This is a genomic window from Stenotrophomonas sp. GD03930, from assembly GCF_029839665.1.
Classification (GTDB): domain Bacteria; phylum Pseudomonadota; class Gammaproteobacteria; order Xanthomonadales; family Xanthomonadaceae; genus Stenotrophomonas; species Stenotrophomonas forensis.
Map to the genome: position 1 here is coordinate 281,288 of NZ_JAOCAV010000001.1, position 56,771 is coordinate 338,058.

A 56,771-nucleotide genomic window follows, 5' to 3' on the forward strand; every position below is an offset into this window, starting at 1 on the left:
CGTATGCCGTGCTGCACCTGTGGCACCTGTCCGGCACTTTCGTTGGAGAACCGACATGACCCTGTTGTTCGACCGTTTCGACAGCCCGATCGGCGTGCTGACCATCGCCGGTGACGAGCGCGGACTTGCGCATGTGCTGTTTCCGGAAAACCGCCATCCGGCGCGTGGCCGCGACGACTGGCACTACGCGCCGGATGCGCTGCCGGAAGCCCGCGAGCAGTTGCTGCAGTTCCTGCACGGCGAACGCAGCAGCTTCGATCTGGAACTGGCACCGCGCGGCACGCCATTCCAGCTGCGCGTGTGGCAGGCGCTGGCGCTGATTCCGTTCGGGCAGACCTGGAGTTACCTGCAGCTGGCGCAGCACCTGGGACAGCCCAGCGCAACGCGCGCGGTGGGCGCCGCCAACGGCCGCAACCCGTTGCCGATCATCCTGCCCTGCCATCGCGTCATCGGCAGCAACGGCGCACTGACCGGGTTCGGCGGTGGGCTGGAAACCAAGGCCGCGCTGCTGCGCCTGGAACAACGCCAGGCGCCATTGTTTGCATGAGGGCCGGCCGGGCTGCGCCCGGCACCCGCAGAAACAACGGCAACGTCAAAAGCCAGACCGGCTCTGGATTGATGTGGGTTGGGCGGCGCGGGGACAAGGAAGAATGCGCGGACACGCTGCGCCCTTCGGCGCAGCGTGTCTTGGGCCGGTCATTGCGCCGGCTTATCATGCGCGGATGACTTCCGTACGCCTGACCTGCGCGCTGGCGCTGCTGCTGCCATTGGCCGCCTGCACCACCGCGCCCGCGCCCTCCGCCGCCCCTTCCGCCTCCGTTGCCACGCCCGTTGCTGCGGCTGCGCCGCCGAAGCTGCTGCTGATCTCCATCGACGGCCTGCGCGCCGACGCGCTCGATCGTGGCCTGACCCCGAACCTGCAGCGGCTGATCGACGGCGGCGTGCGTGCACGCTGGATGACCCCGTCCTATCCGTCGCTCACCTTCCCCAACCACTACACCATCGTCACCGGCCTGCGCCCGGACCACCACGGCATCGTCAACAACAGCATGGACGACGAGGCACTGGGCCGTTTCGAGCTGAGCAACCGCGAGGCGGTCACTACCAGCGCGTGGTGGGGCGGCGAGCCGATCTGGGTCGGCGCCGAGAACGCCGGCGTGCGTTCAGCCACCACCTCGTGGCCGGGCAGCGAGTCGGAAATCCGCGGGGTGCGCCCGAGCCAGTGGCGCATCTACGACGGCCAGGAACCGCTGGAACAGCGTGCCGGCATCGTGCTTGACTGGCTGGCGCAGACCGACGCCGATGCGCCGCGCCTGACCACGCTGTACATGGAGCACGTGGACAAGGCCGGCCACCACTACGGCCCGGATTCGAAGCAGTATGCCGACGCCATCGTGCGCGCCGACCAGATCGTCGGCCAGGTGCTGGATGGACTGCAGCAGCGCGGGCTGGCGTCGACAACCAACGTGATCGTGGTGTCCGACCATGGCATGGCCAGCGTCGCCGACGGCCACGTGATCGCCACCGAATCGATGGCCGATCCGGCCATCGCGCGCAATGTCAGCCAGGGCCAGTCGGTGGGCTTCGCACCGGTCGCCGGTCGCGAAGCCGACGCCGAACGCGTCCTGCTCGGCCGCCACGCCCACTACGAATGCTGGAAGAAGGAAAACCTGCCGCCGCGCTGGCACTACGGTACGCACCCGCGGGTGCCGCCGATCGTCTGCGCCATGGATGAAGGCTGGGATGCCCTGCATCGGGACCGGATCGCCAAGCGCACCAAGCAGGATCGCGGTTCGCATGGCTACGACAACGCCCTGCCGTCCATGCGTGCGGTGTTCGTGGCCAGCGGCCCGTCATTCCGCCAGGGCCTGGTGATCGATGGCTTCGACAACGTCGATGTCTATCCGCTGCTGGCGCATCTGCTGCAGGTGCCGGCCGCGCCGAACGACGGCAACCCGGAAACGCTGAAACAGACCCTGCGCTGACGCCGCCGTAGAGCCGGGCCCACGCCCGGCTCAGCGAGCAGGCATAAAAAAACGCGGCGCCAGGCGCCGCGTTTTTCCTTGAAGCGGTCGACCGGCCGGATCAGGCCTTGGCGACAGCCTTCTTCGCCACAGCCTTCTTCGCCGGAGCCTTGGCCACGGTCTTCTTGGCAACCGGGGCGGCGGCGCCTACGGCGACCTTGCTCGCGGTGTGCGAACGGGCGTTGCCGTAGCTGGCGTTGTAGCGCTTGCCCTTGGCGGTCTTGCGGTCACCCTTACCCATGTCTTCAACTCCTCAAGTGTGAAATCTGGTTACCCCGTACTGACACGGGTTCGGCGGGGCCGCCTTGCTGGGCGCCCCCGCGCACGATGGGAAATCCTATCACGGAGCGCCTAGTGCGCGCAGCTGGCGTCGTGCACGTGGCCGTGATTGAGGCGCAGGTTGACCAGGTGCGCGACGCCCACCAGCAGGCCACCGATGGTCATCACCACCGCATGCGGCACCGCGTTGTGATGCAGCGGGTCGTACAGCACGCCGGCCCACAGCGCGACCAGGCCCGGAATCAGGAAACCCAGCGCGCGCAGCGCACCATGCCGGCGATAGCCCCATACCAGGCTGAACAGCCCAAGCAGGGTCACGAACACCACCAGCGCCTGCTCCACGCCGTCACTCAACCAGAACGACAGGCCCAGCGACGGCGCCGCCGCCAGCAGCACGGGGATCACCGCGCAATGCACCGCGCACAGCATCGAACCAGTGGCGCCGAAACGGTCGAGCAGGTGGCGCAGGCGTGAGGACAGGGACATGACTTCCAGCAGGGTCGGCGAATCGTTATGGAATAATATAACATCCGTTCCCAACCCGCACGGTTTCCCTCCCCCTGTCCCACCGACGGGATTCGTGCGCCCTGCGATTGATACATTGTAACAAAGGACCTGCCCATGCCCGCCCACACCCCCCGGCTCAAGCCGCATTCCCTGGCCCTGGCCCTCGCCGCCCTGCTGCCGTCCGCCGCCTTTGCTGCCGGCCAGGACGGCGCCCATCGTGACCGCCACCTGACCGAGCTGTCGTCGGTGCAGGTCACCGCATCGCCGCTGCAGGGCGATGCCGAATCGCTGGCGCGCCCGGTCGAGGTTCTCGCCGGGGAACGCCTGGACGAGCAGAAGGCCGGCACCCTCGGCGATACCGTAGCCAAGCTGCCCGGCGTGCAGAGCACGTTCTTCGGCCCGGGCGTCGGCCGCCCGATCATCCGCGGCCAGGAAGGCCCGCGCGTGGCGGTGCTGTCCAATGGCATGGGCAACATGGATGCCTCCACGGTCAGCGCCGACCATGCCACCAGCATCGAGCCGTTCCTGGCCGACCAGATCGAAGTGCTGAAGGGGCCGGCCACGCTGCTGTTCGGCAGCGGCGCCATCGGTGGTGCCGTCAACGTGGTCGATGGCCGCATCGCGCGCGAACTGCCGGAGCGTCCGCTCAGCGGCCGTGCAGAACTGCGCGGCAATTCGGTGAACAACGAACGCAGCGGCATGTTCCGCCTCGATGGTGTCAGCGGCAACGTCGTGCTGCATGTGGACGGCCTGGTGCGCAATGGCGACGACTACCGCATCCCGGGTTACGCGGTGATCGACAGCCTGGAAGATCACCACGACCACGACCACGATCATGACCACGATGCGGCCGAGGGCGAAGAACCGCGCCGTGGCCGCCTGGACAACAGCTCGATCCGCACCCGCGCCGGTGGCGTCGGCGCAACGTGGCTGGGCGAGGGCGGCTACTTCGGTGTGTCGGCCAGCACCTACCGCACCAACTACGGCATTCCCAATGGCGCGCACGTGCACGCCGACGGTGATGATCATGGCCATGACCACGGCCACGACCACGGCGATGAAGAGGAAGGCGGCGACGAGCATGACGTGCGCATCGACATGGTGCAGAACCGCTTCGAGACCAAGGCCGGCATCTACGACCCGGTCTCGTTCCTGAAGAACATCAACGCACGCGTGGCCTACACCGACTACGAGCACGTGGAGCTGGAGGCCGGCACGCCGTCCACCCGCTTCACCAACCGCGGCATCGAAGCGCGCCTGGAAGCGGTGCAGCAGCAGATCGGTGGCTGGGACGGTGCCTTCGGCCTGCAGTTCGGCAACAGTGATTTCGGCGCCAAGGGCGAAGAAGCCTTCGTTCCGGATACCGGCACCAGGAACATCGGCCTGTTCGTGCTGCAGGAAAAGCAGTTCGGCCCGTTCAAGCTGGAACTGGGCGGTCGCCACGACCAGGTCAAGCTGGACCCGACCGGTGACTACCGTCGCCGCACCTTTGGTGCCACCAACCTGTCCGCTGCGGGCATCTGGAAGCTCAACGACGCGGTGGACCTGCGCATTGGCGTGGACAGTTCCGAGCGTGCGCCGACCAATGAAGAGCTGTACGCCGCTGGCGCACACATCGCCACCCGTTCGCTGGAAATCGGTGATGCCAACCTGAAGACCGAGCGCGGCCAGCGTATCGAGCTTGGCATCCACACCCACAGTGACCGCCTGGACTTCTCCGCATCGGTCTACCAGACCAAGTTCAAGGACTTCATCTACCTGGCCGACACCGGCGTCACCGAGGGCCTGCCGGTTCGTGCGTGGACCCAGCAGGACGCGGTGTTCCGCGGTGCCGAGGCCGAAGCACTGGTGCACCTGTTCGAGGGTGGCGCCGGTGACTGGGACCTGCGCCTGTTCGGCGACTACGTGAAGGCCAAGCTGGATGGCAGCGGCAGCCGCAACCTGGACATCGCCGTGCCGCATGGCGACCACAACCACAACTACTCGGTGGAACTGGCCAATACCGGCTACCTGCCGCGTATCGCTCCGGCCCGCGTCGGCGCCGACCTGCGCTGGTCGAAGGATGGCTGGCGCGCCTCGGTCGGTGCGGTGCGTTACAGCCGCCAGAAGGACGTCGCGCAGAACGAGGAACCGAGCAACGGCTACACCCTGGTCGATGCCCACCTGGCCTACCGTTGGGACCGCAACGCGAGCAACAGCTACGAGGTGTTCCTGGATGGCAGCAACCTGACCAACCGCGAAGTGCGCCCGCACACCTCGCTGCTGCGCGACTACTCGCCGCTGCCGGGCCGTGGTGTCGCATTCGGCATCCGCGCGTTCTTCTGATCGGGCAGCGGGGTCGGAGCCCATTCCGCAGGAAAGGGCTCTGAACCTCCACCATCCACGCATGGCGTGGATCTACAGCATCTGCAGCGGGGGCCTTCGGGCCCCCGTTTTCATTTCCGCCAACACCATCACGCAAGCGTCACAAAGATGTGCGTACGACAACAAACGGACAATCCCGTCACTCAATGTCTCGCCAACCGGACATTAATGTCCGAAAATGAACCCATGACCGCCCAACGTGCCGATGCCGCTGCCCGCCGTGCCCTCATCCTCGACGCCGCCGATCATGTCTTCGGCCAACATGGCGTCACCGCTCCACTGGACCTGGTGGTCGAACGCGCCCAGGTGGGCCGCGCCACCCTGTATCGCAACTTCCCCGACCGTACCGCGCTGATCCAGGCGCTGCTGCAGCGTACGGTCGACCGCATCCGGCGCCAGGTCGAGCAGCTCGGCGACCGCGACGACGCCCTGTTCGAGGTGTTCGAGGGAATGGCCCAGCGCATCATCGATTCGCCTGCCCTCGCCGATTACTGGCGTGCGGTGGATTCGGACGTGCCGGCCATGCGCACCGCGCGCGAGACCGTGCGTGACCTGCTGGAAGCGCCGATTGCCCGTGCCAAGGCCGCCGGCCTGTGCCGCGCCGACCTGGAGAAGACGGATATTTCACTGATCTCGGGCATGCTGGGCGCAGCCCTGCGCGGCAAGACCCGCGACGAGCGCGCCCAGCTGGCCGGGCGTGCCCTGCAGCTGCTGCGCGGGGGTCTGCAGGGAGCACCCAGCGAGGCGCGCTGATGGTCCAGCCGTATCTGAAGCCGGTTCCGGATTGGGAGGAGCACGAGAAGCCGACCATGCCCGGTTCGGCGTCGATGCCCTGGCATCCGCCCCATCGACGCGTGGCCTATGCACTGGTGTCGCTGCTGGTGGCGATCACCGGCGGCCTCGGCAATGCGCTGGTCACCGCCAACCTGCCGTTCCTGCAGGGCCAGCTGGCGCTGACGCCGACCCAGGGCAGCTGGCTGGTGGCGGCCTACGCGATGGTCAATGTCACCGCCAACCTGCTGGCCTTCAAGTTCCGCCAGCAGTACGGCATCCGCCTGTTCGCCGAGATCGGCCTGGGCCTGTACGCAGCGCTGGCGGTGCTGCATCTGTTCGTCGGCAGTTTCGAGACCACCCTGCTGACCCGCGCCGCCAGTGGCTTCGCCGGCGCCGCCTGTTCGACACTGGGCACGCTGTACATGCTGCAGGCGCTGCCGCGCCGCTTCACCGGCAACCTGCTGGTGGTGGGTGTGGGCCTTTCGCAGCTGGCGGTGCCGATTGCCTGGATTGTGTCACCGGGGCTGGTCGATACCGGCCAGTGGCACCAGCTCTACTCATTCGAAGCCGGCCTCGCCCTGTGCGCGTTCGCGGCGGTGGTGGTGCTGAAGCTGCCGCCCGGCATCCAGATCAAGGCCTTCGAGCCGATGGACTTCCTCACCTTCGCCCTGCTCGCCCCTGCCGTTGCCCTGCTGGTGATCGTGCTGGCACAGGGCTATACGCGCTGGTGGCTGGATACGCCGTGGCTGGGGTGGGCACTGGTCGCCTCCATCGCGTTGTCCACCACCGCCTTCATCATCGAACACTACCGCCGCAACCCGCTGCTGCAGACGCGCTGGCTGGCCAGCCTGCCGGTGCTGCACTTCATCGTGGGCGCGTTCCTGATCCGCTTCCTGACCACCGAGCAGTCCTACGGCGTGGTCAACCTGATGCGTACGCTGGGCATGGGCCCGGACCAGCTGCGCCCCCTGTTCGGCGTGATCCTGGCCGGCGTGATCACCGGCATCGCGGCGGCGTCGCTGACGTTCGGTCCGAAGCGGCTGATCGCCCAGCTGCTGATGGCGATCCTGCTGCTGGGCACCGCTGCCTTCTTCGACCAGCACCGCACCAGCCTGGACCGGCCGCACGACTTCTACGTCAGCCAGTTCCTGGCCTCGGTCGGCGCCGGCATGTTCATGGGCCCGCTGATCATGCTCGGCATCTCCGCTGCACTGAAGCAGGGCGTGGACCACATGATCACCTTCCTGGTCACGCTGTCGATCACCCAGACCCTGGGCGGCCTGGCCGGTTCGGCGGTACTCGGCACTTTCCAGCTGCATCGTGAGCAGCTGTATTCCAGCGCGTTGACCAGCCAGCTCGATCCGGCCGACCCGGTGGTCGCGCAGCGCCTGCGCGTGCAGCAGCAGCTGTACAGCGCGCAGATCACCGATCCGGTGCTGCGCAGCGCGCAGGGCAGCGCACAGCTGGCGCAGATCACACGCCGCGAAGCCAATGTGCGCGGCTTCAATGATGTGTTCACCCTGAGCGGTTGGCTGGCCATCGGCTTCCTGTGCTGGTTGCTGCTGCTGTCGCTGCGTACCGCCGTGCTCAAGCAATGGCGCAAGCGCCACCCTCCGTCCCCTGCTGCGGCCACGCCGGCCGCGCCCCGTTGAGTTGATCGCCATGCCCCCCGTCCCGCCCCGCCCCGACGACATCGACGCCGACAACGTCACCCCGCCGCCGCCCACCGATGCGGCACCTGCGCCCACACCCGCGGCGCCGGCGGCCGCGCCGAAATACCTCAAGCCCAGCGCGCGCAGCGTGGTGGTGATGGTGGTGGTGGCGTTGCTGGGGATCGCGCTGATCCTGCGTGCCTGGCATCTGTGGCCGTTCACCAGCACGGTGATGGTGACCGACAACGCCTATGTGCGCGGGCAGATCACGGTGATGGCGCCGCAGGTGAACGGCTACGTGACCGAGGTGCTGGTCAAGGACTTCCAGCATGTGAAGAAGGGCGAACCCCTGTTGCGCATCGATGACCGCATCTATGCGCAACGTGTCGCCCAGGCACAGGCGACGCTGGACAGCGCACGCGCGGCACTGGCCAATTCGGACCAGTCGCAGGCGCAGAACCGTGCGCAGATCGCCTCCGCACACGCCACGCTGTCGGCGGGCCAGGCCGAACTGCAGCGCTCGCGCAACGAGGCCCGCCGCTACGAGGAGCTGGCCGCACAGCAGCTGGTGTCGATCAACGATCGCGACAAATTCCGCACCAGCCAGGCCTCGGCGCAGGCCAGCGTGCAGCAGTCGCAGGCGCAGATCCGCATCGCCGAGGAAACGCTGGTATCGACCCGGGTGGCACGCAAGAGCCTGGAAGCACAGGTGGAGAGCGCGCAGGCACAACTGGAACTGGCCCGCATCGACCTGGCCAATACGGTGATCCACGCACCGCGCGACGGCCAGATCAGCGAGGCCAGCGTGCGCGTGGGCCAGTACGTGGCCGCCGGTTCGCAGCTGCTGTTCCTGGTGCCTGACACGCTGTGGGTGGTCGCCAACTACAAGGAAGGCCAGACCTGGCAGATGGCGATCGGCCAGCCCGCCTCGTTCTCGGTGGACGCCTTCCACGGCCAGGTGCTGAGCGGCCGCGTGGAGGAGATCGCGCCCGCCACCGGGTCCGAGTTCAGCGTGCTGCGCCCGGACAACGCCAGCGGCAACTTCACCAAGGTGGTGCAGCGGCTGCCGGTGCGCATCAGGATCGACGGGGAGCAGAAGCTGGCAGCACAGCTGCGGCCGGGCATGTCGGTGATCGTGCGGGTGGATACCGCGACCAAGCCGATGGACTAGGGTGCAGGCCCGGTTGTGCCGATATGAAACGGGGTCAGATCTCTTTGCCAATGGCGAATGGATCCGACCCCGCTCCCATGCCGGCCAGCGGCCGGCACTACCGTTGCGTTACCCGGCGCAGCGCGCGCAGAGCCCGTGCACTTCCAGGGTCTGTGCCTGCGGCTGGAAGCCCAGCTCCTTGGCGCGCTTTTCCAGCTGGGTGACGATCTCGCGGTCTTCCAGTTCCACCGCGCTGTGGCAGCTGTTGCAGATCAGGAACGGCACCGAATGCGCCGCGCTGCTGGGATGATGGCAGGCCACGAAGGCATTCACCGATTCCAGCTTGTGCACGAAGCCGTTGGCCATCAGGAAGTCCAGCGCGCGGTACACGGTGGGCGGGGCATCGGCGCCCACGCCCTTGCCGTTGCGCACCCATTCCAGCAGCTCGTAGGCCTTGACCGGCTTGCCGGCCTCGGCGATCAGCTTCAGTACGTTGGCGCGGATCGGGGTCAGGCGCAGCCCGCGTTCGCGCGAGACACGCTCGACCACCGCCACGAAATCCGATGCGTCGTGGACGTGGTGGTGCGGGGCGGTACAGGCAGTGGCGGTCTTGGCGGGCATGCGTGTTCTCCGGTTCGGGCCTGGCAAGGATGCCTCAGGCCGTTGCTACCTTGGTGATGGCCACATCAATGCGTTTCAAGGCCTGTTCGCGGCCGGCCAGGTACACGGTATGGGAAATGTCAGGACTGACCTGGGTGCCGGTGATGGCCACGCGCAGCGGCTGGGCGACCTTGCCCATGCCGATGTCCAGCGCGGCGGCCACGTCGTGCAGGGCCACGCCCACCGACTCGGCGGTCCACTCCGGCAGCGCTGCCAGCAGCTCGCGGGCCTTGCCCAGCGCCACCTCGGCACCGGCCTTGAAGTGCTTGGCCACCGCCGCTTCGTCGTACTCGGCCAGCGGCTGGTACCAGACCACGGCCTTCTCGGCCATTTCCTTCAGGGTCTGCACGCGTTCACGCAGCGCGATCACCACGTCCTCCGGGGCGGGGCCGGCGGCCACGTCCAGGCCCAGCTTCTGCAGCTGGTAGACCAGGTGCGGCACGATGGCAGCCACATCCTCGGTCTTCAGGAAGTGCTGGTTGACCCAACCCAGCTTGGCCATGTCCAGGCGCGAGGCCTTGGAATTGCAGTCCTTCACGTCGAACAGCTCGATCAGTTCCTGGCGGCTGAACAGCTCCTGGTCACCGTGCGACCAGCCCAGGCGGGCCAGGTAGCTCAGCAGCGCGTCGGGCAGGTAGCCGGCATCCTTGTACTGCATCACGTCGGCCGCGCCGGTGCGCTTGGACAGCTTGGCGCCCTGCTCGTCCAGGATCATCGGCATGTGGCCGAACTTCGGCACCGGCGCACCGATGCCTTCGTACAGGTTGATCTGGCGCGGGGTGTTGTTGATGTGGTCGTCGCCGCGGATGACCTCGGTGATGCCCATGTCCCAGTCGTCCACCACCACTGCGAAGTTGTAGGTGGGGTAGCCGTCCGGGCGGAAGATGACCATGTCATCCAGCTCGCTGTTGGCGATCTCGATGCGGCCCTTGATCAGGTCGTCGAACACCACCGTTCCTTCCAGCGGGTTCTTGAAGCGGATGACGCGGTTCGGGTCGTCCTTGTACGGCAGGCCCAGCTCGCGCGCGGCGCCGTTGTAGCGCGGCTTTTCCTGCCGGGCCATGGCGGCTTCGCGCATCGCGTCCAGCTCTTCGCGGGTTTCGTAGGCGTAGTACGCCTTGCCGTTGGCGATCAGCTGCTCGGCCACTTCCTGGTAACGGGCGACGCGCTCGGTCTGGTAGATCGGGCCCTCGTCGTAATCCAGGCCCAGCCACTCCATCGCCTCCAGGATGGCGTCGATCGCACCCTGGGTGCTGCGTTCACGGTCGGTGTCCTCGATGCGCAGCACGAACTCGCCGCCGCGGTGGCGGGCCTCCAGCCAGCAGTACAGCGCGGTGCGGGCACCGCCGATGTGCAGGTAACCGGTGGGGCTGGGGGCGAAGCGGGTGCGGCAGATCATGAGGCGCTCGGGGAACGGGAATCCCCCGATTTTACCACCAGCCCCGGATAGGCAAGGAGAGGCGGACGCGTCCAGCCCCTCCCGCCCGGGTTTTCACGGCTGCGGTTCAGCCTTGCGCGGGAACGGCTGCTCGCGCATGGCGGCGTTGTAGGCGAACGAGGCGACGATGGCCGCGGCCTGCTTCAGGTCTTCCGGCTCGGCGTGGTCCCAGGTGTCCAGGTGGCTGTGGTGGACGTTGCTGAAGTAGTCCAGACGGTCCTGGATGAACTGGAAGCCCGGCAGGCCGATGCGGTCGAAGCTGATGTGGTCGGTGCTGCCGGTGTTGCGGGTGGCCACGGTGGTGGCGCCCACGTCATGGAACGGGGCCAGCCAGGCTTCGAAGATCGGCATCGCCGCCAGATTCTCCTGCGCGTAGATGCCACGGAAGCGGCCCGAACCGTTGTCCATGTTGAAGTAGACCTGGAACTTGCTGTAGTCGCGCGTCTTGCGCAGCGCACCGGTCGGCTCGCGCAGCGAGGCCGGCAGCGCTTTCTGCGCGGGGTCGGTGGGTTCCGGGAACTGGCCGAAGTGCCTGGCGACATAGGCCTGCGAGCCGATCAGGCCCTGCTCCTCGCCACTCCACAGCGCCACGCGGATGGTCCGCTTCGGCTTGGCACCGGTGGCCTTGAGGATACGCATGGCCTCCATCATCACCGCCACGCCGGCAGCATTGTCGGCCGCGCCGGTGCCGCTGTGCCACGAATCCATATGCGCGCCGATCATCACCACCTCATCGGGCTTGCTGCTGCCGCGGATCTCGGCCAGCGTGTTGTAACCGGGCTGGTCGGCTTCGTCAGTGAAACGCGCGGCCACGTCCACGCGCAGGCGCACGGTCTGCTTGGCCTTCAGCGCGCGCACCAGCGGGTTGAAGTGTTCGCTGATCATCGCCAGCTCGGGGATGCCCACCGATTCACCGGCCTTGCGCGAACCACCTCCGGCAACACGGATGATGCCGTTGTCCCAGCTGCTGATGCTGATCGAGGCCAACGCGCCTTCTTCGACGAAGAACGCATTGACCTTGCTCGCCAGCGCCTGGCGCTCCTGGTATTCCTTGACCCGCTTGGCGCGCTCGGCGGTGGCGTCCTGGTCCTTGGGCAGGGTGAATTCCTGCAGGCCTTCCAGCGAGGTGGCGTCGTGGCGATGCGAATCTGCCTCGGTACCGCGCTTGTACTCGCGCGCCTCGCCCAGCAGCAGGATCCTGCCACGCAGCTTGCCGCGGTACTTCTCGATGTCTTCGGGCTTCTTGATCTCGACCTGCACCAGTTCGCCTTCCACCGGGCCGTTCGTACCCGGCGTCCAGGCCTTGGGCAGCGCATGCAGCGGTTGGATGCGGTCGCCCAGCATTTCCACGCTGGCCGAGGTGAACTCCCAGCCACGGCCGAAATCATCGAAGGCTTCGTCGTGGACGTTGTCCAGCTTCCATTCGTTGAACTTGCCGCGGGTCCAGGCGTTGGCGCGGCCCATCGCCGGGGAATTGGTCAGGCGCGGGCCGATGCGCTCTGTGAGGTAGCTGAAGGTGTCCATCACCTGCGAACGATGGAAGGCCTCCTGGCGGATGCGGCTGACCATGTCCAGGTCCACCGTCTCGCGCTGCTGCGCCCCTGCATTGCCCCCCATCGCCAGCGCTACGGCCAGCACGCCCCACTTCAGCCCGCTCCACTTCAACACGCCGCACCCCTGCCCTTCGGCTCGATCATCAACCCGTCGAGTCTAGCCAGCAGGGGCGCGGCGATACCGTCCCATCGGTCATGGGCGGTGCGGAAGCGTGCGAACCAAGGTTCGCACCCACAGGAGAGTGGTTGGTTCGCACCTGCCAAGCCACCTCACCCACTCCAGCCCAGCCACAGCTGCGCCCGCGCCGGCAGCAGCAGCAACCAGTGCCGCCGGTCGATGCTGCTGCAGCCGTACACCGCCGCATGTGCCGGCCAGTCCTCCGGCAGGCCGCCGATGCCGATCTCGGCCAGCGCCTCCGCTCCGGCCTTCCATGGCCGGTAGCGTGGCACCCTGCCCGCCAGCGCGCCGCGTCCCTGCCGCGCACCCTGCAACCAGTCCAATCCTTGGCCCTGCAATCCCTCGCAGGTGACCGCGGCCAGCTGGAAGCGGACCAGGCCGGGGGCGATCCGTGCCCCCGGCAGGGCCGCCAGCACGCCATGTGCCTGCAGCAGTGCATCCACTTCCAGCAGGGCCGGAATGCCCTGCCGTGCCCGTTGCCGCAATCCGTGGCGCCAGCCCATGGCGTCCTCCTTACTTCAGTTCCGCGCCAAGCGCGTACCAGTCGACCCGGCGGGTCACCCACATCGCCAGCGCCAGGATCACGAACAGCAGCAGCGAGCCCATCAGCAGCGCGTTGTTCTCCGACACCAGCAGCCCATACAGCGCGCCGTACAACACGGTCAGCAGCGCGGCAAAGCCGAGGCCACGCTTCCAGTGGCCCAGCACGTTGGCCAGGTACACCGCCTGCAGCCCGATACAGGCCACGGCCGAGACCAGGTAGGCCTTCCAGAACGCGATGTGCTCGGACAGGCTGATCAGCAGCAGGAAGAAGATCGCCAGCGCCAGGCCCACCATCAGGTACTGCAGCGGATGGATGCGCAGCGACTTGATCAGTTCGAACAGGATGAAGCCGACGAAGGTGAGCAGCACGAACAGCACGCCGTACTTGGAAGCGCGGTCGGCCTGGGTATAGGTATCGACCGGATCGACCAGCGACACGGTCACCGCCTGCGAATCGATCGCGCCGTCGCTGCGCAGCTGGCGCTGCGCGTCGGACGCCAGCGAGGACACCGCCCAGCGTGCATCGAAGCCCTGCGCATTGACGCGTCGCTCGTTGGGAAGGAATGCACCACTGAACGACGGATGCGGCCAGCTCGAACGCAGCGCGATGCGGGTGTCATCGCCCACCGGCACCACCGACAACATGCGGCTGCCGTCCAGGCGCAGTTCCAGTTCGACGGTACTGGCGGCCAGGCTGCCGCCCTGGTCGCTGGCGAACCCGGCCACGGGAGCATGCAGGCCGCGACCGACTTCGCTGGCCGCTTCGACGCCTGGCAGCAGCCGCAGCTGCTTTCCGTCCACGCGCAGGTTGGGCGTACCGACCAGCCCGCGCACGTCGGAGACGCCCAGCGCCACATACGGCTGTCCGTAGCTGCGGCCTGCCTTCACCGGGTAGTCGTCGACGGCGAACGTTGCCTTCAGCTGGCCGTTCCAGCTGTACACCGGCACCTTGAACAGACCGACCTCGCGCTGGCTCGGCAGCATCTCACCGCCCACTTCCAGCGTGGCCGGCATCTGCAGCCAGTGGCCTTCGCTGACCTGCACCTCGGTCTTCTTGTTGCCCTTGGCGTCGACCACCTCGACCTGCTGGCGCTCGACCCACGGTACCACCCGCACCGGCCCGACCAGGCGCTGTACCCCGGCGCGGCTGTCGGCAACCCGCGAGAACGCCTCGTCGCGGTATGCGCTGCGCTCGGTAATGACCCCTCGGATCATCATCAGTGGAACCAGCAGCAGCAGGATCAGCCCGCCGACAATGGCGAACCGCAGCAGCATTTTCAGGGATTTCATGGTCCATCCTCGTTGGAGAGGGCTGCAGGATGGACCGCTGCGGTGAGCAGGGTTTGTGGCGAATTTGAAGCGAGTGTGAAGTCAGCGGCGCGGGCGCTGGCCCGGCAGGCTCAACGGCAACCACAGGCTGGCCACGGTGCCGCCGCCGTCACGGGCCTCGACGCTGGCACGGCCGTCATGCAGGCGCGCGACCTCCTGCACGAATGGCAGGCCCAGGCCCGAGCTGCGCCGTCCGCTAGCGGGGCGCGCCAGCGAATAGAAGCGCTCGAATACCCGATCGCGCGCATAGTCCGGAATGCCCGCCCCCCGGTCGGCCACCTGCAGGCGCACGCCCTGCCCGTCCACCTCGGCCTGCAACGCGATCTCCGCACCGGCTGGTGAGAATGCGATGGCATTGTCGATCAGGTTGTGCAGCGCCTGCCGCAGCAGGTAGGCATCGCCCTGCACGGACAGGTCGGGCGCGCTGCCAATGCGCACCTGTACGCCCGCCGCCTGCGCGCGCACCTGCGCCGCAGCCGCCGCCTCGGCCAGCAGCACCGGCAACGCGACCGGGTCGCGGGTCTGCAGCCAGCCATGCTGCTCCACTTCGGCCAGCGCCAGCAGCTTGTCGATGGTCTCGGTCAGCCGTTCCTGCTGGTCGACGATGCTGCGCGCGAAATGCACGCGGTCGGCCTCGGGTAGCGGCTCCTGCAGCAGCTCGGCGGCACCGCGGATCGCCGCCAGCGGGCTCTTCATCTCGTGCGTCAGTGACTGCACGTACTGTTCGACGTAGGCCTTGCCTTCCAGCTTGCGGCGCATGGTTTCCAGCGCCTGGCCGAGATCGCCGATCTCGTCGCGGCGGCGGCGCGGCGGCGGTACCGGTTCGCCGGCGGTGACCGCGCGGGCATAGCGGCTGAGCTGGCCCAGGCCGGTGGTCAGCCACATCGTCACCAGTACGCCGACCAGCGCGGACAGGCCGATCAGCCATGCCCCGCGCTCGATGATGGCGCGCTGGCTGGCGGCGATGAACGGATCGATGCTGCGGTTGGGCTGGGCCAGGCTGAGCACACCGATCAGCGTGCGTCCGTCGGCCGGGTCATATACCGGCGCCGCCACATGCATTACGGTATCGCCTTCCTCGCCCGGTACTTCCGGGCTGGAACGGGCGCCGTACTCGCCGCGCAGGGTGCGGTAGACATCGTTCCAGCGCGAGTTGTCGCGGCCCAGGTCGCGGCCCAGCGAGTCGTAGATGACGATGCCCCGGGCGTCGGTGATGGTCACCCGGTAATCCAGCGAGCGCTTCGGGAAGCGCCAGACCATTGCCTTCAGGTCGCGCTGCCGAGCCTTGGCCAGGTTGCGGGTGAAGCCGCCGCTGCGGATGGTGCCGTCCTTGACGTCGGCGGCGGCCATCTCGGCCAGTACGTTGGCCGCATCGACCAGGGTCGACTCCATCGCCTGGCGCACACCCGGTTTCACTTCATTGACGAACACCCGCATCACGAAGAACGCGGCGATGCCGGTGATCAGGAAGAAGCCCAGGAACAGCTTCAGCACCAGGCGCATCGGCTAGACCTCCAGCGCGTAGCCGAGGCCACGGTGGGTGCGGATCGGATCATCACTGGCACCGGCCGCACGCAGCTTGGCGCGCAGCGTCTTTACATGGGTGTCCACGGTACGGTCGGCGCTGTCGGCGCTGCTGTCCCAGCCGCGATCCATCAGCTGTGCACGGCTGAGGATGGCGCCCGGGCGTTGCAGCAATGCCTCCAGCAGCGCGTATTCGTAGCGGGTCAGGTCCAGCGCCTGGTCCCGGAAGCGGATGCGGCGGCCGTCGCGGTCGATGGCGAAGGCGCCGTGCTGCTGCCAGCCCGCGTCGGCGCTGCCCGCTGCCGCCAGCGGTGCAGCACGGCGCAGGCGAGCACGCACCCGCGCCACCAGCTCGCGCGGCGAGAACGGCTTGGTCATGTAATCGTCGGCACCCAGCTCCAGGCCGAGCACGCGGTCGACCTCGTCATTGCGGGCGGTGAGGAAGATCACTGGCAGCTGCGCAGCCGGGCCCGGCTGTGCGCGCAGCCGCCGGCACACCTCGAAGCCCCCAAGATCCGGCAGGCCCACGTCCAGCACCAGCAGATCGATGCCGCCGGCCTGCAGCCGCTGCAGGGCCTCGCCGCCGAGCAGGCAGTGGCTGGCGGCATAGCCTTCGCTGCGCAGCGCATAGAGCACGGTTTCGGCGATGGCGGCTTCGTCCTCGACCACCAGGACATGGGCAACAGGAACTGTCATGGCGCGCAGCATAGCCGCTGCGGCCGTCGCCCCGTACACTGCCGCCCATGAACTATCGCCACGCCTTCCATGCCGGCAACCACGCCGATGTGCTCAAGCACATCGTGCAGCTGGCCCTGATCGACAGCTTCAAGCGCAAGGACAGCCCGTTCTTCGTGCTCGACACCCACGGCGGTGCCGGCCGCTACCTGCTGGCCAGTGAAGAGAGCCGCAAGACCCTGGAGGCCGAGTCCGGAATCATGCGGCTGATGGCCCAGCCCAAGCTGCCGGAGGTGGTCGAGCGCTACCTGAAGGCCGTGCAGGCCGACAACCCGGTCGGCGCGCTGACCAACTACCCGGGCTCGCCGCTGCTGAGCGCGCAGGCGATGCGCGCGCAGGACCGCATGGCGGTGTGTGAGCTGCAGGAACCCGAAACCGCCACGCTGAAGGCGCTGTTCGCCCACGACAGCCGCGTCGATGTGCGTCCGGGCGATGGCTACGCGCTGCTGCGCTCGCTGCTGCCGCCGAAGTTCAACGGCAGCAAGATCGGCCGCGGCCTGGTGCTGATCGACCCGCCCTACGAGGCCCAGGATGCCGAGTACCAGAACATCCTGGCCGCCCTGGCCGAGACCCTGGCACGCTGGCCGCAGGCGACCTGCGCGGTGTGGTTCCCGATCAAGCAGCGCCGCACCATCCTGCATTTCCTGCGCAAGGCCAGCGCGTTGCCGGTGAAATCGGCGATGACCATCGAGTTCCTGGTGCGCCCGGACGACTCGCCGCTGCGCCTCAACGGCAGTGGCATGCTGCTGCTCAACCCGCCCTGGCAGTTCGATCGGGTGGTCGGCCCAGCCCTGCCGGCGCTGCGCCAGCACCTGGGCGAACCCGGTGCCAGCACCCGCCTGGATTGGCTCAAAGCCCCCGAATAACGGCCTTCACGAGGCTGTACCGCCGTGAGCCTTTCGTTCACGGAATGCAGCCCCGGTGATGCCACAATCGATGGACCACCAAGGAATCACCCGGTATGGCCACTCGCAACCGCATGCCGCCCTGGCATGAGATCTTCAAGGCTCCCAGCGGCCACGAGCTGCTGATCCGCCCCATCCGCCCGGAAGATGGCGCGCCGCTGCAAGCAGCGTTCAGCCTGTTCGGGCCGGAAGAAATCCGTGATCGTTTCCTGCAGGCGGTGACCGAGCTGTCGCCGGAAACCACCCAGCGCCTGACCCACCCCAATCCCAAGACCGAGATCACCCTGGTCGCAGCCGAATCCCTGCCCGCTGGCGAAGCGGTGGTCGGCGCGGTCGCCCGGGCCTCGATCATCCCCGGTACCCGTGAAGCCGAGTACGCGATCCTGATCAGCCGCTTCCTGATCGGCCAGGGCCTGGGCCGGCAGCTGATGCGCAAGCTGGTGAAGTGGGGCCGCGGCAAGTACCTGGACCGCCTGTACGGCGACGTGGCCGCCGAGAACGAGCCGATGAAGCAGCTGGCCGCCTCGCTGGGCTTCAAGCCGGTGCCGCACCCGACCGGCGCCGAAGGCCTGGTGCGGATGGTGCTGGAGCTGGACAACTGAAGGATGGGCCGGGCACTGCCCGGCACCGCATGTTTCGATAGTCGAGCAAGCTCGACTCTACGGATGCGCCGGGCACTGCCCGGCACCGCATTCCGGTAGTGCCGGCCGCTGGCCGGCAGCCTCATGCACCGTTGGGGTATCGGAATGCCGGCCAGCGGCCGGCACTACCCGACGGGGTTTGATCGGGCTTCTGCTAAAATCCGGGGTCCATGTCGCGTACCTCATACCCCGCCCCGCCGCTGCCGCGCGCCGGCCAGCTCCGCGCCTGGTGGCGCGCCCCCGCATCGCCGACCGCCCTGGCCTGGTACCTGGCCCAGGCCGCGCGTGCGCACGACGCCCCGCTGCTGGTGATCGCCCGTGACAACCACGGTGCCAACCAGCTCGAAGCCGACCTGCAGACCCTGCTTGGCGGCGACCCGGCCCTGCCGGTGGTCGCCTTCCCGGACTGGGAAACCCTGCCCTACGACCGCTTCAGCCCGCATCCGGACATCATCTCGCAGCGCCTGGCCGCCCTGCACCGCCTGCCTGCGCTGAAGCGCGGCCTGGTGATCGTGCCGGTGCAGACCCTGCTGCAGCAGCTGGCCCCGCGCAGCTACGTGATCGGCGGCAGCTTCGACCTGAAGGTCGGCCAGCGCCTGGACCTGGAGGCCGAGAAGCGCCGCCTGGAGAGCGCCGGCTACCGCAACGTGCCGCAGGTGATGGACCCGGGCGACTTCGCCGTGCGCGGTGGCCTGCTCGACGTGTTCCCGATGGGTGCCGACGAGCCGCTGCGGGTAGAGCTGCTGGACGAGGACATCGACTCGATCCGCGCCTTCGACCCGGAAAGCCAGCGCTCGCTGGACAAGGTCGAGGCCGTGCACATGCTGCCCGGCCGCGAAGTGCCGATGGACGAGGCCAGCATCGCCCGCGTGCTGGCCACGCTGCGCGAACGCTTCGATGTCGATACCCGGCGCAGCGCGCTGTACCAGGACCTGAAGTCGGGGCTGGCCCCGGCCGGCGTCGAGTACTACCTGCCACTGTTCTTCGAGCGCACCGCGACCCTGTTCGATTATCTGCCCAGCGGCAGCCTGCCGGTGGTCTGTGCCGGTGCCGGTGAAGCCGCCGAGACGTTCTGGGCGCAGACCGGCGAGCGCTACGAACAGCGCCGCCACGATGTGGAGCGCCCGTTGCTGCCGCCGTCGGCGCTGTACCTGTCGCCGGAACTGCTGCGCGAGCGCCTGAACGATGCACCGCGCATCGAGGTGTGGGCCGCCGATCACGCACGCATCGCCGATGCGCACGCGCTGGGCGACCAGCCGTTGCCGCCGCTGCCGGTGGCTGCACGCGAGGCACCGGCCGGTGATGCACTGAAGTCCTTCCTCGGCCACTACCCGGGCCGGGTGCTGATTGCTGCCGATTCGCCCGGCCGCCGTGAAGCCCTGCTGGAAGTGCTGCAGGCCGCCGAGCTGAAGCCACCGGTGGTGGCCGACCTGCCCGGCTTCCTCGCCGGCGACGCGCGCTTCGCGATCGCGGTGGCGCCGCTGGAAGACGGCTTCGCGCTGGACGATCCGCGCATCGCGGTGCTGACCGAGCGCCAGCTGTTCCCCGAGCGCGCCGGCAGCACCCGCCGCACGCGCCGTGCCGGCCGCGAGCCGGAAGCGATCATCCGCGACCTCGGCGAGCTGACCGAAGGCGCACCGATCGTGCACGAGGACCATGGCGTGGGCCGCTACCGTGGCCTGATCGCGATGGACGTCGGCGGCATGCCCGGCGAGTTCCTCGAAATCGAATACGCCAAGGGCGATCGCCTGTATGTGCCGGTCGCCCAGCTGCACCTGATCAGTCGCTATTCCGGTGCATCTGCGGAAACCGCGCCGCTGCATTCCCTCGGCGGCGAGCAGTGGAGCAAGGCCAAGCGCAAGGCCGCCGAGAAGGTGCGCGACGTGGCCGCCGAACTGCTGGAGATCCAGGCCCGCCGCCAGGCGCGTGCCGGCCTGGCACTGCAGGTGGACCGCGCGATGTACGAACCGTTCGCGGCCGGTTTCCCGTTCGAGGAGACCCCGGACCAGCTGGCCGCGATCGACGCCACCCTGCGCGACCTGGCCAGCAGCCAGCCGATGGACCGCGTGGTCTGCGGCGACGTCGGCTTCGGCAAGACCGAGGTGGCCGTGCGCGCCGCCTTCGCCGCCGCCAGCGCTGGCAAGCAGGTGGCCGTGCTGGTGCCGACCACGCTGCTGGCCGAACAGCATTTCCGCAACTTCCGCGACCGCTTCGCCGACTACCCGATGAAGGTCGAAGTGCTGTCGCGCTTCAAGACCAGCAAGGAAATCAAGGCCGAACTGGAGAAGGTCGCCGCCGGCACCATCGACGTCATCGTCGGCACCCACCGCCTGCTGCAGCCGGACGTGAAGTTCAAGGACCTGGGCATGGTCATCGTCGACGAGGAACAGCGTTTCGGCGTGCGCCAGAAGGAAGCACTGAAGGCGCTGCGCGCCAACGTGCACCTGCTGACCCTGACCGCCACGCCGATCCCGCGCACCTTGAACATGGCCATGGCCGGCCTGCGTGACCTGTCGATCATCGCCACCCCGCCGCCGAACCGGCTGGCGGTGCAGACCTTCATCACGCAGTGGGACGACGCGCTGCTGCGCGAAGCCTTCCAGCGCGAGCTTGCGCGTGGCGGCCAGCTGTACTTCCTGCACAACGACGTGGAGAGCATCGGCCGCATGCAGCGCGAGCTGTCCGAGCTGGTGCCGGAGGCGCGCATCGGCATCGCCCACGGCCAGATGCCCGAGCGTGAGCTGGAAAAGGTGATGCTGGATTTCCAGAAGCAGCGCTTCAACGTGCTGCTGTCGACCACGATCATCGAGTCGGGCATCGACATCCCCAACGCCAACACCATCATCATCAACCGCGCCGACCGCTTCGGCCTGGCCCAGCTGCACCAGCTGCGCGGCCGTGTCGGTCGTTCGCACCATCGCGCCTACGCCTACCTGGTGACCCCCGACCGTCGTTCGATCACCCCGGATGCGGAAAAGCGCCTGGAAGCGATCGCCTCGATGGACGAACTCGGCGCCGGCTTCACCCTGGCCACGCACGATCTGGAGATCCGCGGTGCCGGCGAACTGCTGGGCGAGGACCAGAGCGGACAGATGGCCGAGGTCGGCTTCAGCCTGTACACCGAACTGCTGGAACGCGCGGTCCGCAGCATCAAGCAGGGCAAGCTTCCCGACCTGGATGCCGGCGAGGAAGTGCGCGGCGCAGAAGTCGAGCTGCATGTGCCGGCGCTGATTCCGGAAGACTACCTGCCGGACGTGCACACCCGCCTGACCCTGTACAAGCGCATCTCCAGCGCACGCGACAGCGATGCACTACGCGAGCTGCAGGTGGAGATGATCGACCGATTCGGCCTGCTGCCGGATGCGGCCAAGCACCTGTTCGCCATCGCCGAGCTGAAGCTGAAGGCCAACACGCTCGGCATCCGCAAGCTGGACCTGGGCGAGAACGGTGGCCGCATCGTGTTCGAGTCCAAGCCGAACATCGACCCGATGGCGGTGATCCAGCTGATCCAGAAGCAACCGAACCTCTACGCCATGGAAGGGCCCGACAAGCTGCGCATCAAGCATCCGCTGCCGTTGCCGGAAGACCGCTTCAACGCGGCCCGCGCCCTCCTGACCACCCTCGCCCCGGGTTGATCGCCCCCGAATACCCCGCACCGGTCCCCACCCGGTGCGGGTGGATGCCCATGTTTCCTGACGCCGTACCCGCCCCCGACCTGCTGCACGCGCAGGCCTGCCTGATCGATGCCCTCTCGATGTCGCTGCAGATGCGCGACGCCTACACCCGCCACCATTGCGACCGTGTCGGCCTGCTCGCGCAGCGCCTGGCCGCGCACTGCGACCTCGACGCCGAGGCCTGTGAACAGATCGGCCTGGCCGCCCGCTTCCACGACATCGGCAAGATCGGCATTCCCGACGATGTGCTGCTGGCCCCGCGCCGGCACACCGACGAAGAGCGCGCGATCATGCGTGAGCACCCGGTGCGCGGCGAGCATATCTTCCTGGCCACCGGGCGCAGCGATGCCGCACCGGTCGCACGGCTGATCCGTGCCCATCACGAAGCCTTCGATGGCAGCGGCTATCCCGATGGCCTGCGCGGCGAGAGCATTCCGCTGGGCGCGCGTATCGTCACCATCGCCGATGCCTACGATGCGATGACCAGCGTGCGTCCCTATCGTGCCGCGATGGCGCGCGAGGCTGCGCTGGGCATCATCGAGAACCAGTCCGGTGGCCTGGTCGATCCTTACGTGCTGCAGCGCTTCCACCGCATGCTGGCGCAGGAGCCGGAGCTGGCGTAACTGCCTGCCGCCGGGCATGAACTGACGCGCCCGCCGACGCACCGGTAGAGTCGACTGTTAGTCGACTGCCCTTCGTCCAGATCGCGAACATTCCGCGCTGCACGCGATAGTCGACCAACGGTCGACTCTACCAAGCGGGTTTCGTCGGGCCGGTTGGTCGACTGCCCTTCGTCCAGATCGCGAACATCCCGCGCTGCGCGCGATAGTCGACCAACGGTCGACTCTACCGATCCGGCGCCACCGGGCCGGCAAACAAAAGGCCCGGCTTTCGCCGGGCCTTTCGCAATACGCATCACGTGCGATCGATTACCAGATCACCACGCGCTTGTCGTCGGCACGCACCATCGCGTCGCCGGCCTTGCACTGGAACGCGGCAGCGAAGGACGGCATGTTCGACGGCGCACCGTTGGCACGGAAGTTCGCCGGGGCGTGCGGATCGGTGTTCAGACGCACGCGCAGTTCACCATCAGTGAAATTGCGACGCCACACGGTGGCCCAGTTCATGAAGAAGCGCTGGTCCTGGCTGTGGCCATCGACGTCGACATTCGCCTTCGGGTCTTCCTTCAGCGCCATCTGCAGCGCGTCGTAGGCCACGGTCAGGCCGCCCAGGTCGCCGATGTTCTCGCCCAGGGTCAGCTTGCCCTTCACGAACACGCCCGGCACCGACTCGTAGCCGTCGAACTGCGCGACCAACTGGTCGGTACGCTCGGTGAAGGCCTTGCGGTCACCGTCGGTCCACCAGTTGTCGAAGTTGCCGTTGGCGGCGAACTGGCTGCCCGAGTCATCGTAGCCGTGCATCATCTCGTGGCCGATGACCGCGCCGATGCCGCCGTAGTTCAGCGCCGGATCGGCCTTGGCGTCGAAGAACGGCGCCTGCAGGATCGCCGCCGGGAACACGATCTCGTTCTTGGTGGCGTTGTAGTAGGCGTTGACCGTCTGCGGAGTCATGCCCCACTCGGTCTTGTCCACCGGCTTGCCGATCTTGTCCAGCATGTAGCGGTAGTTGAACGCACGTGCCGCCTGCATGTTGCCCAGGTAGCTGTCACCGTTGGTCTGCAGGCCGGCCCAGTCACGCCACTTGTCGGGGTAGCCGATCTTCGGGGTGAAGCTGGCCCACTTTTCCAGTGCCTTCTTCTTGGTCTCTTCGCCCATCCACGGCAGCTGCTCCAGGCGCGCCTTCAGCGCCTGCGACAGGTTTTCCACCAGGTGCTGCATGGCGACCTTCGATTCGGCCGGGAACACGGCGTCGACGTACAGCTGGCCCAGGGCTTCACCCATGCCACCGTTCACCGATTCCAGCACGCGCTTCCAGCGCGGCTGCATCTCCTTCTGGCCACGCAGGGTGGTGCCGTAGAAATCGAAGTTGGCCTTCTCGAACTGGCTGCTCAGGTACGGCGAGGCGTCGTCGATGGTGTGGAAGCGCAGGTAGGCCTGCCAGGTGCTGGCTGGCACGTCGGCCAGCATCTTGTCCATTTCACCGAAGAAACCCGGCTGGGCCAGCGAGAATTTCTGCGCGGCCGGCACCTTCAGGGTGTCGAACAGCGCGGTCCAGCTGAAGTTCGGCGTCAGCCTGTCGGCGTCGGCGGCGCTGAGCGGGTTGTAGCGCTTGGCCGGGTCACGCATTTCGATGCGCGACATCGAGGCCTTGGCCAGGCGGGTTTCGAAGGCCATCACGGCCTTGGCCTGCTCGGCCGCCTGCGCAGCATCCATGCCGGACAGGGTCAGCACCTGCGCGATGTAGGCCACGTAGGCGTCGCGGATCTTGGCCTGCGCGTCGTCGAAGTAGTAGCCCTTTTCCGGCAGGCCCAGGCCGCCCTGGCCGACGTAGGCGATGACGTTGGCCGAATCCTTGTAATCGGCATTGCCGAACAGCGAGAACAGCACGCCCTTGCCTTCAGCCTGGCTGTCGCGCAGGTACTGGGTGATGGCGGCGGTGTCGTTCAGCGCAGCGATCTTGTCCAGCTGCGGCTGCAGCGGCGCCAGGCCGGCGGCTTCGATCTTCGCTTCGTCGTTGCCGGTCTTCCAGATGTCACCGATCTTGGCTTCCACCGAACCGGCCTTGGCCTGGCTGGCGGCGGCCTGCTGTACCAGCGCGTGCTGCACTTCCAGCGAGCGCTCGCGCAGGATCTCGAAGCTGCCCCAGGTAGTCTGGTCGCCCGGCACCGGGTTGGCCTTCAGCCACTTGCTGTTGACGAAGCCATTGAGGTCGGTACAGGCCGAAATGGCCGGGTCCAGATCGGCGCTGTTGAGCGAGATCAGCGGCGTCTTGATCTGCGACTGATCGAAGGCCGGCTTGGCATCGGCGGTGGCGGCCGGCGCGGATTCATTCTTGCCACAGGCAGCCAGCGAGGCGGCGATGGCGATCGTCAGGCCCAGCGGGACCAGATTGCGGACGTTCATGAGGCTCTCCTGCGGGTAATTTCACAGGGTAGCCCCAGACACGTCGGACGGGGACCGCCAAAGGTCACACCCAATCCCGGGTGCCACACAATGTCGGCCACGCGCATTGACGTCAGATGGCGCCTTGTGCAAATTGCAGGAGCTGCAGTTTCTATACAACTACCGCCACCAACACGCCACGCGGGTAATCTGCCAGGAGGGCAACAATGACGTCCAGGATATTCATCGGCCTCAGCGGCCCGACGTTCTACGACTACCAGAATACAGCGAGCCAGACAAGGAATGATGGCGTAGGCGCTCCGAATCCAATCCTTGAAAATTCGTTAGCACTGACAGTGTTCTATGACGAAATCTGGTTCCTTTGCGAAAGCCTCTGCCCGCAATCCCTGCGCGGGCACCCAAGCATCCGCTATCTGGACCAAGAGATCGACAAGCAACCCACTCATGTACAGGAAGACGTAAGGAGCGCGCTGAAACTTCCTCCGGACTACGGGGATGACAGCATGCGCGAGGTGATCAGTCGGAACTTTGATGAGTATTGGCCGAGAGCAGAAAATGCCGGAGCATACTGGTGGAATTCCAAAGGCCGAAGAATCGACAATCACACGCGCCCTCTTGACATTCTCGGCGTCCATTGCATTGCCAATTCCAACTCTCCTGCAACCCTCGCAACTGATATCGCAATTCACAAGGCGCTTGAGAAATCGCTCCCCATCACGCTTTCATTGAACTCCTTCTCGCAGGAGCTTTTTGCCAAGCGATTCCCAACACAGTTCCACCCAACCCAGGACGACAACACAAAGGCAAGGACCGGAAGCTTTGTAATCAATGCAATGGTCGATAACTGCGTGTCAATCCAGGGGCCTGACCCCATGATTTTCGATCATATTGCCACCAATGATTATACCAAGCAGTTCCGTCGCTATATTGCGGCCAAGAACATTGAGGATGCGGCGAGAAGCTACCTCGATGTGACCGCCGAAATTCGCGATGCCACGGCAAAGGCAATCAGGGGACAGGCCGATCAATCCCGCGTGGTTAAGGGACTCACCTCAATCTTCGTTGATGTAGTCATCGATTTTCTCGGGATCGGAACCTATTTAAAGGCCTCGAAATGGATCTATGGATTGGCCTCACCGCCCCCAATTTCGGCAGCTGCCTTCATTCTCGACCTTCAGGAACAGAAGGCCACCGGCCAGAACTCCGATTCCAATGAGCAGCGATCCAGATAAAGAAAGGCCGGCTTGCGCCGGCCTTCTTCTTTATTTCGCCTTGCCCTGGTTGGCTACGGCTTCAGCGGCCTTGCGCGCCGCTTCCGGGTCGCCCAGGTAGCGGAACGACTTCACCGTCAGGTCGTCGTTCAGTTCGAACAGCAGCGGGATGCCAGTCGGAATGTTCAGCTCGAGGATTTCCTCGCGCGAGACGTTGTTGAGGTACTTGTACAGCGCGCGCAGCGAGTTGCCGTGGGCGGTGACCAGCACGGTCTTGCCGTCCTTCAGCTGCGGCGCGATGGCGTCGTGCCAGTACGGCAGCACGCGGTCCAGGGTGGTTGCCAGCGATTCGGTGCCCGGCAGCGCGTTGTGGTCCAGGCCCGCGTAGCGGCGGTCATGGATCGGGTGGCCCGGATCTTCCAGCTCCATCGGCGGCGGCGGGATGTCGTACGAACGACGCCACACCTTGACCTGCTCCTCGCCGTGCTTGGCGGCGGTCTCGGCCTTGTCCAGGCCCTGCAGGCCGCCGTAGTGGCGCTCATTGAGGCGCCAGGACTTGTTCACCGGCAGCCAGTCCTGTTCCAGTTCGGCCAGCGCACCCTGCAGGGTGTGGATGGCACGCTTGAGCACGGAGGTGTGGGCGACATCGAACTGCAGGCCTTCCTCGCGCATCAGGCGGCCGGCGGCGGCCGCTTCCCGGCGCCCCTGCTCGGTGAGGTCGACATCGACCCAGCCGGTGAAGCGGTTGTCCAGGTTCCACTGGCTCTGGCCATGGCGCAACAGTACGAGTTTACGGGTCACTGCAGGGTCTCCAATGCGAGGAAAGGCAGGCGCCCATTGTAGCCCCGGGCGCTGCTCACCGGACCGTGGCGCCGCGCATGCGATGCTGTGGCCAATGAATACGATGATCGATCCCGGGCGCTGGGAAGGCAGCGTCAGTGCCGCCCGCGCGCAGCAGCTTCAGCTGGTCGGCCGGGTGGAACGCCAGGACCGGCTGCCCCGCAACGTGCGCTGGCTGGCCGGGCTGGATGTCGGCTTCGAGGATGACGGCGCCACCACCCGCGCGGCCGCGGTACTGCTGGACGCAACGACGCTACGGCCTGTCGCGCAGGAGATCGCGCGCATTCCCACGGTGATGCCTTACATCCCCGGCCTGCTCAGCTTCCGCGAGTTGCCGGCGCTGCTGGCGGCGCTGGCCTTGCTGCCGCACGCGCCCGACCTGGTCTTCGTCGATGGCCACGGCATCAGCCATCCGCGCCGGTTGGGCATCGCCGCGCACCTGGGCGTGGTCACCGACCTGCCAAGCATCGGCGTGGCCAAGTCGAAACTGGTGGGCCGCTTTGAGGAACCGGCACCGGAACCCGGCGCGCATACGCCGCTGCTGGACGGCAATGAACAACTGGGTTGGGTACTGCGCAGCAAGGTGCGCTGCAAGCCGTTGTTCGTGGCCGGTGGCCATCGGGTCAGTGCGGACACCGCGCTGGACTGGGTGCAGCGCACGCTGCGGGGCTACCGCCTGCCGGAGCCGACCCGGCTGGCGGATCGGCTGGCCTCGCGCCGGGACGAATGAGCGCAGCGGGCATCCCCGGCACGGCCTTCGATTTCGATCAGCGATGCACGTGGCCGCGATGGCCCTGCGCGTCCTCGCCGTGGTCGTGGCCCTCATGGCCCTCGTGCTCGCCGCCCTTGGCCGGCGCCGGTTCGCCACAGGCTTCGCCGCAGTGGTCCGCCTCGATCTGCAGCGTCACATGCTCGATGCCGAAGTCATCGTGCAGGCGGCCACCCAGTTCACGGCGCAGCACATCGGCATCGGTGCCGTCGCGCATCACGATGTGCGCGGTCAGTGCCGGCGTGCTGGAAGCCAGCGCCCACACGTGCAGGTCATGCACGTCCAGCACGGCCGCGTGGCCGGACAGGCTATCGCGCACCTTGGCCACGTCCATGCCCTTGGGCACGCCTTCCAGCAGCACGTTGATCGCCTCGCGCATCAGCACGTAGGTGCGCGGCAGTACCCACAGGCCGATCAGCACGGCCAGGATCGGGTCGATCGGCTTCCAGCCGGTCCACTTGATCAACAACGCGCCGGCGATCACCGCCACCGAGCCCAGCATGTCCGCCCACACTTCCAGGTAGGCGCCCTTCACGTTGAGGCTCTCGCCGCTGCCGGCCTGCAGCAGGCGCATCGAGATCAGGTTGATGATGAGGCCCGCGGCGGCGATCACCAGCATGCCGGAGGAAGCGATCTCCTGCGGCTCGCGGAAACGTCCCACCGCCTCCCACAGGATGTAGGCGGCGACCACGAACAGCATCGCGCCGTTGATCATCGCGCCCAGCGCTTCCAGGCGTGCATAGCCGTAGGTGCGCCGTGCATCCGGCGGGCGCCGGCTCAGTCGCACCGCCACCAGCGCGATCATCAGCGCCAGTGCGTCGGTGGCCATGTGCGCGGCATCGGACAACAGCGCCAGGCTGTTGGTCCAGAACGCGCCCACCACTTCGACGACGAGGAAGGTGGAGGTCAGGCCGAGCGCCCACCACAGGGGTTTCTCGTGGCGGATCTCGGATGGCAGGTGATCGTGGTCGTGGCCCATGGCAACAGCTCCTTTGCGATGGACGCAGGCTACGCGTGCGTGCGTGGGGAAACTATCACGGTGTTTATAACATTGCAGGCCACGCGGTCCCTCACCGGGCCGGGCCCGGCGCTACCGGAGCCCGTCCGGTGGCGCCAGGCCCGCCCCGGCGATCACAGCGGAGTGAAGTCCGCGTCCGATCAGAAGCCGAAGCGCAGGCTGGCCCAGTACGCGCGACCCGGCTCGTTATAGGTCGCCGCACCGGCATCGCTGCTGTTGGCCTCGCGGAACAGGCGCTTGTCGGCCAGGTTGTTCACACCGAAGCCGAAGCTGACCGTCTCGGTCACCCTGTAGCGCGCGCTCACGCCCCAGATGTTGTAAGCCCCGCGATCCTGCAGCGCGAGCGACGGATCGCAGGTGCCGGTGCAGCGCGGATCATTGTTGATGTTGGTGGTGGCCGGCTTCTGCCTGCCATAGAAGGTACCGGTCAGCAGCAGCGACAGCTTGTCGGTGGCCTGCCAGTCCAGCATGGTGTTGATCGTATACTTGGGGATCACCGACAGCGGCTGGCGCGTGGTCTTGTTCTCGTTCTCCACCATGTAGGTGAAGTTGTTGCTCCACTTCAGGCGGTTGCCCTGCTCGCCCAGCAGCGGGATCACCAGGTTTCCTTCCAGCCCCTGCACGATCGCCTTCGGCGCGTTCTCCCAGCGGAAGATGCGGCCCCTGCCATCGGCGGTCAGGCCGATCTGGTCGTAGCCGGCCTGGATCTTGTCCTTGTAGTCGTTGTGGAAGTAGGTCAGCGACGCCTGCCAGCCACTCTGCGGCGCCCACTCCACACCCAGTTCCTTGTTCACGCTGGTTTCCGCCTTCAGGTCCGCGTTGCCGCGCATGTAGCAGCCGGCACCCAGGCTCGGCAACGCATTCGGGCAACCATTGCCGCGGGTGTAGTACAGGTAGTCCGGATTCGACTGGTACAGGTTCGGTGCCTTGAAGGCGCGCGCGATGCCGCCCTTCACCACCCAGTCGCTGTTGATGCGGAACTGCGCGTTGAGGCTGGGGCTGGTGTTGTTGCCGAACTGGCTGTGGTGGTCGAAGCGCAGGCCCGGGGTGACGATCCAGCGCTCGCCCAGGTAGATGTTGTCTTCCACGAACACCGCAGTGGTCTGGGCATCGGCCTTGCCGCGTGCACGGTCGGCCGACAGGCCGGGGAGACCGCCACCGCTGCTGCTGGACTGGCTCATCGAGTACGGATCGGTCAGGCGGCTGTCGAGGTATTCAAAGCCCAGCGTCCAGATGTTCTCGGCGCCGCCCAGCGTGGTCGGGAAGCTCACTTCGCCATCCAGCTGGTAATTGCGCAGGCGCGAGGTCGACCAGTCGGTGCCGTTGAAGCTGCCTTCCGGGCCACCGGCCAGGCCTTCATTGATGCGCGAGTTGTTCACCGCCTCGACCGCGGCCGTGAGCCGCGAGGTCACGTCGCCCCAGCGGCCACGATGGGTGATCGCACCGGTGTTGCGGTACATGCGGTTGGTTTCCGCCTTGCCGTCGGCCAGCGCGGCCAGATCGACACCGGTCGAGGTGCCGGTGGTGCTGACGGCGCGGTCGCCGGCATAGATGTTGCCCTGGCGGCTGGTGCCGGCTTCGAACTCGACCACCTGGTCGGCGGTGAGGTCCCAGCGCAGCAGCGCGTTGACGTCACGGTTCTTGACGCCTTCGCGGCCAGCCGGCGGTACGGCATTCGGGTTGGTCGCGTACTGGCGGTTGAGGTCCAGCGAATCGGCGTCGGTCTTGTTGAGGTTGCCGTACAGCCGGAATGACAGGGTGTCGGTCATCGGGCCGCTCAGCTGCAGGCCGACGCGTTCGCTGCCGCCTTCGGCACTGTGCTCGGGCACCAGGCCATACAGGTCAACCGCGCCGGTCAGGTCGCCGGTCGGGCGCTTGGTGATGATGTTGACCACGCCGCCGGAAGCGCCGGAACCGTAGCGGGCTGCCGCCGGTCCGCGCAGCACTTCGATGCGCTCGATCATCTCCGCGGGGACCCAATTGGTGTCGCCGCGCGTGTTGCGCTCGCCGCTGCGGCCCATGCGCACCGCATCGCGTGCGCCGATGCGCTTGCCGTCAACCAGGATCAGGGTGTTTTCCGGGCCCATGCCGCGCAGGTCGATCTGGCGGTTGTTGCCGTACTGGCCGGAAGCACTGTTGCCGGTCAGGTTGACGCCCGGCATGGTGCGCAGCAGTTCGGCGATGTCGTTGGCCGGCGGGCGCTTGGCGATGTCCTCGGCGGTGATGGTCGAGGTGCCCAGCGCCTGCCGCGCGATCTGCGAGGCAGTGACGTGCACCGTGTCGATATCGGTTGCGTCGGTTTCGGCCTGGGCGGTCAGGGCGCTGCCCGCCAGCAGGGCGGCAACGGCGAGCGCCAGCGGGCGCGGCGAAAGGACAACGGCTGGGGACATGATCTGGACCTTCTGGCAGGGCAACGGGGCCTCTGGCAAAGGGCTTGAGGCGACGACGAGGGGGGAGGCGGAGCGTCGCTGCAGTCGCCTGCGGCCCGTTCCGTGCGCGCATTCTCCCATTAATGCGATTGATTCTCAAATGCGTTCACTCATTGCAGCAGCAGGCGCGATGTGCTTTGCGCACCGGGCAAGCCTGCATCGCGCTTAAACTGGCCGGCTCACCCGCCATCAACCGCACGCCACCACGGCCGATACCGGTGGTTTGCCGTACGCAGCCAGAGATCGACGTGGAATCACCCCAATTGGACGATGCCAGCCAGCCGTTGGCCGAGGCGTGGCAGCATTGCCTGCAACAGGCCGGCCCGGCCGCCACCGCGCTGTTGCGCGCCGCTGCCACCGATGCCCCGCCCGCGCTGGCCCAGCGCTTCTACGAAGTGCTGCTGCAGGATGCACGGGCACGCCGTTTCCTGTCCCATGAGCAGGTCAAGCAGCGCCTGCAACCGGCCATGCAGCGCTGGCTGGTGCAGTTGCTGACCACCGATGCCGCCGGCATCGCCACCACCGTCGCCTCGCAACGGGTGATCGGCGATGTGCACGCGCGGGTCGGCATTCCCGTCGACCTGGTGACCCGTGGCGCGCGCGTGCTCAAGCACGAGCTGTTCGTGCGCCTGCGCGACACTGCGCCCGACAGTGCCACCGCCTTCGCCGCCATCGACTGCCTCAGCGCGATCATGGACATCGCCATGGAAGGCATGACCCTGGCTTACACCCATGCGCGCGAACGCTCCACCCGTGCCGATGCGGCCTACCGGTTGTTCTCGCTGGTGCAGAACGTCAGCACCGAGCGCGAGCGTCAGCGCGCCCTGCTGCTGGATTGGGAGAACGCCCTGCTGTACGCCCTGGCCGGCCATGTGCAGGGCAGCGACAGTGCCAGCCTGGCCAGCTCCGAGTTCGGCCTGTGGTTCACCCACAAGGGCATCCCCAGCTTCGGTGAAAGCAGCGAGACCCAGCAGGTCGGGCAGTTGATGGCGCGTATCGATGATCGCCTGCAACAGGCCGCCACCGACGCCACTGCCCAGCGGCTGGCCGGGCTGCCATTGATCCGCGAAGACCTGGCAGCCATCCGCACGCTGATGACACTGCTGTTCGAGCGCATCGGCGAACTGGATGCCGGCAGCGACGCCCTGACCAACCTGCTCAACCGCCGTTTCCTGCCGACGGTACTGCGCAGGGAGATCGAGCTGGCCACGCGCAACCACACGCCGTTCTCGCTGCTGCTGCTCGATCTGGATCATTTCAAGGCCATCAACGACGGCCACGGCCATGATGCCGGCGACCGCGCGTTGCAGCACGTGGCGGGCCTGCTCGGCCAGCTCACCCGCGGCAGCGATTATCTGTTCCGCTATGGCGGCGAAGAATTCGTGGTGGTGCTGGTCGCGGCCAGCGAATCGCAGGCCGAAGTGATTGCCGAAAGCCTGCGCCGGCAGATCGCACAGTCGCCGGTGGCCCTGGCCAATGGACAGGTACTGGCACTGACCGCCAGCATCGGCGTGGCCGGCCATGACGGCCACCCGGATTACGAGCGGCTGATGGCGCGCGCCGACGCCGCGATGTACGAGGCCAAGCGCAGCGGCCGCAACCGCGTGGTGGTGGCCAGCGAGGCGCTGCAGGAGGCGCCGGGGCGGCGCGCATTGCAGCGGTAGCGTCAACGCCGGACGGGCGTGTCGCTCCGCAGGGGCATGCCGCGGTATGCCCCACATCCCCACCACAGCAGTGCCAGCACTGCGATGCCCGCCCCCAGCAGGCACACCGCGGCCCAACCATGCCGGGCCTGCACCCACGGTCCGGCCGCCGCACCGATGCCGCTGCCCACCGCGTAGAACAGCATGTACAGCGCCACCAGGCGCCCATGCTGTTCCGCCGGTGCACGCAGCAGCAGCGCCTGGTTCGACACATGCAGTGCCTGCCCACCGAGGTCGAGTACGACCACGCCCAGCAGCAGCAGCGACACCGACTGTTGAAGCCCCAGCAGCGGCCACCAGGCAAGCAGCATCAACACCAGCGCACCGAGGCTGACCCGATGGGCGAAGCCACGGTCCATCCAGTGCCCCACCCGCGCCGCCATCAGCGCGCCGAGCACACCCGCCAGGCCAAGGGCACCGATGGCGGCGGTCGACCAGTTCAACGGCGGTGCCGACAGTGGCAGCGGTGCCGCTGCCCAGAACACATTGAGGCCGGCAAACAGCAGCAGCGCCAGCGGAGCACGCTCGCGCAGCGTTCGATCCCGCCGCAGCATGCCCAGCATCGAGCACAGCAGCGCCGACCAGCGCGGCGGTATCGACGGCACCGGAACCGCCGGCAGCCGCCGCCACAGCACCCCTGCCAGGGCTGCCATCAGCAGCGCTGAAAGCAGATAGACCGCCCGCCAGCCAGCGCTGGCCGCCACCACGCCCGATAGCACGCGCGCCAGCAGCAGGCCGATGAACACTCCCCCCTGCACCACACCTACGCTGCGACCGCGCTGCTCGGGCGGCGACAGCGTGGCGGTATAGGCGATCAAGCCCTGGGTCAGCGCCGTGCCCAGCAGCCCGGCCAGCAGCATGCCCGACAGCAGCCACACCGCGGTGCGTGCCGCCGCCAGCCACGCCAACGCCACCACCAGTGCCATCAGCTGTAATCGCAACAGCCGGCGGCGGTCACCGCGGTCAGCCAGCGGAAGCAGTCCGAGCAGTGCCAGCACGCTGCCAGCCTGGGTAGCGGCCAGTACCGCGCCCGCCACCGCGCGATCCAGCGCGAACGCCTGTGCCAGCTGGTCCAACAGAGGCTGGGCGTAATAGACGTTGGCGACGCTGGCGCCCGCGGCAACGGCCAGCAGGACCAGCAGCGGACGTGGAATGGATTCAGCCTTCATGATGTGGTTGCAAATTGAAACTTGATGCAGGCTAGCGATGTTGGTTTTAAACTGCAACCACATTTGGAGACGCCCGCCATGCACGCTGACAGCCCCTGCCCCGTCGCCCGCGGCGCCGACCTGCTCGGTGATCGTTGGGCCCTGCTGGTGATCCGCGATGCCTTCGACGGCGTCAGTCGCTTCGGCGACTTCCAGCGCAGCCTCGGCGCGGCGCGCAACATCCTCAGCGATCGCCTGCGCAGGCTGGTCGAGGCCGGCATCCTGCAGCTGCAGCCGGCCTCCGATGGTTCGGCCTACCAGGAATACGTGCTCACCGCCGCCGGCCTGGAGCTGTTCCCACTGCTGGTAGCGCTGCGCCAATGGAGTGAACGCCATCGCTTCGGCGCTGGCGAAGCCCACTCTTCCTTGATCCAGCGTGACAACGGTTCAGCCGTTCCCTACATGCAACCGCTGGACAACAACAGACAACCGCTGCCCGCGCACGCCACTGTAGTGCGCAAGCTGTAGACGGCCGCATCCCCCGGATGGGGGACTCGACAGGGCCACCGGTGTCAAATAGCATTCAATCGCAATTGCACACGGTTCTCATTGACTTCGGCGATGGCCGCACCTACCTCTCCTTCTGCTGCCGGCGCTGCGCCGGCCAAGCGTGTGGCGCGCGTTAGCGGTCATGGCCTGCTCTGGGCCCGCGGGCTGCTGGCGCTGCTGGGCGGTTACGCGGTCGCCGCCTGCTGGGCTGCCGCGCTGGCGCGCCTGCTGCCCGTCGCCAGGGCCGATGCCACCCTGGTGGCGACCATGGCCGCATTCGTGGTCTACGCCCTGGCCGCCATCTGGGCCTATGCCGCGCGCAGCACCCTGCGCGCCGCACTGGGTCTGCTGGCCGCGGGCGCACTCGCTGCACTGATCGCTTGGCTGCTGCGCGGGAACATCGCATGAGCAGCGCCGACAACCTGGGCGGCATCCGGCAATCACAATCGGTGCTGCACACCTGGTCGGGCCTGGTGGTCGGCTGGGTGCTGTTCCTGATCTTCATTGCCGGTACCGCGTCGTACTGGAAGGAAGAACTGACCCGCTGGATGCAGCCGGAAGTCGGCCTGCCCGCCGATGCCACCACCGCAGTGAACCAAGCCCAGCAGTTCCTGGCCCGCACCGCAGCCGACGCGCAGCGCTGGAGCATCGAACTCCCCGATTCGCGCAGCAGCGCCACCACCGTCAGTTGGCAGCCGAAGGGCGAGAAGGAACGCCGGCGCGGCCAGCGCAATCCCAACCAGGCCACTCTGGATGCCGACGGCACCCCGGTGCAGGTACGCGAAACACGCGGCGGCAATTTCTTCTACCGCCTGCATTTCGATCTGCACTACGTGCCGGTGCTGTGGGCGCGCTGGTTCATCAGTGCCTGTTCCATGCTGATGCTGGTGGCGATCATCAGCGGTGTCATCACCCACAAGAAGATCTTCACCGACTTCTTCACCTTCCGCCGCGGCAAAGGCCAACGTACCTGGCTGGACGGCCACAACGCGCTTGCGGTGCTGTCACTGCCGTTCCATCTGATGATCACCTACACCGGTCTGATCACCCTGATGACCCTGTACATGCCGTGGGCGGTGGATGCGAACTACCCCGGTGGCCGCGATGCGTTCTTCGCCGAACTGTTCCCGCGTGCGGAGAAGGCCGAGGCCAGTGGGGTGGCCGCGACGCCGCCGGCGCTGGCCGAGGTGCTGCGCCGTGCCGAAGTGCAATGGGGCGGCGGCCATGCGGCCTCGCTGCAGGTCGAGCAGCCTGCCGATGCGGCGATGCGCATCAGCGTGCGCCGCCAGCAGGGCGACCAGATCGCTGGCGCTGCCGACACGCTGGCCTTCGATGCGCGCGGCAACCTGCTGGATGCGGCGCCGCCGCGTTCGGCCGCCGTCATCACCCGCGACGGCATGATCGGCCTGCATGCCGCGCGCTTCGCACCCACCACGATGCGCTGGCTGTTCTTCCTTTCCGGCGTGGCCGGCACGCTGATGGTGGCCACCGGGCTGGTGCTGTGGACGGTGAAGCGGCGCACCCAGCTGCCGGATCCGGCGCGGCCGCACCTGGGCTTCCGCATCGTCGAACGCCTGAACATCGGCTTCGTCACCGGCCTGCCGGTGGCGATGCTGGCCTTCCTGTGGGGCAACCGCCTGCTGCCGCTGGACGTGGCCAACCGCAGCGATGCCGAGGTGAAGGTGTTCTTCTACGCCTGGGCCGCCTGTGTGGTGCACGCGATGCTGCGCCCGGCCCGACGCGGCTGGGTAGAACAACTGGCATTGGCCGGCGCGTTGGCGCTGGGCCTGCCGCTGTACAACCTGGTGGTCTGGCAGGGCGGCGCGGTCAGTGCGCTGGCCAACGGTGATGGCGCCAAAGCCGGCATCGACATCGGCCTGCTGCTGATCGGCGCGAGCCTGTTGTGGGCCGCGCGCAAGGTGCACCGTTTCGTGCCGGCGCAGCGCAAGCCCCGCACCGCACGCGCCACCACGCCGGCCGAGGCGGGCGCATGAGCGTGCTTGCACTGCTGTTGGCGGCCGCCGCCTTCGCCTGCCTGGCCATGGCAATGGAACGCCACCACCGCGATGTGGCCGGCCATGCGCCACCAACGCCGCGCCGTCGCCTGCTGCAGGTGCTGGGCGCGCTCGGGCTGCTCGCCAGCCTGTTGGCCAGCATCACAGCCTGGGGCGCTGCACAGGGTTTTGTTGGTTGGTGCGGCGTGCTCGCCGCAGGCGCCGGGGCCATGGTGCTCTGGCTCAGTTTCCGCAGCCCGGCCAAGCCGGCGCCACGCCCGTCTTCCCGTTCCTGAACTAGAAAGGTCAATCCATGAAGTACACGCACTCTGGCGTCCTGCGCCGGAACGCCCTCGCCTTGTCGCTCGCCTGCGCCGCCTCGCCGGCGTTGGCACAGGACACTGCGCCGGCCACCACCGAACTGGACCGGGTGATGGTGACCCAGCGCACCGAGGGCTACCAGGTCTATGGCACCAACACCGCCACCAAGCTGCCGCTGACCCTGCGTGAAACCCCGCAGTCGCTGACTGTGTTCACCCGCCAGCGCATCGAGGATTTCAACCTCATCACGATTTCCGAAGTGCTGCAGCAGACGCCGGGCGTCACCATCCAGTCGTATGACAGCAACCGCACGCTGTTCAACGCGCGTGGGTTTGCCATCAACAACTTCATGTTCGATGGCATTCCCACCAACTACACCACTGGCGCCGGCGGCAACTCGATCCTCAGCGACACCTCCATCTACGAACGCATTGAAGTGGTGCGCGGCGCCAGCGGCCTGGTGACCGGTTCGGGCAACCCGTCGGCCACGGTGAACATGGTGCGCAAGCGCCCGACCGAAACGTTCCAGGCCAGCACCAGCCTCAGCGCCGGTTCGTGGGATTACAAGCGCGCCGAAGTGGATGTATCCGGCCCGCTCAGCAAGAGTGGCCGCGTGCGCGGGCGCTTCGTCGGCGCCTACACCGACAAGGAAAGCTGGGTGCGCTTCCAGCATGACAAATCGCCCAGCCTGTACGGGGTGATCGAAGCCGACCTGACCGACAGCACCCGCCTGCGTGCGGGCATCGACTACCTGAAGACCGGTTCCGATGGCGGCGCCTGGAGCGCCTCGCCGCTGTACTTCCGCGATGGCAGCCGCGCGCACATGCCGCGTTCCTACAGCGCCGCAGCGCGCTGGAACGAATGGAACCGCGAAAGCACCAACTACTTCGCCACGCTGGAACAGCAGTTCGGCGCCGGCTGGAGTGGCCGCCTGGCCTACAACCACCGCGCCACCGACACCGATTCGCTGCTGCTGGCCGGTTCCAACACCGGCAACTGGGCCGACCCGGTCACCGGCCTGGGCCTGCGCATTGCCGATACCTACTCGGTCTCGGAAACCCGCGAAGATGCCTTCGACCTGTACGCGTCCGGTCCGTTCCAGCTGTTCGGCCGTTCGCACGAGCTGGTGGTGGGCATCAACCACTACGACCGTGACCTGGACACCATCCGCGCCGGCATCACCTCGCGCCCGTACAACGTGGCCGCCTTCCCCAGCATCTTCAGCTGGGACGGCAACATCGGCAAGCCGACCACCTACAACTACGGTATTCCGTCCAGCACGGTGAACACCACCGAAACCGGCTACTACGCCGCCGTGCGCCTGAATCCGATCGACCCGCTGAAGATCATCGCCGGCGCGCGCTATTCCGATTACCGCACCACCACCGACAACTACAACACCGACGGCGTGTTCACCAGCCGCAGCGCGCGCACCACCGCGCATGAGCTGACCCCGTACGTGGGCGTGCTGTACGACCTGAGCAGCAGCATCACCGCCTTTGCCAGCTATTCGGACGTGTTCCAGGCCACCGCGCGCCGCGACATCAACAACCAGCTGCTGGACCCCACCACCGGTGGCAACTACGAGTACGGCCTGAAGGCCGACTTCTTCGGCGGCCGCCTGTACGCGGCGTTGAACGGCTTCTACATGAAGCAGGACAACGTGCCCGAACTGGACCCGAACGGTGGTGAGATCAAGCTGCCCGATGGCAGTTCGCCGTACATCGCCAGCCGCGGCATCACCACCCAGGGCGGTGAGTTCGAAGTCTCCGGTTCGATCAACGACCACTGGAGCATGACCGGCGGCTACACCTACAGCTACAGCAGCAACCCCGATGGCAGCCGCTTCGCCAGCACCAGCCCGATGCACCTGGCCCGCTTCAACACCACCTGGACCCATGGCCAGTGGACGCTGGGCGGAGGTGTCAGCGTACAGAGCGAGATCTACCAGATGCAGCCCATTCCCACCGGTCGCTTCACCGCCAGCGGCACGCCGGTCACGGCCACCGGCAAGATGAGCCAGGGCGGCTACGTGCTGTTCGACCTTATGGGCCGCTACCGCATCAACGACAACCTGAGCGTGGGCGTGACGGTCACCAACCTGTTCGACAAGGCCTACTACCGCAACGTCGGCTTCTTCAACTCTGGCTATTGGGGTGAACCGCGCCGCGTGCTGTTCAACCTGCGCGCGAAGTTCTGAGCAACGGCGTAGCATCAGGGGCGGGCCTTCGGGCCCGCCTTTTCATTGCCCGCCAAGGAAACACCCGATGCTGCACCGTGCCCTGTCCTGCCCTGCCCGCCTGCTGCTGACACTGGCCCTGCTGCTGGGCACGCCCCTGTTGCAGGCCCGCGAGGTCGCCGCACCGGCCGCCCATGTTGAGGCCGATGGCCCCTATGTGTTCCGCCAGGGCAACCAGCTGCAGGCCAAGTGGATCTGCGCCGACAAGGTCGAGTCGCGCACGCTGGCCATTGGCGCAGCAGATACCGATGTCGCGCCGCGCTGCGGGTACGCGCACACCGTGCACGTGGCCGCACCCACTGCGCCCTCGGTCTCCGTGCTGCCGGCGGTGCCGCGCATCGTGGCGCTGTCCGACATCCATGGCCAGTACGGTCTGCTGGTGCGCCTGCTGCGCGCCAACAAAGTGATCGATGCCCAGGACCGTTGGGCAATGGGCAAGGACACCCTGGTCATCGCCGGTGATGTGTTCGACCGCGGCCCGCAGGTGACCGAAGCGTTCTGGCTGCTGTATGGCCTTCAGCAGCAGGCCGCCGCTGCCGGTGGCGCGGTGCACTTCGTGCTCGGCAACCACGAGACCATGGTGCTGTACGACGACCTGCGCTACGTCAACCCGAAGTACCTGCGCAGCGCGCAGCTGCTCGGCCGCAGCTACCCGCAGCTGTACGGCGCAGATTCGGTGATCGGCCAATGGCTGCGTACCCGCCCGGTGCTGCTGAAGATCGGTGACACCCTGTTCCTGCACGGCGGCATCTCGCCCGAGGCGGTGGCACTGGCGCTCGATCCGGCGCGCACCAACGCGGCGTACCAGGCCTCGCTGGGCCTGCCCAAGGCCGAAGTGAAGGCCGACCCCGCCACCGCGCCGCTGTATGACGGCAAGACCAGCCCGATCTGGTACCGCGGCTATTTCGACGGGCGTCTCGACACGGCGGGCGTGCAGGCGGTACTGGACCGCCTGCAACTGAAGCGCATCGTGGTCGGCCACACCTCGATGCCGCACGTCAGCAGCTTCCATGGCGACCGCGTGATCGCGATCGACAGCAGCATCAAGAACGGCGAGAACGGCGAGCTGCTGTTCATCGAGAACGGCGCGCTCAGCCGTGGCCTGCTGGACGGCTCACGGGTGCCGCTGGCGCCAGGCGAACCCGGCCTGCAGGACTGAATGGCGGGACAGCGCGGCGGCGGCCAACCGCCCCGCGCCGCTCCACCTTCACCCGGTTTGCGGCTACCCTCGGCAGCCGAGAGGCCCACCCCGTCCATCCGGTGGGCCTGACCGTTACAGGAGCCCCCGCGCATGCGCGTATTGATTGCTGAAGACGACCCGGACATTGCCTCCGGCCTGTGCGCCTCGTTGCGCCGGCAGGGGCATGTGGTCGACCACGTCGACAATGGCGCGCACGCCGATGCTGCGCTGGGCTCCACCCAGTACGCGCTGCTGGTGCTGGACCTGGGCCTGCCGCAGCTGGACGGCCGCGATGTGCTGCAGCGCCTGCGCCAGCGCGGTGATGGCCTGGCGGTACTGGTGGTGACCGCGCGCGATGGCCTGGCCGAACGCGTGCGCGTGCTCGACCTCGGTGCCGATGACTATCTGGTCAAGCCGTTCGCGCTGGACGAATTCGAAGCGCGCGTGCGTGCGCAGCTGCGCCGGGTCACCAGCAACGGCAACCCGGACCTGCGCATCGGCCGCCTGCGCCTGGACCTGGCCGGGCACCGGGTGTGGATCGATGACCAGTCGCTGGAGCTGACCGCACGTGAGTTCGGCCTGCTGTCGGCTCTGGCGGTACGCGCCGAGCGCATCGTCTCGCGCGCGCAGCTGGTGGAAGCACTGTGCGACTGGGGCCAGGACCTGACCGACAACGGCCTGGACATCGCCCTGCACCGCCTGCGCCGCAAGCTGCAGCCGGGCGGCATGGGCATCCGCACCGTGCGCGGGTTGGGCTACATGCTGGAAGACGGGCAGGACGACAGCGCCCCGTGATCAGTGGACCGCCCAGCCTGCGCCGGCGCCTGCTCGCCTTCCTGGCGTTGCCGATGCTGGGCCTGCTCATCTTCAATACGATCCTGGCCTATTACGTTGCGCTGGACTATTCCAACCGCATCCACGACCGCAACCTGATCGACGATACGCATTCGTTCGCGCAGATGCTGAGCACCATGCCGGTGACCAGCGACCTGTCACCGCAGGCCCGCTTCCTGATCGAATACGATCCCGACGGCCATCGCTATTTCAACGTCGACAGCAGCCGCAAGGGAACCCTCAGCGGCAACGCCGACTTCAGCCCATACGCGCCGTCGCAGGACTGCGCGGGCGTGCATCCGGCGCTGTATGACGGCAACCTCAACGGCCAGCAGGTGCGCATGGCCACCGTCTACACCCAGGCGATGAACGATCCGCAGGACCAGCTGGCGGTGACCGTGGCCGAAAGCATGGCCGACCGCCGCCAGCGCGCGCGCGAGATCCTGATGATCATCATCCCGCTGATGACCATGCTGGCGCTGGGCACCGCCGCGTTGGTCTGGTTCGGCGTGACCTACGGCCTGCGCATCCTGACCCCGCTGAGGACCCGCCTGGCACAGCGCCGCGGCGAACTGGCGCCGATCTCCGATGCCGACGTGCCGGAAGAGATCCAGCCGCTGATCAGCACCATCGACGATCTGTTCGCGCGCCAGGCCGAGATGATCACCCTGCAGAACCGCTTCATCGCCGATGCCGCCCACCAGCTGCGTTCGCCGCTGGCCGGCATGGCCCTGCACGTTGACCAGGCGCTGGCGCATGGCGACCCGGACACCGTGCGCGAAGCCCTGCAGCACATCCGCCGGCTCAACCAGCGCACCGCCCGGGTCAGCACCCAGCTGCTGGCGCTGAGCCGGGCACAGACCGTGCCGGACACGGTGGAAGCGCTGGACCTGTGCGAACTGGTCCCGCAATGGGTTGGCATGCGCGTGCCGGAGGCGATCCGCGATGGCATCGACCTCGGCTACCGCGGCAGCAGCCAGCCGCTGCGCGTGCTCGGCAACGGCGCCATGCTGCAGGAGGCGCTGGACAACCTGATCGACAACGCCCTGCGCTATGCCGGCCGTGATGCCACCGTCACGGTTGGCGTGCACGCGCTGGATGACAATGACGTCGAACTGTACGTGGAAGACAACGGCCCCGGCGTGCCCGAGGACGTGATGCCCCGGCTCGGCGAACGCTTCTTCCGTGCCCCCGGCACCGCCGCCAGCGGCACCGGGCTGGGGCTGGCCATCGCCCATGAGGCGGTGGAGCACTTCGGCGGCCGCCTGGCCTTCCTCAACCGGCCCGGTGGCGGGCTGAAGGTGGCCATCACGCTGCCGCTGCTGAAGGCCCCCTGACCCGGCCCGGGGCGTTGAAAGGCTGGTGAAAATCGCGCTTGCGATCCTGCCATCCCCACTGCCGTCCCGGAGCCGCCAGGTGACCGAATCGCACGACTTCTTCCTCCCCGGTGGCCCGCAGGGCGTGCTGCTGGTGCATGGCCTGACCGGCACCCCGGCGGAAATGCGCATGCTGGGCAAGGGCCTGAACAACGCGGGATTCACCGTGCACGGCGTGCAGCTGCCCGGCCATTGCGGCACCGTGGATGACCTGCTGGCGACCACCTGGGAGCAGTGGTACCAGGGCGTGGAAGATGCAGCGGCCGAGCTGCGTGGCAAGGTCGACCAGCTGTTCGTCGGTGGCCTGTCGATGGGCGCGGTGCTGTCGCTGGCACTGGCCGCTCGCCGTCCGGAGTGGGTGTCCGGCGTCGGCGTGTATGGCGCCACCTTCCGTTACGACGGCTGGAACATCCCGGCCGTAGCCCGCCTGTCGTTCCTGCTGCCGTGGTTCAAGCGCTTCAACATCGGCCGCGACCGCATGTTCATGGAGGAGCCGCCGTACGGCCTGCGTGACGAGCGCCTGCGCGCGCAGGTCAGCGCCGCCATGCTGTCCGGCGACAGCGCCGCCGCCGGCCTGCCGGGCAACCCCTGGCATGCCCTGGCCGAAATGCGTGCACTGAGCCACTGGACCCGCCGCCACCTGCACCAGGTGACCGCACCGTGCCTGGTGATGCACGCCCGTGAGGATGATGTGGCCAGCATGGGCAATGCCGAACTGGTGATGTCGCGGGTCAGCGGTCCGAAGGAACTGGTGGTGCTGGAAGACAGTTACCACATGATCACCATCGACCGCGAACGCCGCGACGTCATCCGCCGCAGCGCGCGTTTCTTCACCGAGATCGGTGAACGCAGCGGCGTGCTCAAGGCGGTGGCCTGAGATGGGGGCACTCGCCACCCTGCTGTGGCTGGCCAACGTCGTGCTCGATACCGGTGGCCAGCTCGCCTTCAAGGCTGCGGCCAGCGACCCGCAGGACGGCGAAGGCCTGCAACGCTGGAAACACATGCTCAGCCGCCCCTGGCTGTGGATCGGCATCGCCTGCTATGTGCTTGAGTTCGTCGCCTGGATCGCGTTCCTGTCGCTGGTACCGCTGTCCAAGGGCGTGCTGCTGGGCTCGATCAACATCGTGGCGCTGATGATCGCCGGCCGCTTCCTGTTCCGCGAGAAGCTCACGCCGCTGCGGGTCACCGGCATGCTGCTGGTCACCGCCGGCGTAGCCGTGGTGGGGGCCGGATCATGAGGCGCCTGTATGTGATCGGTTTCCCGCTGCTGATGGCCTTCGATACGCTGGCCCAGCTGTGCTTCAAGTATGCGGGCGATGCGGCGCTGCCGGTCGAGGCCAACAGCGCGTGGCTGCTGCGCGTGCTGTCGCAGCCGTGGGTGTACGGCGCCATCCTCGGCTACATCGGTGCCTTCTTCACCTGGATGAGCCTGCTGCGCCATGCGCCGATCGGCCCAGCATTCGCCGCTTCGCACCTGGAAGTGATCAGCGTGCTGCTGCTGTCGGCCTGGCTGTTGAACGAGCCGCTGACCCTGCATCACCTGGTCGGTGCGGTACTGATCGTGGCCGGCATCGTCTGCCTGGGTCGTGCCGAAGCAGACGACCCGCACAGCCCCGCCGAAAGCACCGCATGAGCGCGTTGCGATGAGCCTGTTCGCGCGCGAACTGCCACCGACCGCAGGCCTGCCGATGCAGGCCAGCGACTTCCTTCCCGGTGGTGGCGACCTGCGCGACATCCTGGCCCGACAGCTCGGCACACCGCCGCTGCAGCTGACCTGCTCCGGTACTCACGCGCTGCTGATCGCGCTGCGCACCCTGCGCAAGCGCGCGCCCAATCGCGACACCGTGATCCTGCCGGCCTACACCTGCCCGCTGGTGCCGATCGCGGTGCACAGCCTGGGCCTGCGCGTGCAGCTGTGCGATACCCGCCACGGCCACTTCGACTTCGATCCCGGCCAGCTCAAGCGCCTGGCCGATGCGCGCACGCTGGCGATCCTGCCAACCCACCTCGGTGGCCGCATCGCCGATGTCGAGCTGGCCTGCGAGATTGCACGCGGCGCGGGTGCCTGGGTCATCGAGGATGCCGCGCAGGCACTGGGTGCACGGATCGGCAACAGCAGTGTCGGCCTGCGCGGCGATATCGGTTTCTTCAGCCTGGCCGCCGGCAAGGGATTGAGCCTGCACGAAGGCGGCCTGCTGGTCAGCCGCGACGACGAGCTGCGTGCCGCGCTGGCCGGACATGCTGCCGAACAGGTGCGTTCCAGCCTGCGCTGGGAGCTGCTGCGCAGCGTGCAGCTGCTCGGCCTGGCGGCCTGCTACCGACCTTCGCTGTTGTCGCTGGTGTATGGAAATCCACTGCGCAGCGCGCTGCAGCGTGGCGACCTGGAAGAAGCGGTCGGTGACATTTTCCCGCTGGAGATTCCACAGCACCGGGTCAGCCAGTGGCGGCAGAACATCGGTGCCCATGCCGCGCGGCGATTGCCTGCCTTCCTGCAGGCCGGGCGCCTGCGTGCGTTGCAGCTGCGCGTGCAGCTGGCCCAGCTGCCGGCGGTGGAGGTGGTCGATGGGCTGGCCGGTACCGGTGGCACCTGGCCGATGCTGATGCTGCTGCTGCCCAGCCAACGCGCCCGCGATGCGGCACTGAAAAACCTGTGGCCGCGCGGCCTCGGCGCCAGCCGCATGTTCATCCATGCGCTGCCCGACTACGCCTACCTGCGCGGCATCGTGCCGGCCACCGACGTGCCCAACGCACGCGACTTCGCCGCACGCATGCTGACTCTCGGCAACAGCGCCTGGCAGACCCGTGAAGACACCGCGGAAATCCTGCGGGCGCTGGCTGATGCCCAAGCGTGAAAGCCGCTTCTCCCGGGCATTCCGCGCATTCAGCAACGTCACTTCCTGAACGCTTTCCCCGCCCGGAAATGAAGGCTTTCAACAGGAAAGGAACGAGAAAGGCGGCCTGCCTACATTGAGCCTGCCCCGGCACCGTGCCGGACGCCTTTCCCATCGACGGACCTGCCCATGCACTGGAGCATCCTGTGTGACTTCGACGGCACCATCAGCCTCGAAGATGTCATCGACTCGCTGCTGGAGAAGTACGGCCAGCCGGGCTGGCAGGAACTGGAAGAACAGTGGAAGTCGGGAAAGATCGGCTCGCGTGAATGCATGCAGGGCCAGGTGCGGCTGCTGAAGCTGGACCCGGCCACGCTTGATGCGCACCTGGACCAGGTGCAGATCGATCCGGGCTTCACTGCCTTCGTCGCCCGCGCCGAGCAGCTGGGCCTGCCGCTGCGCATCGTCAGCGATGGCCTGGACTATGCGATCCACCGCATCCTCGCCAACCACGGCCTGTCGCGGCTGCCGGTGGTGGCCAACCACCTGCGCTGGTGCGAAGACCACTGGGAACTGGAATCGCCCTACCAGTCCGAAGGGTGCCGCAGCGGCACCTGCAAGTGCACCTGCGCTGCGCAGGCACGTGCCAACGAAGCACCGCACGTGCTGATGATCGGCGACGGCAGTTCGGACTTCTGCGTGTCGGAGGATGCCGACTTCGTGTTTGCCAAGCGCCGCCTGATCACCCATTGCACCCATGCCGGCATCGAACATGCCGCGATCGATACCTTCCACGATGCCATCGCGCTGTTGCCGCGCCTGCTTGATGGCAGCCTGCTGCAGCCACGTCGCATCGACGCCAGCCCGCAGCCCACTGCACTGCCCCTGCTGCTGGCCACCGCCTGAGCACCTCCTTCCAGACCCGCTACCCCGTTGCCCCCTTTCGAACGTCCTTCACGGAACCGAACTGCATGAACATTTTTGACAAGAATGCCGACGCCGCTGCCTCCGATGCGCAGCTGCTGGCCGACGAAGCCCGCTACAGCTCCTTCGGCGACACCGTCCACTACGTCGACCCGCCGAAGATCTTCCAGCGCGGCGAAGGCAGCTACATGTTCGACGGTGCGGGCGTGCCCTACCTCGACCTGCAGATGTGGTACTCGGCCTGCAACTTCGGCTACAGCAACAAGCACCTGAACGATGCGCTGAAGGACCAGATCGACACCCTGCCGCAGGTCGCCAGCCAGTACCTGCACCCGACCCGCGTGCAGCTGGCCAAGACCATTGCCGTGGACATGCACGAGAAGTTCGGCCTCGACGGCCGCGTGCACTTCAATGTCGGCGGCGCGCAGGCCATCGAAGATTCGCTGAAGATCGTGCGCAACGCGCGCGGCGGCAAGAGCCTGATGTTCGCCTTCGAAGGCGGCTACCACGGGCGCACCCTGGGTGCCTCGTCGATCACCTCCAGCTACCGCTACCGCCGCCGCTACGGTCATTTCGGCGAGCGCGCGATGTTCATCCCGTTCCCGTACCCCTTCCGCCGCCCGAAGGGCATGACCCCGGACGAGTATTCCGACCACTGCGTGTGGCAGTTCGAGCGCCTGTTCGAAAGCGAATACAACGGCGTGTGGGATCCCAAGGTCGGCCAGGCCGAGTACGCCGCGTTCTACGTCGAGCCGATCCAGGGCACCGGCGGCTACGTCATCCCGCCGCGCAACTTCTTCACCGGCCTCAAGCGCGTGCTGGACAAGTACGGCATCCTGATGGTCGTCGATGAAATCCAGATGGGCTTCTGGCGCACCGGCAAGCTGTGGTCGATCGAGCACTTCGGCGTGACCCCGGACGTGCTGGTGTTCGGCAAGGCGCTGACCAACGGCCTGAACCCGCTGTCGGGCCTGTGGGCGCGCGAAGAGCTGATCAACCCGACCGTGTTCCCGCCGGGTTCCACCCACTCCACCTTCAACTCCAACCCGCTGGGCACCCGCCTGGGCCTGGAAGTGCTGAAGCTGGGCAAGGAAATGGACTACGAGCGCACCGTGCCGGAAAAGGGCGCGTACTTCCTCGACGGCCTGCGTGGCCTGCAGAAGCGCCATCCGGAAATCGGCGACGTCGATGGCCTGGGCCTGGCCCTGCGTGCGGAAATCTGCCAGACCGACGGCTACACGCCGAACAAGGAACTGCTGGACCGCATGGTCGACATCGGCCTGGCCGGCGACCTGCTGCATGATGGCAAGCGCATGGGCCTCGTGCTCGACGTGGGTGGCTGGTACAAGAACGTGATCACCTTCGCGCCGTCGCTGGACATCAGCTACGAAGAGATCGACCTGGCGATCACCCTGCTCGACCAGGCGCTGACCAAGGCCAAGGGCTGAAGTCGATGCGCTGCCGGTTCCCGTGCCGATGGAGATGACGTCACGCGCGTCCAGCACTGCGCTGGAACCGGCCGCGCTGCTGGAGGGCTTCCTGGCCCACCCGCCGCTCGGATTCGAGGCAGGCCGCCTGCCCAGCGGCCTGCCAACCTTCCGTGCGCCGCTGGACCTGACCACCACGATGGACGACGCACTGCGCGGCAAGCTGCTCGGCCTGCCGCTGTCGCGCCTGTGGCGGCCATGGATCACCTGGCAGACCCGCTTCGTCGGTGCCACCAGCACCGAGTACACCCCGCTGCCGGCGCATGTCGCGCCGGAGGCGCTGGCCGAGGACGTGACGCGCCACGCGATCGGCGATACCCGGCTGCTGGTGGTCAAGGACCTTGCGATCGATTCGCCGCTGCTGGACGAGGCGGCCAATGCACACAGCGGTGCCTTCCTGCAGGCGCTGCTGGCACGTGGCTTCGTCGAACTGGAAGGCATGCCGCTGGCCTGGGTGGCGATCGATTTCGATTCGCTCGACGGCTATCTCGGCCGCCTGTCGTCCTCGCGTCGCAAGAACATCCGGCGCAAGCTGCGCTCGCGCGATGACCTGCAGATCGACTGCATCGCCACCGGTGATCCGGCGCTGGCCGACCCGCTGCTGCAGGCCGAACTGTATGCCCTGTACCTGGGCGTGTATGCGCAGAGCGCGGTGCATTTCGACCAGCTCGACCTGCTCTACTTCCAGCACCTGCTGGCCGACAGCCAGGGCCAGGGGCGGATGTTCCTGTACCGCCACCAGGGCCAGCTTATCGGCTGGAACCTGTGCTACGTGCACGCCGGCAAGCTGGTGGACAAGTACATCGGCCTGGCCTACCCGCAGTCGCGCGAGCACAACCTGTACGCGGTCAGCTGGATGCACAATCTCGACTACGCGCTGCAGCACGGTCTGAGCCATTACGTGGCGGGCTGGACCGACTCGCGGATCAAGGCCGAGCTGGGCGCAAGCTTCACCTCCACCCGTCACGCGATCCACGCACGCTCCCCACTGCTGCGCGCCGCCCTGCGCAGGCTGGCGCCGCATCTGCAGGGCGAACCTGATGGAGGCGGTTGAACGATGCCATTGCGTTCCCCGCTGATCCTGGACCTGGATGGTGGCGTGCTGCCGCTGCCCCAGGCACAGACCCTGGCCCTGCCGCAGTGGCACGATCCGCTGCGCTTTGCCTGCAGCAATGCCACGCTGGACCGCTTCACCGCTGACGTGCTGGCCCCGCTGCCGGCCCAGCTCGGCACGGTCATGCTTGGCAGTGGCGATTTCCACCACCTCAGCCTGCCGCTGCTGCGGCGCATGCGCGCGCAGGCACCGTTCCAGCTGGTGGTACTGGACAACCACCCCGACAACATGCGCTTCCCGTTCGGCATGCATTGCGGCTCCTGGGTGAACGCCGCCAGCAAGCTGCCGCAGATTTCGCACATCCATGTGCTGGGCATCACCTCCAGCGACATCGGCCTTGGCCATGCCTGGGAGAACCATTGGCGCCCTCTGCTGGGCGGTCGCCTCACGTACTGGTGCATGGACGTGGACGTGGGCTGGGGCCATCGCCTGGGCATGGGCCGCGCCTTCCGCCGTTTCGAACATCCCGAGGCACTGGTCGCTGCGTTCGCTGCCGAGCAGGCCAAGTCGCCGCAACCGACCTACCTGTCCATCGACAAGGATGTATTCGCCGAGGACGTGGCCCGCAGCAATTGGGACCAGGGCCGCTTCCAGCTGGAAGACGCACTGGTGGTGATCGAGGCGTTGCGCGCCGGCGGCCTGGTCGGCAGTGACATCACCGGCGAAGTATCGCTGGCCAATTACCGCAGCCGGTTCAAGCGCTGGCTGTCGTCGCTGGATGGCCAGCCCGACATCCCTGCCGACGATCTTCCCGTTTGGCAGGCGCGCCACCAGCAGGTGAACCGCGAACTGCTGGCGGCGATGGCCGCGGTGCCGACAGCCTGCTGACCGCTTGCGGTCGCGCCGTCCGCTGGCCGGCAATGCTTCGGTAGTGCCGGCCGCTGGCCGGCAACCTCATTGTTCCCGGGCTCAGAAGGATGCCGGCCAGCGGCCGGCACTACACTGGACGCCCGCCCCGGAGCCCTCGCCATGCCCCAGACCGTCATTCCGCAACTGCGCATGCGCCACGCCGACACCTCCCTGCCGTTCTACGTGCAGGGCCTGGGCTTCGTGGTCGACTGGGAACACCGCTTCGAACCCGGCTTCCCGCTGTTCGCCCAGCTCACCCGCGACGGCCAGACCCTCTTCCTCACCGAACACACCGGTGATTGCGAGGTCGGCGGCGCGGTGTACTTCATCGTCGAGGATGTCGATGCGCTGCACCGTGCCTTCAGCGCCGCGAACGTGCCGATCGAGCAGCCGCCGCATGACACCGAATGGGGCAGCCGCGAGATGCTGCTGCGTGACCCCGACGGCAACCGCCTGCGCTTCGCCACCCACGCAGACTGAACCCTGGCGACTTGAGCTGGATATACGAAACATATACGCTTCGTATATTCACTTCCCCAGGACCTCCGATGGGCATCGTCAACATCGATGACACCCTGCACGACCAGCTGCGCCGTGCATGCACCGTCTCCAGCCGCTCGATCAACGCCCAGGCCAATTTCTGGATCCGGGTCGGAATGCTGTGCGAGATGAATCCTACGCTGAGCTTCCAGGACATCGTCGCCAGCGAACTGCGCGCGGCCGGCGTGCAGCCACAGGCGCTGGCGCCCGGGCGGGCCTGACATGGCGATGATCAAGCAGCCGCACGAAATCGCGCTGATGGCCGAATCCGGGCGCCTGCTGGCGCAGGTGTTCGCCGCGCTCGACCGGCTGCCGCTGCAGGGCCGCAGCACCATGGAAATCAACGATTTCGTCGAGCGCATGATCGTCGATGAACTCCATGCGCGGCCGGCCAGCAAGGGCCAGTACGGCTTTCCGTACGTGCTCAATACCTCGATCGACAACGTGATCTGCCACGGCGTGCCCAGCCCCACCGACGTGCTGCGCAACGGCCAGATCGTCAACCTCGACATCACCCTGGAGAAGAACGGCTACATCGCCGACTCCAGCACCACCTACCTGGTCGGTGAGGTCGACTATGCAGCGCGCCGGCTGGTGCAGACCACCTACCAGGCGATGTGGAAAGGCATCGCCACGGTGCGCCCCGGCGCGCGCCTGGGCGACATCGGCCACGCCATTGCCCGCCACGCGCGCAGCCATGGCTACAGCGTGGTGAAGGAATACTGCGGCCACGGCATCGGCCAGGAAATGCACGAGGAACCGCAGATCCTGCACTACGGTCATCCGAACACCGGCATGACACTGGAAGAAGGCATGGTGTTCACCATCGAACCGATGCTCAACCAGGGCAAGCCGGCCATCCGCCAGCAACCGGACGAATGGCCGGTGTACACCCGCGACGGCAAGCTGTCGGCGCAGTTCGAGCACACCGTGGCGGTCACCCGCAGCGGCGTGCGCGTATTGACCCTGCGCCCCGGCGAAACGCCGTTGTACGCCATCGACCGGATGGCGACCGACTGACCTCAGCACTTCCGCGCTTCGATGCCCCTCTTGCATGGCATGCGACACATGTCGCACACTCGCGACATCAATCGCACGCACAGGTCTGGCCATGCCCCGCCCCCCAACACCTTCGAACGCCGAACTGGAGTTGTTGAAGTGCCTGTGGCGCGATGGCGCCTGCAGTGCGCGTGAACTGCACAACGCGGCAGCTGCTGCACTGGACTGGTCGTATTCGTCCACGCGCAAGACGCTGGAAAGGATGGTCGACAAGGGCCTGGTGAAAGAGGGCAGCCAGCACGGCCTGAATGTCTACAGCGCCCAGGTCGGCAAGGTGGCCACCCTGGCCGCACTCAGTGCCGACTTCGCTCGCCGCGTACTGGAGATCGACGGGCCGCTGCCGACCCAGGCCTTCGCCGAAAGCCGCCTGCTGAGCGACAAGGAAATCGAGCAACTGCAGGCGCTGCTGCTCCAGGGCGACGAGGACCAGCCATGAGTCTGTCATCAACCGGCCTGTGGATGATCAGCCTCACTGCAAGCCTGTTCGGGGCTGGCCTGGTCTGGTACGGCGCGCAACTGTTGCAGCGCCAGCTCGGGCTCTCGCATGCGTCGGCGCGTTTCTGGCTGGGGGCGTGGTTGTGCGCTGTGCTGCCCCCCTTGCTAGCGCTGATGCTGCCGATGCAGGCCGCGCCGCTGCAGGAGCTGTCCAGCACATTGCCGGTTGCGCTGGACAGCGGTACCGGCGCACTGCTGTCCGTGCAGCTGCCTGCACTCGCGGCGACTGAACCCTTGATGGCCTGGCTGACGCCACTGCTGCTGACCGTCCATATCGCAGGGGCCCTGCTGGCCCTCGCTCGGTGGGCGTTGGCCAGCCGCCGGCTGCGCGCCCTGTTGCGCGACAGCCAGCCGCTGCAGGCAATGCAACTGCCGGGACCGCAATCGCGCCAGATCATGCGGGAGCTGCAGCAGAAAGGGATCGCGCTGCGTTTTCTAGCTGGCAACGGCACGCCGTTTGCCCTGTGCAGGCCGCAACCACAGATCATCCTGCCGGCAGCCAGCCTGGCCCTGCCGGATCGAACGCTACGCCTGGTCATTGGCCATGAGGCGGCCCATCTGCAGCGCCGAGATCCCCAGCGCGCTGCATTGATGCGACTGGTCGGTGCGCTGTACTGGTTCAATCCGTTCGTACGACGCATTGCCGCGCGCGTGCAGCTGGCCGCCGAGTTGCAATGCGATGCGCGTGCACTGGCCGAGGGGGGCGCCAGCAACGATGGCCGCCTATTGGCCCACGCCTATATCCAGACACTTCGCCATGCTACGGGAGAGCAGCCAGCCAGTGCCCTGACCCATCGCGATTTCGGCGGCCACCAGCTACGCCTGCAGCATATGCTGCAGGGCGATGCGGGTCGCCGCCCCGGTATCACCAGCGTCCTGCTGCTGGTCGCGCTGGGCGCCGCCTGCACGGTCGGTCTGGCCACCGTCCAAGCCGCCGCGATGGCAGGGCCGCCGTCTCTTCCGCTGCCATTGCCGGTCACATCAGTAACAGTCCTGGAAGAAGCGCTGCCGCCAGCCCCTTCATTCGCTGCGCCGCTGTCCAATACGCGGGTTACCAGCGTATTCGGTCATGTTTCCGACTTCCGCCAGCGCGCCCATCGCGGCACCGACTTCGCCGCCCGCCGAGGCACCGCCGTGCTCGCCCCCGCCGACGGCACAGTGATCGCCGCCACGCACGCCTATCCCGATGGCGCCAACTACGGCACGGTTGTCGTGATTGATCATGGCGCTGGCTGGCAGTCGCTGTTTGCGCACCTGCAGGACTTCGCGGTACAGCCAGGCCAGCGCGTGCGCAGGGGCGATCCCATCGCCCGCAGCGGCAACACTGGGCGTACCACCGGTCCACACCTGCACATGGAACTGCTACGCAACGGAACACGAGTGGACCCGCAGGACTGGCTGCAGTAATGCACTGATCGGCGCTCTGCCGCCGCCCTCCATGCATCGTTTCGATACCCGGCCGCGGGAGGACCTGCTGCGGCCCGCTGTCCCGCCGTGACAAAGGAACTGCACGACCATGCGACGATCATCGCCTTCCCCGACAACGCTGTGGCCACATGCTGGCATGTGGCTCACCATTGGCTGCCTGATGGCACCAGCGAATGCCGCGGCCCTTCCACCAACGACACCCGCCCCTTCAAACACGACCGATCTGGATGCAGTGCACGTCCAGGCCGAGCGTTACGATGCTCGCCGTGACGACACCGCGAGTCGCATCGTGGTGGACCGCGAGGCACTGCAACGGCATGGCGACACCGACCTGCTGGAGGCACTCAAACGCTTGCCCGGCATCAGCGTTTCCAGTGGTGCTCCGGGCCGCCCAGGCAGCGTATCACTACGCGGCCTGGGTGCCGGCTACACGCAGATCCTGCTGGACGGCCAGCGTACGCCCGCTGGCTTCAGCCTGGACTCGCTGGCCACCGATCTGATCGAGCGCATCGAAATCCTGCGCGCGCCTACTGCTGACCAGGGCATGGGTGCCGTCGCCGGTACACTCAACATCGTCACCCGCGCGCCGATTGCAAAAGACGGCCAGCGGCTGACACTTTCATGGGCCGACAATCAGGGGCGCAGCACCCCATCGGCAAGCTGGCGGCAGACCCATGCCGGCCTGGACCGAGATCTTGCACTGACCGCCACAGCTACTGCCCGTGGCTTCCTGGTGGAGGAACGCAGCAGAGAAGATGCTTGGGATGGTGTTGGCGCGCCGTTGCTGCATCGACAATCCCGCCTGCGCGCCACCGGGCATCGTGACAGCGTCTCGCTCGCCCCCTCACTGACGCTCAGAACCAGCGAGGACACCACTCTTTCACTACAGGCCCTGGTGGATGCATCCGACTTCCGTCGCGACATGTACATCGATTGGGAAACGGCGCTGGGTGCGGAACTGCGTACTCCACATTACCGGCAGCGCACGCGCCTGCGCCTTGATCAGGGCCAGGCCAGCGCGGAGTGGGAGAAGAAGCTACCGGACGGCGGCAGCCTGAACCTGCGTCTGGCACTGGATGGCAACCGCGAAAACTACCGCTTCCGCGAGCAGGGACAGGATGCGGGGCAGCAGGACAACCTTCTCGATCGCACCGATGCGCAGCTGCATGTGCTGGGCGGCACTACCCGCGTGCGGTGGACTCTGCCGGCGTGGGGTCGCCATACATTGCAGGTCGGTGCCGAAAGCAGCATGGATTCGTGCCGCGAATCACGCCTGCAGCAACTCCGGTATTCCCCTGATGAGCCATCGACGATCAGCGACCTTTCCTTTGATGCGCGCCTGCACCGCATCGCCGTCTATGCGCAGGACGAGTTCCCACTGGGAACGCGAAGCGCCTTCTATGTCGGCGGTCGCTGGGAACAACTGCAGACCCGCAGCGAAGGGCGTGGCTTCGCTGCGATGCGTCACCGGGCCAGCGTTTTCACGCCGGTCCTGCAGGGTCTCTGGAAGCGCGCAAAGGGCAAGGACCAGCTACGGGTATCACTGAGCCGCAGTTTCCGCGCACCGGCACTGCGCTCACTGGTCCCGCGGCCGTATACCTCCACCAACAACCGCCCACTGAACCCCGACGAGATCGGGAATCCAGCGCTGCGTCCGGAACTGGCATGGGGTCTGGATGCGGCCTGGGAAATGCACGGCCGTGAAGGTACACAGGGGAGCATCGGCGGTTACATGCGCCGCATCGACGCGCCGATCCGCAATGAAACCATCCTGCGTGAAGGGCGTTGGGTATCGACGCCGGTCAACGGTACCCGCGCCACGGCCTGGGGCATCGAAATGGATGGCAGGATGCCGCTGGCACGTCTGTACCGCAGAGCGCCGGATATCGAGCTGCGCGGCAACGCCACCTGGAACCACTCCCGGGTCAGGGATCTCCCCGGGCCTGACAATCGGATTGAAGACCAGGTGCCATTCACCGCCAGTGCGTCGCTCGATTACCGCATTTCATCGCGCTGGAGCAGTGGCCTGGCTTACACCCATCGCAGCGGAGGCAGAATACGCTACAGCCTGAGCGAGCTGGACATCACGTCCTATCGACGCGAGCTGGAGGCTTGGGCGCAGTACGCAAGCGAACGGCGCGGCAAGCTGCGCTTGACCGCCTCGAACCTGTTGGCGCAGGACTTCGAGACCGGCCATTGGCGTTTCGACGAAGGCGGATCGCAGGTACTTCGCAACACCCGACGTTCCGTGCCCGGTCTTCGCCTGCAATGGGAGCTCCCGCTGTGATCAGCATATGCACGGGGTACAACTCAAACGCGCAGCACCCGGCCGCGTGAACCGTATCGGTGGAACGCACACGCAACACCGGCGTGCGTCATGCACTCATGGCGATAGCGGACGCAACAGCAGCAGCGTGGCGAGGCATAACATGAAGACCGCCACGCCTGCGTCCAGCACGCGCCACGCAGCCGGCCTGCGGAACACCGGCTGCAGCAGCCGCGCGCCATAGCCCAAGGTGCAGAACCAGGCCACGCTGGCCACGCAGGCTCCGGCGGCGAAGGCCCAGCGCAGATCGCCGGGGTAACGCGTGGACAAGCTGCCGAGCAGCACCACCGTATCCAGATAGACGTGCGGATTGAGCAGCGTGAACGCCAGGCAGGTCAACAGTACCTGGCGCCCGCTGCCACCCTGCGTCTCGGCGGCGGCCAAGGCACTGCCACCGTGCCAGGCGCGCAATCCGGCCTGCAGTCCATACCAGAGCAGGAACGCCGCACCGCCGAAGCGCAGCACCTGCAGCAGCAACGGCCACTGCTGCACCAACGCCCCCATGCCGCCAACGCCGGCCAGGATCAGCGCGATATCAGCGCCGGCACAGGCCAGCACCACCGTTCCGACATGGCGACGTTGCAGCCCCTGGCGCAGGACGAAGGCATTCTGCGCACCGATGGCGATGATCAGGCCGGCACCTGCGAACAGGCCGGCGGTGGTAGCGGCGATCCACATCAGGAAGGCCCAGGCAGCGAAGGGACGCGCAGGGTGCGGCCATTGCCGCGTTAAGACAATCTGATTTTTCTTTATCCTGTGCAGAAAAACTGAATGGGCGCTTGCATGGATCTGGTACACCCGCAACTGGCCGCGTTTGCCGCGGTGCTGGAGGAAGGCAGCTTCGAGGCTGCGGCACGCCGTCTCTCGATCAGCCCCTCGGCGCTGTCGCAGCGGATCAAGGCGCTGGAGGACAGGCTCGGCCAGGTACTGGTCGTGCGCCAGGCACCGTGCCGGCCCACCGCCGCCGGAGAGGCCCTGCTGCGCCGCGTCCGGCCCATGCAGGCACTGGAGGCCGAGGCGCTGGCCGAACTGCTGCCCGAGCGCGGCAGCGACGCTGCGCGCACGCCGATCCCCTTGGCGGTCAACGACGACTCGCTCGATACCTGGTTCGTACCGGCGATCGCCGAACTGCACCAGCGCCACGGCTACCTGTT

At 67.1% G+C, this 56,771-nt stretch carries 52 protein-coding genes (2 of these 52 running past the window's edge); 37 read left to right on the forward strand and 15 right to left on the reverse strand.

Going from position 1 to position 56,771, the window contains the following annotated elements; all coding sequences use genetic code 11:
* The 3 genes from N5C18_RS01370 to N5C18_RS01380 all read left to right on the forward strand — a co-directional run.
* On the forward strand, positions 1-59 hold the 3' end of the coding sequence (locus N5C18_RS01370) for a DNA-3-methyladenine glycosylase 2 (RefSeq protein ID WP_279943629.1). Its footprint begins 1,420 nt before the window's first position; only the last 59 of its 1,479 coding nucleotides appear in the window; its start codon lies beyond the left edge, outside the window; the stop codon is at positions 57-59.
* Positions 56-547 carry a methylated-DNA--[protein]-cysteine S-methyltransferase gene (locus N5C18_RS01375; RefSeq protein WP_006426103.1) on the forward strand — a complete coding sequence of 164 codons (492 nt, stop codon included), beginning with the start codon at positions 56-58 and terminating at the stop codon, positions 545-547. The genes N5C18_RS01370 and N5C18_RS01375 overlap by 4 nt, the downstream gene beginning before the upstream one ends.
* Positions 548-722: 175 nt before the next feature.
* Entirely contained in the window at positions 723-1,985 is a 1,263-nt protein-coding gene (locus N5C18_RS01380; protein ID WP_164242595.1) for an ectonucleotide pyrophosphatase/phosphodiesterase, read from the forward strand.
* Between the two features lie 100 nt (positions 1,986-2,085).
* Here the strand turns inward: N5C18_RS01380 and N5C18_RS01385 are convergent, their stop codons facing one another.
* Together N5C18_RS01385 and N5C18_RS01390 are read right to left on the reverse strand one after the other, a co-directional pair.
* The gene (locus N5C18_RS01385) at positions 2,086-2,265 is read right to left on the reverse strand and encodes a 30S ribosomal protein THX (protein ID WP_004150462.1); all 180 of its coding nucleotides are present in this window, start codon (positions 2,263-2,265) and stop codon (positions 2,086-2,088) included.
* A 110-nt stretch (positions 2,266-2,375) separates the two neighbouring features.
* The gene (locus tag N5C18_RS01390; protein WP_008264835.1) at positions 2,376-2,789 is read right to left on the reverse strand and encodes a MerC domain-containing protein; all 414 of its coding nucleotides are present in this window, start codon (positions 2,787-2,789) and stop codon (positions 2,376-2,378) included.
* A 135-nt stretch (positions 2,790-2,924) separates the two neighbouring features.
* On the opposite strand from N5C18_RS01390, the gene N5C18_RS01395 reads away from it, so the two are divergent.
* The 4 genes from N5C18_RS01395 (at position 2,925) to N5C18_RS01410 (ending at position 8,771) form a co-directional block, all read left to right on the forward strand.
* On the forward strand, positions 2,925-5,135 hold the full coding sequence (locus tag N5C18_RS01395) for a TonB-dependent receptor (RefSeq protein WP_053508294.1): 2,211 nt from the start codon (positions 2,925-2,927) through the stop codon (positions 5,133-5,135).
* 225 nt (positions 5,136-5,360) lie between these two features.
* Positions 5,361-5,927: a TetR/AcrR family transcriptional regulator gene (locus N5C18_RS01400; protein WP_053508296.1), complete on the forward strand. Its 567-nt coding sequence runs from the start codon at positions 5,361-5,363 to the stop codon at positions 5,925-5,927.
* Positions 5,927-7,600 (forward strand): MFS transporter, encoded by a 1,674-nt coding sequence (locus N5C18_RS01405; protein WP_279943630.1) that lies wholly within the window; start codon positions 5,927-5,929, stop codon positions 7,598-7,600. The genes N5C18_RS01400 and N5C18_RS01405 overlap by 1 nt, the downstream gene beginning before the upstream one ends.
* Before the next feature lie 10 nt (positions 7,601-7,610).
* A complete protein-coding gene (locus N5C18_RS01410; RefSeq protein ID WP_053508300.1) occupies positions 7,611-8,771 on the forward strand; it encodes an HlyD family secretion protein in 1,161 nt (386 codons plus the stop codon).
* 108 nt (positions 8,772-8,879) lie between these two features.
* Here the strand turns inward: N5C18_RS01410 and N5C18_RS01415 are convergent, their stop codons facing one another.
* The 7 genes from N5C18_RS01415 to creB form a co-directional block, all read right to left on the reverse strand.
* A complete protein-coding gene (locus N5C18_RS01415) occupies positions 8,880-9,371 on the reverse strand; it encodes a Fur family transcriptional regulator (protein WP_004150412.1) in 492 nt (163 codons plus the stop codon).
* Between the two features lie 34 nt (positions 9,372-9,405).
* A complete protein-coding gene (gene gltX / locus N5C18_RS01420; protein ID WP_053449177.1) occupies positions 9,406-10,809 on the reverse strand; it encodes a glutamate--tRNA ligase in 1,404 nt (467 codons plus the stop codon).
* Between the two features lie 93 nt (positions 10,810-10,902).
* On the reverse strand, positions 10,903-12,465 hold the full coding sequence (locus N5C18_RS01425) for a M20/M25/M40 family metallo-hydrolase (protein WP_164241394.1): 1,563 nt from the start codon (positions 12,463-12,465) through the stop codon (positions 10,903-10,905).
* A gap of 206 nt (positions 12,466-12,671) precedes the next feature.
* Positions 12,672-13,082, reverse strand: coding sequence for a hypothetical protein (locus N5C18_RS01430; protein WP_053449176.1), 411 nt, complete (start codon positions 13,080-13,082; stop codon positions 12,672-12,674).
* A 10-nt stretch (positions 13,083-13,092) separates the two neighbouring features.
* On the reverse strand, positions 13,093-14,412 hold the full coding sequence (creD, locus tag N5C18_RS01435; protein ID WP_164241361.1) for a cell envelope integrity protein CreD: 1,320 nt from the start codon (positions 14,410-14,412) through the stop codon (positions 13,093-13,095).
* An 81-nt stretch (positions 14,413-14,493) separates the two neighbouring features.
* Positions 14,494-15,954, reverse strand: a complete 1,461-nt coding sequence (gene creC, locus N5C18_RS01440) for a two-component system sensor histidine kinase CreC (RefSeq protein WP_279943631.1) — start codon at positions 15,952-15,954, stop codon at positions 14,494-14,496.
* A gap of 3 nt (positions 15,955-15,957) precedes the next feature.
* The gene (creB, locus tag N5C18_RS01445; RefSeq protein ID WP_080375917.1) at positions 15,958-16,683 is read right to left on the reverse strand and encodes a two-component system response regulator CreB; all 726 of its coding nucleotides are present in this window, start codon (positions 16,681-16,683) and stop codon (positions 15,958-15,960) included.
* Positions 16,684-16,718: 35 nt separating this feature from the next.
* On the opposite strand from creB, the gene rlmJ reads away from it, so the two are divergent.
* The 4 genes from rlmJ (at position 16,719) to N5C18_RS01465 (ending at position 22,553) form a co-directional block, all read left to right on the forward strand.
* On the forward strand, positions 16,719-17,576 hold the full coding sequence (gene rlmJ, locus N5C18_RS01450; RefSeq protein WP_006425982.1) for a 23S rRNA (adenine(2030)-N(6))-methyltransferase RlmJ: 858 nt from the start codon (positions 16,719-16,721) through the stop codon (positions 17,574-17,576).
* A 95-nt stretch (positions 17,577-17,671) separates the two neighbouring features.
* Positions 17,672-18,217, forward strand: coding sequence for a GNAT family N-acetyltransferase (locus tag N5C18_RS01455; RefSeq protein ID WP_004150340.1), 546 nt, complete (start codon positions 17,672-17,674; stop codon positions 18,215-18,217).
* 209 nt (positions 18,218-18,426) lie between these two features.
* Positions 18,427-21,891, forward strand: coding sequence for a transcription-repair coupling factor (mfd, locus tag N5C18_RS01460; protein WP_279943632.1), 3,465 nt, complete (start codon positions 18,427-18,429; stop codon positions 21,889-21,891).
* Positions 21,892-21,935: 44 nt separating this feature from the next.
* Positions 21,936-22,553, forward strand: a complete 618-nt coding sequence (locus N5C18_RS01465) for an HD domain-containing phosphohydrolase (RefSeq protein ID WP_279943633.1) — start codon at positions 21,936-21,938, stop codon at positions 22,551-22,553.
* A gap of 306 nt (positions 22,554-22,859) precedes the next feature.
* On the opposite strand, the gene N5C18_RS01470 is transcribed toward N5C18_RS01465, so the two are convergent.
* On the reverse strand, positions 22,860-24,953 hold the full coding sequence (locus N5C18_RS01470; RefSeq protein WP_279943634.1) for a M13 family metallopeptidase: 2,094 nt from the start codon (positions 24,951-24,953) through the stop codon (positions 22,860-22,862).
* A gap of 206 nt (positions 24,954-25,159) precedes the next feature.
* Here N5C18_RS01470 and N5C18_RS01475 point away from each other — a divergent pair, with 206 nt between their 5' ends.
* Positions 25,160-26,185: a hypothetical protein gene (locus N5C18_RS01475; RefSeq protein WP_164241366.1), complete on the forward strand. Its 1,026-nt coding sequence runs from the start codon at positions 25,160-25,162 to the stop codon at positions 26,183-26,185.
* Positions 26,186-26,215: 30 nt separating this feature from the next.
* On the opposite strand, the gene gpmA is transcribed toward N5C18_RS01475, so the two are convergent.
* Positions 26,216-26,965 (reverse strand): 2,3-diphosphoglycerate-dependent phosphoglycerate mutase, encoded by a 750-nt coding sequence (gene gpmA, locus N5C18_RS01480; RefSeq protein ID WP_053511913.1) that lies wholly within the window; start codon positions 26,963-26,965, stop codon positions 26,216-26,218.
* A 94-nt stretch (positions 26,966-27,059) separates the two neighbouring features.
* Here gpmA and nfi point away from each other — a divergent pair, with 94 nt between their 5' ends.
* Positions 27,060-27,734, forward strand: coding sequence for a deoxyribonuclease V (gene nfi / locus N5C18_RS01485; RefSeq protein ID WP_279943635.1), 675 nt, complete (start codon positions 27,060-27,062; stop codon positions 27,732-27,734).
* Positions 27,735-27,771: 37 nt separating this feature from the next.
* Here the strand turns inward: nfi and N5C18_RS01490 are convergent, their stop codons facing one another.
* Positions 27,772-28,752, reverse strand: a complete 981-nt coding sequence (locus N5C18_RS01490; RefSeq protein WP_164241368.1) for a cation diffusion facilitator family transporter — start codon at positions 28,750-28,752, stop codon at positions 27,772-27,774.
* A 179-nt stretch (positions 28,753-28,931) separates the two neighbouring features.
* A complete protein-coding gene (locus N5C18_RS01495; protein WP_279943637.1) occupies positions 28,932-31,181 on the reverse strand; it encodes a TonB-dependent siderophore receptor in 2,250 nt (749 codons plus the stop codon).
* 287 nt (positions 31,182-31,468) lie between these two features.
* Between N5C18_RS01495 and N5C18_RS01500 the strand changes: the two genes are divergently transcribed.
* Complete coding sequence (locus N5C18_RS01500; RefSeq protein WP_274512320.1) at positions 31,469-32,884, forward strand: GGDEF domain-containing protein; 1,416 nt, start codon at positions 31,469-31,471, stop codon at positions 32,882-32,884.
* Between the two features lie 2 nt (positions 32,885-32,886).
* Here the strand turns inward: N5C18_RS01500 and N5C18_RS01505 are convergent, their stop codons facing one another.
* Positions 32,887-34,092, reverse strand: a complete 1,206-nt coding sequence (locus tag N5C18_RS01505; RefSeq protein WP_279943638.1) for an MFS transporter — start codon at positions 34,090-34,092, stop codon at positions 32,887-32,889.
* Positions 34,093-34,170: 78 nt separating this feature from the next.
* On the opposite strand from N5C18_RS01505, the gene N5C18_RS01510 reads away from it, so the two are divergent.
* From N5C18_RS01510 to N5C18_RS01615, 22 genes are all read left to right on the forward strand, one after another.
* Positions 34,171-34,599, forward strand: coding sequence for a helix-turn-helix domain-containing protein (locus tag N5C18_RS01510; protein ID WP_053449166.1), 429 nt, complete (start codon positions 34,171-34,173; stop codon positions 34,597-34,599).
* Between the two features lie 93 nt (positions 34,600-34,692).
* The gene (locus tag N5C18_RS01515; protein WP_279943640.1) at positions 34,693-35,028 is read left to right on the forward strand and encodes a hypothetical protein; all 336 of its coding nucleotides are present in this window, start codon (positions 34,693-34,695) and stop codon (positions 35,026-35,028) included.
* Positions 35,025-36,614: a PepSY-associated TM helix domain-containing protein gene (locus N5C18_RS01520; RefSeq protein WP_279943641.1), complete on the forward strand. Its 1,590-nt coding sequence runs from the start codon at positions 35,025-35,027 to the stop codon at positions 36,612-36,614. Before N5C18_RS01515 ends, N5C18_RS01520 begins: the two co-directional genes overlap by 4 nt.
* Entirely contained in the window at positions 36,611-36,910 is a 300-nt protein-coding gene (locus N5C18_RS01525; protein WP_180878225.1) for a DUF3325 domain-containing protein, read from the forward strand. Before N5C18_RS01520 ends, N5C18_RS01525 begins: the two co-directional genes overlap by 4 nt.
* 17 nt (positions 36,911-36,927) lie before the next feature.
* Complete coding sequence (locus N5C18_RS01530) at positions 36,928-39,135, forward strand: TonB-dependent siderophore receptor (protein ID WP_279943642.1); 2,208 nt, start codon at positions 36,928-36,930, stop codon at positions 39,133-39,135.
* Between the two features lie 67 nt (positions 39,136-39,202).
* Positions 39,203-40,333: a metallophosphoesterase gene (locus N5C18_RS01535; RefSeq protein ID WP_279943643.1), complete on the forward strand. Its 1,131-nt coding sequence runs from the start codon at positions 39,203-39,205 to the stop codon at positions 40,331-40,333.
* A 132-nt stretch (positions 40,334-40,465) separates the two neighbouring features.
* On the forward strand, positions 40,466-41,149 hold the full coding sequence (locus tag N5C18_RS01540) for a response regulator (protein ID WP_049456140.1): 684 nt from the start codon (positions 40,466-40,468) through the stop codon (positions 41,147-41,149).
* Positions 41,146-42,525 carry an ATP-binding protein gene (locus tag N5C18_RS01545; RefSeq protein ID WP_279943644.1) on the forward strand — a complete coding sequence of 460 codons (1,380 nt, stop codon included), beginning with the start codon at positions 41,146-41,148 and terminating at the stop codon, positions 42,523-42,525. The genes N5C18_RS01540 and N5C18_RS01545 overlap by 4 nt, the downstream gene beginning before the upstream one ends.
* A 79-nt stretch (positions 42,526-42,604) precedes the next feature.
* Positions 42,605-43,441, forward strand: coding sequence for an alpha/beta fold hydrolase (locus N5C18_RS01550; RefSeq protein WP_008266311.1), 837 nt, complete (start codon positions 42,605-42,607; stop codon positions 43,439-43,441).
* Position 43,442: 1 nt separating this feature from the next.
* Positions 43,443-43,802, forward strand: coding sequence for an EamA family transporter (locus tag N5C18_RS01555; RefSeq protein WP_006425769.1), 360 nt, complete (start codon positions 43,443-43,445; stop codon positions 43,800-43,802).
* A complete protein-coding gene (locus N5C18_RS01560; protein WP_006425768.1) occupies positions 43,799-44,197 on the forward strand; it encodes a DMT family transporter in 399 nt (132 codons plus the stop codon). The genes N5C18_RS01555 and N5C18_RS01560 overlap by 4 nt, the downstream gene beginning before the upstream one ends.
* Positions 44,198-44,207: 10 nt before the next feature.
* Positions 44,208-45,416: a DegT/DnrJ/EryC1/StrS family aminotransferase gene (locus tag N5C18_RS01565; protein WP_279943645.1), complete on the forward strand. Its 1,209-nt coding sequence runs from the start codon at positions 44,208-44,210 to the stop codon at positions 45,414-45,416.
* Between the two features lie 168 nt (positions 45,417-45,584).
* Positions 45,585-46,301 carry an MtnX-like HAD-IB family phosphatase gene (locus tag N5C18_RS01570; protein WP_279943646.1) on the forward strand — a complete coding sequence of 239 codons (717 nt, stop codon included), beginning with the start codon at positions 45,585-45,587 and terminating at the stop codon, positions 46,299-46,301.
* A gap of 65 nt (positions 46,302-46,366) precedes the next feature.
* Complete coding sequence (locus tag N5C18_RS01575) at positions 46,367-47,767, forward strand: aminotransferase class III-fold pyridoxal phosphate-dependent enzyme (RefSeq protein ID WP_279943647.1); 1,401 nt, start codon at positions 46,367-46,369, stop codon at positions 47,765-47,767.
* A 28-nt stretch (positions 47,768-47,795) separates the two neighbouring features.
* Positions 47,796-48,860, forward strand: coding sequence for a GNAT family N-acetyltransferase (locus N5C18_RS01580; RefSeq protein ID WP_279943649.1), 1,065 nt, complete (start codon positions 47,796-47,798; stop codon positions 48,858-48,860).
* A gap of 3 nt (positions 48,861-48,863) precedes the next feature.
* Positions 48,864-49,748 carry a hypothetical protein gene (locus N5C18_RS01585; RefSeq protein ID WP_279943650.1) on the forward strand — a complete coding sequence of 295 codons (885 nt, stop codon included), beginning with the start codon at positions 48,864-48,866 and terminating at the stop codon, positions 49,746-49,748.
* 141 nt (positions 49,749-49,889) lie between these two features.
* Positions 49,890-50,249, forward strand: a complete 360-nt coding sequence (locus N5C18_RS01590) for a VOC family protein (RefSeq protein WP_049456145.1) — start codon at positions 49,890-49,892, stop codon at positions 50,247-50,249.
* Between the two features lie 68 nt (positions 50,250-50,317).
* Positions 50,318-50,530, forward strand: a complete 213-nt coding sequence (locus N5C18_RS01595; protein WP_006425741.1) for a ParD-like family protein — start codon at positions 50,318-50,320, stop codon at positions 50,528-50,530.
* 7 nt (positions 50,531-50,537) lie between these two features.
* Positions 50,538-51,329, forward strand: coding sequence for a type I methionyl aminopeptidase (gene map, locus N5C18_RS01600; RefSeq protein WP_279944493.1), 792 nt, complete (start codon positions 50,538-50,540; stop codon positions 51,327-51,329).
* Positions 51,330-51,420: 91 nt separating this feature from the next.
* A complete protein-coding gene (locus tag N5C18_RS01605) occupies positions 51,421-51,804 on the forward strand; it encodes a BlaI/MecI/CopY family transcriptional regulator (protein WP_046983251.1) in 384 nt (127 codons plus the stop codon).
* A complete protein-coding gene (locus N5C18_RS01610; protein ID WP_279943651.1) occupies positions 51,801-53,270 on the forward strand; it encodes a M23/M56 family metallopeptidase in 1,470 nt (489 codons plus the stop codon). Before N5C18_RS01605 ends, N5C18_RS01610 begins: the two co-directional genes overlap by 4 nt.
* Positions 53,271-53,451: 181 nt before the next feature.
* A complete protein-coding gene (locus N5C18_RS01615) occupies positions 53,452-55,578 on the forward strand; it encodes a TonB-dependent receptor (RefSeq protein ID WP_279943652.1) in 2,127 nt (708 codons plus the stop codon).
* A gap of 96 nt (positions 55,579-55,674) precedes the next feature.
* On the opposite strand, the gene N5C18_RS01620 is transcribed toward N5C18_RS01615, so the two are convergent.
* On the reverse strand, positions 55,675-56,295 hold the full coding sequence (locus N5C18_RS01620) for a LysE/ArgO family amino acid transporter (RefSeq protein ID WP_053509428.1): 621 nt from the start codon (positions 56,293-56,295) through the stop codon (positions 55,675-55,677).
* A 105-nt stretch (positions 56,296-56,400) separates the two neighbouring features.
* Here N5C18_RS01620 and N5C18_RS01625 point away from each other — a divergent pair, with 105 nt between their 5' ends.
* On the forward strand, positions 56,401-56,771 hold the 5' end (the start) of the coding sequence (locus N5C18_RS01625) for a LysR family transcriptional regulator ArgP (protein WP_279943653.1). The gene runs 523 nt beyond the window's last position; 371 of the gene's 894 nt are visible here — the first part of the coding sequence; it begins with the start codon at positions 56,401-56,403; the stop codon falls past the right edge of the window.

Excerpts from the sequence above, each read along its gene's own strand:
- N5C18_RS01375 (WP_006426103.1), top strand. The coding sequence starts at position 56 with ATGACCCTGTTGTTCGACCGTTTCGACAGCCCGATCGGCGTGCTGACC.
- N5C18_RS01380 (WP_164242595.1), top strand. The coding sequence starts at position 723 with ATGACTTCCGTACGCCTGACCTGCGCGCTGGCGCTGCTGCTGCCATTG.
- N5C18_RS01385 (WP_004150462.1), bottom strand. The coding sequence starts at position 2,265 with ATGGGTAAGGGTGACCGCAAGACCGCCAAGGGCAAGCGCTACAACGCC.
- N5C18_RS01390 (WP_008264835.1), bottom strand. The coding sequence starts at position 2,789 with ATGTCCCTGTCCTCACGCCTGCGCCACCTGCTCGACCGTTTCGGCGCC.
- N5C18_RS01395 (WP_053508294.1), top strand. The coding sequence starts at position 2,925 with ATGCCCGCCCACACCCCCCGGCTCAAGCCGCATTCCCTGGCCCTGGCC.
- N5C18_RS01400 (WP_053508296.1), top strand. The coding sequence starts at position 5,361 with ATGACCGCCCAACGTGCCGATGCCGCTGCCCGCCGTGCCCTCATCCTC.
- N5C18_RS01405 (WP_279943630.1), top strand. The coding sequence starts at position 5,927 with ATGGTCCAGCCGTATCTGAAGCCGGTTCCGGATTGGGAGGAGCACGAG.
- N5C18_RS01410 (WP_053508300.1), top strand. The coding sequence starts at position 7,611 with ATGCCCCCCGTCCCGCCCCGCCCCGACGACATCGACGCCGACAACGTC.
- N5C18_RS01415 (WP_004150412.1), bottom strand. The coding sequence starts at position 9,371 with ATGCCCGCCAAGACCGCCACTGCCTGTACCGCCCCGCACCACCACGTC.
- gltX (WP_053449177.1), bottom strand. The coding sequence starts at position 10,809 with ATGATCTGCCGCACCCGCTTCGCCCCCAGCCCCACCGGTTACCTGCAC.
- N5C18_RS01425 (WP_164241394.1), bottom strand. The coding sequence starts at position 12,465 with ATGGGGGGCAATGCAGGGGCGCAGCAGCGCGAGACGGTGGACCTGGAC.
- N5C18_RS01430 (WP_053449176.1), bottom strand. The coding sequence starts at position 13,082 with ATGGGCTGGCGCCACGGATTGCGGCAACGGGCACGGCAGGGCATTCCG.
- creD (WP_164241361.1), bottom strand. The coding sequence starts at position 14,412 with ATGAAATCCCTGAAAATGCTGCTGCGGTTCGCCATTGTCGGCGGGCTG.
- creC (WP_279943631.1), bottom strand. The coding sequence starts at position 15,954 with ATGCGCCTGGTGCTGAAGCTGTTCCTGGGCTTCTTCCTGATCACCGGC.
- creB (WP_080375917.1), bottom strand. The coding sequence starts at position 16,683 with ATGCTGCGCGCCATGACAGTTCCTGTTGCCCATGTCCTGGTGGTCGAG.
- rlmJ (WP_006425982.1), top strand. The coding sequence starts at position 16,719 with ATGAACTATCGCCACGCCTTCCATGCCGGCAACCACGCCGATGTGCTC.
- N5C18_RS01455 (WP_004150340.1), top strand. The coding sequence starts at position 17,672 with ATGGCCACTCGCAACCGCATGCCGCCCTGGCATGAGATCTTCAAGGCT.
- mfd (WP_279943632.1), top strand. The coding sequence starts at position 18,427 with ATGTCGCGTACCTCATACCCCGCCCCGCCGCTGCCGCGCGCCGGCCAG.
- N5C18_RS01465 (WP_279943633.1), top strand. The coding sequence starts at position 21,936 with ATGCCCATGTTTCCTGACGCCGTACCCGCCCCCGACCTGCTGCACGCG.
- N5C18_RS01470 (WP_279943634.1), bottom strand. The coding sequence starts at position 24,953 with ATGAACGTCCGCAATCTGGTCCCGCTGGGCCTGACGATCGCCATCGCC.
- N5C18_RS01475 (WP_164241366.1), top strand. The coding sequence starts at position 25,160 with ATGACGTCCAGGATATTCATCGGCCTCAGCGGCCCGACGTTCTACGAC.
- nfi (WP_279943635.1), top strand. The coding sequence starts at position 27,060 with ATGAATACGATGATCGATCCCGGGCGCTGGGAAGGCAGCGTCAGTGCC.
- N5C18_RS01490 (WP_164241368.1), bottom strand. The coding sequence starts at position 28,752 with ATGGGCCACGACCACGATCACCTGCCATCCGAGATCCGCCACGAGAAA.
- N5C18_RS01495 (WP_279943637.1), bottom strand. The coding sequence starts at position 31,181 with ATGTCCCCAGCCGTTGTCCTTTCGCCGCGCCCGCTGGCGCTCGCCGTT.
- N5C18_RS01505 (WP_279943638.1), bottom strand. The coding sequence starts at position 34,092 with ATGAAGGCTGAATCCATTCCACGTCCGCTGCTGGTCCTGCTGGCCGTT.
- N5C18_RS01510 (WP_053449166.1), top strand. The coding sequence starts at position 34,171 with ATGCACGCTGACAGCCCCTGCCCCGTCGCCCGCGGCGCCGACCTGCTC.
- N5C18_RS01515 (WP_279943640.1), top strand. The coding sequence starts at position 34,693 with ATGGCCGCACCTACCTCTCCTTCTGCTGCCGGCGCTGCGCCGGCCAAG.
- N5C18_RS01520 (WP_279943641.1), top strand. The coding sequence starts at position 35,025 with ATGAGCAGCGCCGACAACCTGGGCGGCATCCGGCAATCACAATCGGTG.
- N5C18_RS01525 (WP_180878225.1), top strand. The coding sequence starts at position 36,611 with ATGAGCGTGCTTGCACTGCTGTTGGCGGCCGCCGCCTTCGCCTGCCTG.
- N5C18_RS01530 (WP_279943642.1), top strand. The coding sequence starts at position 36,928 with ATGAAGTACACGCACTCTGGCGTCCTGCGCCGGAACGCCCTCGCCTTG.
- N5C18_RS01535 (WP_279943643.1), top strand. The coding sequence starts at position 39,203 with ATGCTGCACCGTGCCCTGTCCTGCCCTGCCCGCCTGCTGCTGACACTG.
- N5C18_RS01540 (WP_049456140.1), top strand. The coding sequence starts at position 40,466 with ATGCGCGTATTGATTGCTGAAGACGACCCGGACATTGCCTCCGGCCTG.
- N5C18_RS01555 (WP_006425769.1), top strand. The coding sequence starts at position 43,443 with ATGGGGGCACTCGCCACCCTGCTGTGGCTGGCCAACGTCGTGCTCGAT.
- N5C18_RS01560 (WP_006425768.1), top strand. The coding sequence starts at position 43,799 with ATGAGGCGCCTGTATGTGATCGGTTTCCCGCTGCTGATGGCCTTCGAT.
- N5C18_RS01565 (WP_279943645.1), top strand. The coding sequence starts at position 44,208 with ATGAGCCTGTTCGCGCGCGAACTGCCACCGACCGCAGGCCTGCCGATG.
- N5C18_RS01570 (WP_279943646.1), top strand. The coding sequence starts at position 45,585 with ATGCACTGGAGCATCCTGTGTGACTTCGACGGCACCATCAGCCTCGAA.
- N5C18_RS01575 (WP_279943647.1), top strand. The coding sequence starts at position 46,367 with ATGAACATTTTTGACAAGAATGCCGACGCCGCTGCCTCCGATGCGCAG.
- N5C18_RS01580 (WP_279943649.1), top strand. The coding sequence starts at position 47,796 with ATGGAGATGACGTCACGCGCGTCCAGCACTGCGCTGGAACCGGCCGCG.
- N5C18_RS01585 (WP_279943650.1), top strand. The coding sequence starts at position 48,864 with ATGCCATTGCGTTCCCCGCTGATCCTGGACCTGGATGGTGGCGTGCTG.
- N5C18_RS01590 (WP_049456145.1), top strand. The coding sequence starts at position 49,890 with ATGCCCCAGACCGTCATTCCGCAACTGCGCATGCGCCACGCCGACACC.
- N5C18_RS01595 (WP_006425741.1), top strand. The coding sequence starts at position 50,318 with ATGGGCATCGTCAACATCGATGACACCCTGCACGACCAGCTGCGCCGT.
- map (WP_279944493.1), top strand. The coding sequence starts at position 50,538 with ATGATCAAGCAGCCGCACGAAATCGCGCTGATGGCCGAATCCGGGCGC.
- N5C18_RS01605 (WP_046983251.1), top strand. The coding sequence starts at position 51,421 with ATGCCCCGCCCCCCAACACCTTCGAACGCCGAACTGGAGTTGTTGAAG.
- N5C18_RS01610 (WP_279943651.1), top strand. The coding sequence starts at position 51,801 with ATGAGTCTGTCATCAACCGGCCTGTGGATGATCAGCCTCACTGCAAGC.
- N5C18_RS01615 (WP_279943652.1), top strand. The coding sequence starts at position 53,452 with ATGGCACCAGCGAATGCCGCGGCCCTTCCACCAACGACACCCGCCCCT.
- N5C18_RS01620 (WP_053509428.1), bottom strand. The coding sequence starts at position 56,295 with ATGTGGATCGCCGCTACCACCGCCGGCCTGTTCGCAGGTGCCGGCCTG.